Source organism: Dokdonella sp. (assembly GCF_019634815.1).
Taxonomy (GTDB): domain Bacteria; phylum Pseudomonadota; class Gammaproteobacteria; order Xanthomonadales; family Rhodanobacteraceae; genus Dokdonella_A.
Genome location: NZ_JAHCAP010000023.1, coordinates 1 through 54,419, shown reverse-complemented (window position 1 = coordinate 54,419; position 54,419 = coordinate 1). Strand labels below are relative to the sequence as shown.

Annotated in this window: 62 protein-coding genes; 30 read left to right on the top strand and 32 right to left on the bottom strand. The window is 65.5% G+C overall.

Features of this window, described 5'->3' with window-relative positions; genetic code table 11:
* Positions 1-178: 178 nt before the first annotated feature.
* Both KF759_RS11555 and KF759_RS11550 read left to right on the top strand, forming a co-directional pair.
* Complete coding sequence (locus tag KF759_RS11555) at positions 179-1,606, top strand: DUF4139 domain-containing protein (RefSeq protein ID WP_291225643.1); 1,428 nt, start codon at positions 179-181, stop codon at positions 1,604-1,606.
* Positions 1,607-1,626: 20 nt separating this feature from the next.
* Positions 1,627-2,391, top strand: a complete 765-nt coding sequence (locus KF759_RS11550; RefSeq protein WP_291225641.1) for an enoyl-CoA hydratase/isomerase family protein — start codon at positions 1,627-1,629, stop codon at positions 2,389-2,391.
* A gap of 6 nt (positions 2,392-2,397) precedes the next feature.
* Here KF759_RS11550 and KF759_RS11545 read toward each other — a convergent pair whose 3' ends face one another.
* The 10 genes from KF759_RS11545 to KF759_RS11500 form a co-directional block, all read right to left on the bottom strand.
* A complete protein-coding gene (locus KF759_RS11545) occupies positions 2,398-3,252 on the bottom strand; it encodes a sulfurtransferase (protein ID WP_291225639.1) in 855 nt (284 codons plus the stop codon).
* A complete protein-coding gene (locus KF759_RS11540; protein ID WP_291225637.1) occupies positions 3,249-3,872 on the bottom strand; it encodes a CoA pyrophosphatase in 624 nt (207 codons plus the stop codon). The genes KF759_RS11545 and KF759_RS11540 overlap by 4 nt, the downstream gene beginning before the upstream one ends.
* The gene (locus tag KF759_RS11535) at positions 3,869-4,054 is read right to left on the bottom strand and encodes a DUF1289 domain-containing protein (RefSeq protein WP_291225635.1); all 186 of its coding nucleotides are present in this window, start codon (positions 4,052-4,054) and stop codon (positions 3,869-3,871) included. The genes KF759_RS11540 and KF759_RS11535 overlap by 4 nt, the downstream gene beginning before the upstream one ends.
* Positions 4,055-4,167: 113 nt before the next feature.
* The gene (locus tag KF759_RS11530; RefSeq protein ID WP_291225633.1) at positions 4,168-4,818 is read right to left on the bottom strand and encodes an FKBP-type peptidyl-prolyl cis-trans isomerase N-terminal domain-containing protein; all 651 of its coding nucleotides are present in this window, start codon (positions 4,816-4,818) and stop codon (positions 4,168-4,170) included.
* A 174-nt stretch (positions 4,819-4,992) separates the two neighbouring features.
* Complete coding sequence (locus KF759_RS11525; RefSeq protein ID WP_291225631.1) at positions 4,993-5,904, bottom strand: DUF1684 domain-containing protein; 912 nt, start codon at positions 5,902-5,904, stop codon at positions 4,993-4,995.
* 130 nt (positions 5,905-6,034) lie between these two features.
* Positions 6,035-6,244, bottom strand: coding sequence for a hypothetical protein (locus tag KF759_RS11520; RefSeq protein WP_291225629.1), 210 nt, complete (start codon positions 6,242-6,244; stop codon positions 6,035-6,037).
* Positions 6,245-6,267: 23 nt separating this feature from the next.
* Entirely contained in the window at positions 6,268-6,672 is a 405-nt protein-coding gene (locus KF759_RS11515) for a hypothetical protein (protein ID WP_291225627.1), read from the bottom strand.
* A 119-nt stretch (positions 6,673-6,791) separates the two neighbouring features.
* Complete coding sequence (locus KF759_RS11510) at positions 6,792-7,412, bottom strand: alpha-ketoglutarate-dependent dioxygenase AlkB (RefSeq protein ID WP_291225625.1); 621 nt, start codon at positions 7,410-7,412, stop codon at positions 6,792-6,794.
* Positions 7,413-7,487: 75 nt separating this feature from the next.
* Positions 7,488-7,991 (bottom strand): GNAT family N-acetyltransferase, encoded by a 504-nt coding sequence (locus KF759_RS11505; RefSeq protein ID WP_291225623.1) that lies wholly within the window; start codon positions 7,989-7,991, stop codon positions 7,488-7,490.
* Positions 7,992-8,129: 138 nt separating this feature from the next.
* On the bottom strand, positions 8,130-9,647 hold the full coding sequence (locus KF759_RS11500; RefSeq protein ID WP_291225651.1) for a M20 family metallopeptidase: 1,518 nt from the start codon (positions 9,645-9,647) through the stop codon (positions 8,130-8,132).
* Between the two features lie 222 nt (positions 9,648-9,869).
* Here KF759_RS11500 and KF759_RS11495 point away from each other — a divergent pair, with 222 nt between their 5' ends.
* From KF759_RS11495 to KF759_RS11480, 4 genes are all read left to right on the top strand, one after another.
* On the top strand, positions 9,870-10,193 hold the full coding sequence (locus tag KF759_RS11495; RefSeq protein WP_291225621.1) for a helix-hairpin-helix domain-containing protein: 324 nt from the start codon (positions 9,870-9,872) through the stop codon (positions 10,191-10,193).
* Positions 10,194-10,339: 146 nt separating this feature from the next.
* Positions 10,340-10,801, top strand: coding sequence for an SET domain-containing protein (locus KF759_RS11490; RefSeq protein ID WP_291225619.1), 462 nt, complete (start codon positions 10,340-10,342; stop codon positions 10,799-10,801).
* A gap of 9 nt (positions 10,802-10,810) precedes the next feature.
* Entirely contained in the window at positions 10,811-11,335 is a 525-nt protein-coding gene (locus KF759_RS11485; RefSeq protein ID WP_291225617.1) for a GNAT family N-acetyltransferase, read from the top strand.
* Between the two features lie 13 nt (positions 11,336-11,348).
* The gene (locus KF759_RS11480) at positions 11,349-11,936 is read left to right on the top strand and encodes a HutD family protein (RefSeq protein ID WP_291225615.1); all 588 of its coding nucleotides are present in this window, start codon (positions 11,349-11,351) and stop codon (positions 11,934-11,936) included.
* A gap of 5 nt (positions 11,937-11,941) precedes the next feature.
* Here the strand turns inward: KF759_RS11480 and KF759_RS11475 are convergent, their stop codons facing one another.
* The 4 genes from KF759_RS11475 to KF759_RS11460 form a co-directional block, all read right to left on the bottom strand.
* On the bottom strand, positions 11,942-13,012 hold the full coding sequence (locus tag KF759_RS11475; RefSeq protein WP_291225613.1) for an FAD:protein FMN transferase: 1,071 nt from the start codon (positions 13,010-13,012) through the stop codon (positions 11,942-11,944).
* 25 nt (positions 13,013-13,037) lie between these two features.
* Positions 13,038-13,850: a DUF4198 domain-containing protein gene (locus tag KF759_RS11470; protein ID WP_291225611.1), complete on the bottom strand. Its 813-nt coding sequence runs from the start codon at positions 13,848-13,850 to the stop codon at positions 13,038-13,040.
* A 62-nt stretch (positions 13,851-13,912) separates the two neighbouring features.
* The gene (locus tag KF759_RS11465; RefSeq protein WP_291225609.1) at positions 13,913-14,446 is read right to left on the bottom strand and encodes a DUF2271 domain-containing protein; all 534 of its coding nucleotides are present in this window, start codon (positions 14,444-14,446) and stop codon (positions 13,913-13,915) included.
* 11 nt (positions 14,447-14,457) lie between these two features.
* Positions 14,458-15,102, bottom strand: a complete 645-nt coding sequence (locus KF759_RS11460) for a PepSY-associated TM helix domain-containing protein (protein WP_291225607.1) — start codon at positions 15,100-15,102, stop codon at positions 14,458-14,460.
* A 274-nt stretch (positions 15,103-15,376) separates the two neighbouring features.
* Here KF759_RS11460 and KF759_RS11455 point away from each other — a divergent pair, with 274 nt between their 5' ends.
* Both KF759_RS11455 and KF759_RS11450 read left to right on the top strand, forming a co-directional pair.
* Positions 15,377-16,057, top strand: coding sequence for a response regulator (locus KF759_RS11455; protein WP_291225605.1), 681 nt, complete (start codon positions 15,377-15,379; stop codon positions 16,055-16,057).
* Entirely contained in the window at positions 16,041-17,408 is a 1,368-nt protein-coding gene (locus tag KF759_RS11450; protein WP_291225603.1) for a sensor histidine kinase, read from the top strand. The genes KF759_RS11455 and KF759_RS11450 overlap by 17 nt, the downstream gene beginning before the upstream one ends.
* A gap of 20 nt (positions 17,409-17,428) precedes the next feature.
* On the opposite strand, the gene KF759_RS11445 is transcribed toward KF759_RS11450, so the two are convergent.
* The 8 genes from KF759_RS11445 to KF759_RS11410 are packed head-to-tail and all read right to left on the bottom strand — an operon-like array spanning position 17,429 to position 23,866.
* A complete protein-coding gene (locus tag KF759_RS11445) occupies positions 17,429-17,770 on the bottom strand; it encodes a non-heme iron oxygenase ferredoxin subunit (RefSeq protein WP_291225601.1) in 342 nt (113 codons plus the stop codon).
* Positions 17,749-18,291, bottom strand: coding sequence for a GNAT family N-acetyltransferase (locus KF759_RS11440; RefSeq protein ID WP_291225599.1), 543 nt, complete (start codon positions 18,289-18,291; stop codon positions 17,749-17,751). Before KF759_RS11440 ends, KF759_RS11445 begins: the two co-directional genes overlap by 22 nt.
* Positions 18,288-19,532 (bottom strand): cysteine desulfurase, encoded by a 1,245-nt coding sequence (locus KF759_RS11435; protein WP_291225598.1) that lies wholly within the window; start codon positions 19,530-19,532, stop codon positions 18,288-18,290. The genes KF759_RS11440 and KF759_RS11435 overlap by 4 nt, the downstream gene beginning before the upstream one ends.
* Positions 19,529-20,641: a Fe-S cluster assembly protein SufD gene (gene sufD / locus KF759_RS11430; RefSeq protein WP_291225596.1), complete on the bottom strand. Its 1,113-nt coding sequence runs from the start codon at positions 20,639-20,641 to the stop codon at positions 19,529-19,531. Before sufD ends, KF759_RS11435 begins: the two co-directional genes overlap by 4 nt.
* A complete protein-coding gene (gene sufC / locus KF759_RS11425) occupies positions 20,641-21,402 on the bottom strand; it encodes a Fe-S cluster assembly ATPase SufC (protein ID WP_291225594.1) in 762 nt (253 codons plus the stop codon). The genes sufD and sufC overlap by 1 nt, the downstream gene beginning before the upstream one ends.
* Before the next feature lie 51 nt (positions 21,403-21,453).
* Complete coding sequence (locus KF759_RS11420) at positions 21,454-21,912, bottom strand: lysozyme inhibitor LprI family protein (protein WP_291225592.1); 459 nt, start codon at positions 21,910-21,912, stop codon at positions 21,454-21,456.
* A complete protein-coding gene (gene sufB / locus KF759_RS11415; RefSeq protein ID WP_291225591.1) occupies positions 21,909-23,396 on the bottom strand; it encodes a Fe-S cluster assembly protein SufB in 1,488 nt (495 codons plus the stop codon). The genes KF759_RS11420 and sufB overlap by 4 nt, the downstream gene beginning before the upstream one ends.
* Positions 23,397-23,419: 23 nt before the next feature.
* Positions 23,420-23,866, bottom strand: coding sequence for an SUF system Fe-S cluster assembly regulator (locus KF759_RS11410; protein ID WP_291225590.1), 447 nt, complete (start codon positions 23,864-23,866; stop codon positions 23,420-23,422).
* A gap of 282 nt (positions 23,867-24,148) precedes the next feature.
* Between KF759_RS11410 and KF759_RS11405 the strand changes: the two genes are divergently transcribed.
* From KF759_RS11405 to murU, 3 genes are all read left to right on the top strand, one after another.
* On the top strand, positions 24,149-24,670 hold the full coding sequence (locus KF759_RS11405) for a discoidin domain-containing protein (protein WP_291225589.1): 522 nt from the start codon (positions 24,149-24,151) through the stop codon (positions 24,668-24,670).
* A 130-nt stretch (positions 24,671-24,800) separates the two neighbouring features.
* Positions 24,801-25,853, top strand: coding sequence for a phosphotransferase (locus KF759_RS11400; RefSeq protein ID WP_291225588.1), 1,053 nt, complete (start codon positions 24,801-24,803; stop codon positions 25,851-25,853).
* On the top strand, positions 25,853-26,524 hold the full coding sequence (murU, locus tag KF759_RS11395; protein WP_291225649.1) for an N-acetylmuramate alpha-1-phosphate uridylyltransferase MurU: 672 nt from the start codon (positions 25,853-25,855) through the stop codon (positions 26,522-26,524). The genes KF759_RS11400 and murU overlap by 1 nt, the downstream gene beginning before the upstream one ends.
* Positions 26,525-26,570: 46 nt before the next feature.
* On the opposite strand, the gene KF759_RS11390 is transcribed toward murU, so the two are convergent.
* The 7 genes from KF759_RS11390 to KF759_RS11360 form a co-directional block, all read right to left on the bottom strand.
* Positions 26,571-26,951, bottom strand: coding sequence for a hypothetical protein (locus tag KF759_RS11390; RefSeq protein WP_291225587.1), 381 nt, complete (start codon positions 26,949-26,951; stop codon positions 26,571-26,573).
* A gap of 196 nt (positions 26,952-27,147) precedes the next feature.
* A complete protein-coding gene (locus KF759_RS11385) occupies positions 27,148-29,892 on the bottom strand; it encodes a M14 family zinc carboxypeptidase (protein ID WP_291225585.1) in 2,745 nt (914 codons plus the stop codon).
* A gap of 82 nt (positions 29,893-29,974) precedes the next feature.
* Positions 29,975-31,945, bottom strand: a complete 1,971-nt coding sequence (locus tag KF759_RS11380; RefSeq protein ID WP_291225583.1) for a right-handed parallel beta-helix repeat-containing protein — start codon at positions 31,943-31,945, stop codon at positions 29,975-29,977.
* A gap of 105 nt (positions 31,946-32,050) precedes the next feature.
* A complete protein-coding gene (gene hda / locus KF759_RS11375; protein WP_291225576.1) occupies positions 32,051-32,740 on the bottom strand; it encodes a DnaA regulatory inactivator Hda in 690 nt (229 codons plus the stop codon).
* A complete protein-coding gene (locus tag KF759_RS11370) occupies positions 32,737-33,909 on the bottom strand; it encodes an AI-2E family transporter (protein ID WP_291225573.1) in 1,173 nt (390 codons plus the stop codon). Before KF759_RS11370 ends, hda begins: the two co-directional genes overlap by 4 nt.
* Positions 33,906-34,463, bottom strand: coding sequence for a CDP-alcohol phosphatidyltransferase family protein (locus tag KF759_RS11365; RefSeq protein WP_291225572.1), 558 nt, complete (start codon positions 34,461-34,463; stop codon positions 33,906-33,908). Before KF759_RS11365 ends, KF759_RS11370 begins: the two co-directional genes overlap by 4 nt.
* Before the next feature lie 4 nt (positions 34,464-34,467).
* Entirely contained in the window at positions 34,468-35,100 is a 633-nt protein-coding gene (locus tag KF759_RS11360; protein ID WP_291225647.1) for a DUF2066 domain-containing protein, read from the bottom strand.
* A gap of 133 nt (positions 35,101-35,233) precedes the next feature.
* Between KF759_RS11360 and purM the strand changes: the two genes are divergently transcribed.
* The 5 genes from purM (at position 35,234) to KF759_RS11335 (ending at position 39,470) form a co-directional block, all read left to right on the top strand.
* Positions 35,234-36,271: a phosphoribosylformylglycinamidine cyclo-ligase gene (purM, locus tag KF759_RS11355; protein WP_291225571.1), complete on the top strand. Its 1,038-nt coding sequence runs from the start codon at positions 35,234-35,236 to the stop codon at positions 36,269-36,271.
* Between the two features lie 31 nt (positions 36,272-36,302).
* Positions 36,303-36,980: a phosphoribosylglycinamide formyltransferase gene (gene purN, locus KF759_RS11350; RefSeq protein ID WP_291225570.1), complete on the top strand. Its 678-nt coding sequence runs from the start codon at positions 36,303-36,305 to the stop codon at positions 36,978-36,980.
* Between the two features lie 56 nt (positions 36,981-37,036).
* The gene (locus tag KF759_RS11345) at positions 37,037-37,756 is read left to right on the top strand and encodes a DUF3108 domain-containing protein (protein ID WP_291225569.1); all 720 of its coding nucleotides are present in this window, start codon (positions 37,037-37,039) and stop codon (positions 37,754-37,756) included.
* Positions 37,757-37,858: 102 nt separating this feature from the next.
* Positions 37,859-38,398, top strand: coding sequence for a hypothetical protein (locus KF759_RS11340; protein ID WP_291225568.1), 540 nt, complete (start codon positions 37,859-37,861; stop codon positions 38,396-38,398).
* The gene (locus KF759_RS11335; RefSeq protein WP_291225566.1) at positions 38,382-39,470 is read left to right on the top strand and encodes a hypothetical protein; all 1,089 of its coding nucleotides are present in this window, start codon (positions 38,382-38,384) and stop codon (positions 39,468-39,470) included. Before KF759_RS11340 ends, KF759_RS11335 begins: the two co-directional genes overlap by 17 nt.
* Positions 39,471-39,506: 36 nt before the next feature.
* On the opposite strand, the gene murA is transcribed toward KF759_RS11335, so the two are convergent.
* Both murA and KF759_RS11325 read right to left on the bottom strand, forming a co-directional pair.
* Positions 39,507-40,766, bottom strand: a complete 1,260-nt coding sequence (gene murA / locus KF759_RS11330; RefSeq protein WP_291225564.1) for a UDP-N-acetylglucosamine 1-carboxyvinyltransferase — start codon at positions 40,764-40,766, stop codon at positions 39,507-39,509.
* A gap of 61 nt (positions 40,767-40,827) precedes the next feature.
* On the bottom strand, positions 40,828-41,067 hold the full coding sequence (locus KF759_RS11325) for a BolA/IbaG family iron-sulfur metabolism protein (protein ID WP_291225561.1): 240 nt from the start codon (positions 41,065-41,067) through the stop codon (positions 40,828-40,830).
* Between the two features lie 190 nt (positions 41,068-41,257).
* Here KF759_RS11325 and KF759_RS11320 point away from each other — a divergent pair, with 190 nt between their 5' ends.
* The 13 genes from KF759_RS11320 (at position 41,258) to ptsP (ending at position 52,376) form a co-directional block, all read left to right on the top strand.
* The gene (locus KF759_RS11320; protein ID WP_291225560.1) at positions 41,258-42,280 is read left to right on the top strand and encodes a KpsF/GutQ family sugar-phosphate isomerase; all 1,023 of its coding nucleotides are present in this window, start codon (positions 41,258-41,260) and stop codon (positions 42,278-42,280) included.
* Positions 42,281-42,447: 167 nt separating this feature from the next.
* Positions 42,448-42,990: an HAD hydrolase family protein gene (locus KF759_RS11315; protein WP_291225558.1), complete on the top strand. Its 543-nt coding sequence runs from the start codon at positions 42,448-42,450 to the stop codon at positions 42,988-42,990.
* Positions 42,991-42,996: 6 nt separating this feature from the next.
* Complete coding sequence (gene lptC / locus KF759_RS11310) at positions 42,997-43,593, top strand: LPS export ABC transporter periplasmic protein LptC (RefSeq protein WP_291225556.1); 597 nt, start codon at positions 42,997-42,999, stop codon at positions 43,591-43,593.
* Positions 43,594-43,618: 25 nt separating this feature from the next.
* The gene (lptA, locus tag KF759_RS11305; protein ID WP_291225554.1) at positions 43,619-44,179 is read left to right on the top strand and encodes a lipopolysaccharide transport periplasmic protein LptA; all 561 of its coding nucleotides are present in this window, start codon (positions 43,619-43,621) and stop codon (positions 44,177-44,179) included.
* Complete coding sequence (lptB, locus tag KF759_RS11300; RefSeq protein ID WP_291225552.1) at positions 44,179-44,898, top strand: LPS export ABC transporter ATP-binding protein; 720 nt, start codon at positions 44,179-44,181, stop codon at positions 44,896-44,898. Before lptA ends, lptB begins: the two co-directional genes overlap by 1 nt.
* Positions 44,899-45,147: 249 nt before the next feature.
* A complete protein-coding gene (locus KF759_RS11295) occupies positions 45,148-46,581 on the top strand; it encodes an RNA polymerase factor sigma-54 (RefSeq protein WP_291225550.1) in 1,434 nt (477 codons plus the stop codon).
* A 156-nt stretch (positions 46,582-46,737) separates the two neighbouring features.
* On the top strand, positions 46,738-47,058 hold the full coding sequence (raiA, locus tag KF759_RS11290; protein WP_291225548.1) for a ribosome-associated translation inhibitor RaiA: 321 nt from the start codon (positions 46,738-46,740) through the stop codon (positions 47,056-47,058).
* Between the two features lie 326 nt (positions 47,059-47,384).
* Entirely contained in the window at positions 47,385-47,837 is a 453-nt protein-coding gene (locus KF759_RS11285; RefSeq protein WP_291225546.1) for a PTS sugar transporter subunit IIA, read from the top strand.
* A gap of 83 nt (positions 47,838-47,920) precedes the next feature.
* Positions 47,921-48,874, top strand: coding sequence for an HPr(Ser) kinase/phosphatase (gene hprK / locus KF759_RS11280; protein WP_291225544.1), 954 nt, complete (start codon positions 47,921-47,923; stop codon positions 48,872-48,874).
* Positions 48,868-49,740 carry an RNase adapter RapZ gene (gene rapZ / locus KF759_RS11275; protein ID WP_291225542.1) on the top strand — a complete coding sequence of 291 codons (873 nt, stop codon included), beginning with the start codon at positions 48,868-48,870 and terminating at the stop codon, positions 49,738-49,740. Before hprK ends, rapZ begins: the two co-directional genes overlap by 7 nt.
* A 12-nt stretch (positions 49,741-49,752) precedes the next feature.
* Positions 49,753-50,145: a PTS fructose IIA subunit family protein gene (locus tag KF759_RS11270; RefSeq protein WP_291225540.1), complete on the top strand. Its 393-nt coding sequence runs from the start codon at positions 49,753-49,755 to the stop codon at positions 50,143-50,145.
* Positions 50,146-50,180: 35 nt separating this feature from the next.
* Complete coding sequence (locus tag KF759_RS11265; RefSeq protein WP_291225538.1) at positions 50,181-50,450, top strand: HPr family phosphocarrier protein; 270 nt, start codon at positions 50,181-50,183, stop codon at positions 50,448-50,450.
* A gap of 195 nt (positions 50,451-50,645) precedes the next feature.
* A complete protein-coding gene (gene ptsP / locus KF759_RS11260; RefSeq protein ID WP_291225536.1) occupies positions 50,646-52,376 on the top strand; it encodes a phosphoenolpyruvate--protein phosphotransferase in 1,731 nt (576 codons plus the stop codon).
* A 52-nt stretch (positions 52,377-52,428) separates the two neighbouring features.
* On the opposite strand, the gene KF759_RS11255 is transcribed toward ptsP, so the two are convergent.
* The gene (locus KF759_RS11255; RefSeq protein WP_291225534.1) at positions 52,429-53,226 is read right to left on the bottom strand and encodes a methyltransferase domain-containing protein; all 798 of its coding nucleotides are present in this window, start codon (positions 53,224-53,226) and stop codon (positions 52,429-52,431) included.
* Between the two features lie 421 nt (positions 53,227-53,647).
* Here KF759_RS11255 and KF759_RS11250 point away from each other — a divergent pair.
* Positions 53,648-54,419: hypothetical protein (locus KF759_RS11250; protein WP_291225532.1), on the top strand; the 772-nt coding region annotated here is incomplete at its 3' end.

Below are 54,419 nucleotides of genomic sequence, written 5' to 3'. Positions count from 1 at the left end.
CATTCTCCTTGGCTCTTCGCTGAACAAGCCATCATCCCGGCGCACGCCCGGATCCAGCCTTGCAGCAAAGCATTGAAGCGGTGGATTCCAGCCTGCGCCGGAATGATCAAAGACTTGTTCAGCGCTTCCTTGGTCATCGCTATGATAGCCCTTGAACCGACGACTTGAGGAAACCGCCATGAATCCCCTGCCGATCGCGCTCGCCGCCGTGCTGACTTCGACCGCGGCGCAGGCCGCTGATCCGACCGTGACCATCTACCGCAGCGACAGCGACGAATTGTTCGGTGCCGGTTCCCAGGCGATCGCCGATGGCCGCGCCGTGATCCACGAACAGCGCGCAACCACGCTCGGCAGCGGCCGGCAGAACCTGACCATCGGTGGCCTGCCGACTTTGCTCGACAGCGAGGCGGTCAACATCGATTTCGGCAATGCCGCACGCGTGCTCGGACAACGCGTGATCGCGCCCGGCGCAGCAGGCTTGCTCGACGCACATCGCGGTCAGCGCGTGGTGGTGAGCGATGGCGAGCAGAACGAACTGGCCAGCGGCGAGCTGGTCGCAGTCGACGGCGAGCGGATTGCCATCCGCGATGCCGATGGCCGCATCGCCTACCTGCGTGGCTATGCGCGCATCGATTTCCCGGAAGGAACCGGCCTGCCCGGCAGCACCCTGCAAGTCGCACTCGATGTCGCCCGTGAAGGCAGCCAGACTGCAACACTCGACTACCCCACGTCCGGTCTGGGTTGGCGCGCCGGCTACGCCGTCCACCTCGATGAACGCAGCGGCGGCTGCCGCATGCGCCTGGACGCACTGGCGAGCATTGCCAATCGCAGCGGTCGCAGCTACGACGGCGCAACGATCAAACTGGTGGCCGGCGAACCCAATCTCGAACGCGGCGTTCAACCAATGCCGCGCATGGCGATGAAGGCGATGGCGGCGCCGCCTCCCGGGGCCGTGCCCGAACAATCTTCGCTTGGCGACTACCGCAGTTATCTGATCGATGGCGCGATCGACCTGCCCGATGCAAGCGTCACCCAGGTGCCGCTCTACGCCAGCAGCGAGCTCGACTGCACACGGCGCTGGCTGGCGTCATTCGGCAACGCCTGGTTTCCGGCCAAGCCGAATTTCCATGAAGGCAGCGACGGCGCATCCGGGCAACCGGTCATGAGCCATCTGTCGTTCAACGCGCCCGAAAACCTGCCGGCCGGCCGCATGCGCGTGCTCGCACGCGATCGCGATGGGCACAGTGAATTGCTTGGCGAAGCCCGCAGCAGCGACACTGCCAAGGGACGCGCGCTCAACCTCGTGCTGGGCACCGCGTTTTCGCTCCACGCCAGCCGCGAGCGCACCGCGTTCACGGTCGATCGCGCCGCGCGCACGATGGAAGAAGGCTTTCGCGTGACGCTCGAGAATACGGGCGAGAGCACGACCACGCTGACCGTGCGTGAACATCCCAATCGCTGGCGCGCCTGGGAGCTGGTTTCCTCGAGCCGGAAACCCGCACGCAAGACCGCTGACCAGCTCGAGTTCGCCGTCGACGTGCCAGCCAATGGCAAGGCCACGCTCGACTATCGCCTGCGCTATCGCTGGACCGCCGGCGACGAATGAAACCCCAGGGATATCCGCCCATGCTCGACCTGATCCGCCACGACCGCATCCACGAGCTGCGCCTCGCGCGCCCGCCGGTCAACGCGCTCGATCCCGCGCTCGTGCGTGCGCTGCGCAGCGCGATCGAAGCAGCGACCGAAGAGGGTGCCCGCGCGCTCATGCTCTCGGGAGCGCCAGGCATGTTTTCGGCTGGGCTCGACGTGCCCACGCTACTGCAACTGGATCGCGCCGCGATGCGTGCGTTCTGGGTCGATTTCTTCGACCTGTGCGCCGCGCTCGCGCGCTGCCCGATTCCGGTCGCCGCCGCGATCACCGGCCACAGCCCCGCCGGGGGCGCAGTGCTGGCGATCCTGTGCGACTACCGCGTGATGGCGCACAGCATCGATCCGGCCAAACCGTTTCGCATCGGCCTCAACGAAGTCCAGGTCGGACTGGTCGTGCCCGAAGTGATCCAGATCGCCCTGCGCCGACTCGTCGGCGCGTATCGCGCCGAACGCCTGATGGTGGCAGGCGCGATGATCAGCGCCGAGCAAGCGCAACCGCTCGGTTTCGTCGATGAGCTGGTCGAGATCAGCCAGGTCGTCGAGCGCGCGCGCAACTGGCTTGATGAATTGCTCGCACTGCCGCCGCACGCGCTTGCCGCCACGCGCCTGCTCGCGCGCGCCGACCTTGCCGCGGCATTCGCTGATCCCTCTACCTTCGGCATCGACGACTTCGTCGAAGCCTGGTTCGCGCCGCAGACCCAAGCGGTGCTGCAGGCGCTGGTGGCGCGCCTGAAGAAATAGATCGCATCAGACCGCGCCGGTGGCAACCGGTCGCGCGGGATCTTCGAGCCAGCCGCTCCACGAGGGCGCGAACACGCGCGAGCCCGACAGGCCTGCTGCTTCCATCGCCAGCAGGTTGTGGCAAGCGGTCACGCCCGATCCGCAGCTGTGCACGACCTGACCGGGCGCATGTGCGCCAAGCAAGGCGCCGTATTCGGCGCGCAGCATGGCAGCAGTCTTGAAGTGGCCATCGGCGGTGAGATTTTCGGCGAAGGGCCGATTGACCGCGCCGGGAATATGCCCGCCGACGCGGTCGAGCGGCTCGACTTCGCCACGAAAACGCGGCCCGCCGCGCGCATCGAGCAACAGCACGCTGCCCCGCGCAAGCGCAGCCTGAAGTTCATCAAGACCCACCACGCCTGCATGGTCGATGCTGACCGAAACCGTGCCTGCGGAATGGATGCCCTCGCCGCTTTCGACCGGCAAGCCTGCCGCGCGCCACGCCGCCCAGCCGCCATCGAGCACCTGCGCCTCGCGTTCGCCGACAAGGCGCAGCAACCACCACAATCGCGCCGCCGCGAGTGCGCCACCGGCATCGTCATAGGCAATCACGCGGCGACCCGGCTGCCAGCCCCAGCGCGAAAGCATCGCCGACAGGCGGGCATCGTCGGGCAAGGGATGGCGACCCAGGCCCTTGCGCGAGAGGTCGGACAGATCATGGTCCAGATGCGCGTAAACCGCGCCCGGGATGTGCGCGGCAAGAAAATCCCGTTCACCCTTGCCGGGGTCGGACAATTCGAAACGGCAATCAACGACGAGCACATCGCCCGCCTTGTTCAAGCCGGCCAGCTCGGCCACGGACAACAGCGGCGAATCGGTCATGGCACTTGCTCCAGCCGGTCGATGAGATTCTTGAGCATGGCAGCCGTCACGCCCCAGATGCGCCGATCCTGCCAATCGAAGGCGTAGATCGTGCGATCGCGCCCGCGCCAATGGATCATCTCACGGCGCAAGGTCGTCGGCGCGAGAATGAAGTCGAGCGGCACCTCGAAGGCATCATCGACTTCGGCGGCTTCCAATCGCAGATGGTAGTCCGCACGCACGAAGGCCACGACCGGGGTGACACTGAATCCCGACACGGTATCGAGGCGATCGAGATAGCCGAATGGTTCGACCGCCGCTGCAGCGATGCCGATTTCCTCGTGGGTTTCGCGCAACGCCGCCTCGACCACGCCTGCGTCGTTCGCGTCGACTGCCCCGCCGGGAAAACTGACCTGCCCCGCGTGTTGCCGCAACTGCCCCGAGCGCTGGGTGAACAGCAGGGAGAGATCCTTGCCCCGCTGCACGAACGGCACCAGCACGGCTGCTTCGCGGTGGCGCGGCGACGAATCGAATGCATCAGCCAGTTCGTCGGCATTCCAGCCGCGCTCAGCGGGTGGATTGCCGAGCGCACGCACGGCGCGGCGCAGCCGCGCGGCATCGACCATCCTTGAATCGTTCATCGCCGCGCCGCCTCACGCTGCGGCAAGACATCCTCGATGATGTGGCGACGTTCGGCAGCGCTCATGCCGATCCACAGCGCAATTTCCTCGCCGCTGCGCTGGCAGCCCACGCAGTAGCCATCGGCATCGAGCCGGCAGATGCCGATGCAGGGCGACTCGATCTCGCTTGGCAAAGGATTCACCATGTCCATCCACGCCGCCACAAATGCAAACGCCGCGGCGAGCGCGGCGTTTGCGGTTGATCGCCTGCCCCGCTGTCGCGCCTGATCTGGCGCATCAGCGAGTCACCACGCCATCACTTGACGTCGACGATCTTGAGTTCCCACACGTAGACCTGATTGCCCGAAGCCGGATCCGGCGGCAGATAGGCCATCCAGTGATCGCCGACCTTCATCTTCTTGATGACTTCGACCAGCGACTTGGAGCCGAAGATATTGCCCATGTCCGAAACCTTGGCCTTGATCGGCTCGCCGACGAAGGAGCTGCGGATCTCGCGGCCACTGGTCAGTGACACGCGTACGTGGAAGGTCACTTCGCTGGTCGGCGTGATCGCGCGGCCATTGCCCGCATCGATGACGCGGTACTGGGTGCCGTCAGGCATCGCCACGATGCCCGGCTTGGAGCGGTTCGAGGCGAGGAAGGTATCGGCAGCGCGCTTGTTGTCGGCCAATTCCTTGTCCGCCGCGGCCTTCATCTTCTGCTCGTACTTCTGCACGGCTTCCTGCATCGCCGCCATCGGTACGCTCGGCTCCTTGCCGGCAAAACCGTCCTGCACCGCCTTGGTGAAGGTCGCGATGTCCACGTCCTGCTTCTGCGGCGCCAGACGCGAACCCATCTGGAAGCCCATCGCGTAGGACAGCTTGCCCTTGTCCGAGGTGGTGTCCTGCGCGAACGCGGACCCTGCCACAACCAGCGCCGCGAGGGCGAGTGACCAACCAAGCTTCATGCGTGTGTCTCCGATTGAATGATCTGGGCCCGCCGCGACGCGACGAACCGGGCAAAGCGGGTTAGTGTACCCGAGCCGCCGCCACCGCCCAAATCCGGCTTCGGGCCCGGCCGGTCGCGGATGGCGGCTTGCCGATCATCCGGGTCGAGCCTGAACCGGGACCACCCGGCAGGCTCAGTGCGCGCTGCCAGCGTACTTTTTCTCGCCCGCAGTCACCCGCAGGTCGAGCCGGTTCTCGGGCGGCGCGAGCGGACAGGTCGCAAAGCCGGTGAACGCGCACGGCGGGTTGTAGGCCTTGTTGAAGTCGAGCACGACCTTGCCGTCCCTGGGCATCGGTGCATAGAGGAACCGGGCTGCGCCATAGGTCTCCTTGCCACTCGTACGATCGGCGAAGATCAGGAACAGTTCCTTGTCGCCCGGCACCTCGATCACCGGCAGCAGTTCGAAGGTCTTGCCATCGCGCTCGAACACCGCCTTGCCCGGGACGGGATAGCTGTCGATCTGGCCGAGCACGTTCGGCGTCTCCAAGGTGTGTGGCGGATCGAACGGCACCCAGGTAGCTTCGATGCGCCAGGCCGGATCGATCGGGAACGACTCGATGCCACGGAATTGCGTACGCGCCTCGGCCTGGCTGTCCTTCACGCGCAGGCCCTTGCTGCCGTTGCGATCGATCAGATAGAAGCTCACCGAGCCCGCGCTCACCGTGGTCGGCACCTCGTGTGCATCGTCGAGCATCTGCGCGCCGACCCCGGCCTGACCATTGATCAGCGCCCCTGCGGTCGGATCGAGTCGCACCGAAACCTTGCCGTCAGCCAACGTGACCGTACCGAAATGCGCAGGCCCCGCCGTGAGCACGATGTCGTTGTCGGCCGCAGCGCCGACGCGGCTGGCGCCCTCCTTCAGCCAGTGCAGGCCGACCAGACTGAGCCAGCCGGCGGGCGCGGTGAGGCGATCGAGGCGCTGCGCACGCCAGGTTTCGACACTCTTCACGTAGTCCGCGGAATTCGCTGCGGACGCTTGGGCTTTCGCGGACATCGCATGTACCCCGGCAAAGCTCGCAATGAGCAGGAGACTGGCCTGAAACATCACCACCTCTGGGCAGTTCGACCGGTCATTCTATCGTTTGACCTCGCGCCCAGTCAGAAGAATTTCTGCGTGCAGTGCAAGATCGAAAGGAGCATGAGCCTGCCAACGATCAGATCGTCGATTCCCGCCATCACGCGTCGGCAAGCGCGGGATCCGTCTTGTAGGTGCCCGCCGTCAGCCAACCGATGCCGAACCACGAAAGACCCCAAACCTCGACAATCAGCAGCGTATTGCGCCAATCAAGAATTCGGCCAATCGCGTACAGACAAGCAATGCCGGCCACCATCAGGATCGCAACGGTTCGATAGAACATCGCGCGGCCGCGCTTGCCCTTGTGCATCGCCCTGATCGAAAAGAACCACATCATCGCCACGAGACAAGCAAACAACAGCGCTGCCGCGGCGTATGAAAGTCCCCCGGGTGCAGCCCGAAGAGGCTCGACAGTTTCACCGCCCATGCCGGCGCCACACCGCCGCTGCGCGGATCCGTGGTGGGAAACAAGGCCACGCAAGCGGCAAACAGGCATGCCGCCTTGCTGAGGTAAAACTCCCAATCCGCCTTTCCACCCTGCCCGTTGTAGGCAAGCAGAAAGAACCCGACCGCGACCAGTGCACCGACAAAGACATCGCGCGCATCGCTCCAGTACGCTGCGCTGATCGAATTCAATTCGACATGCGCTCCCGCAAGCAACCACACTGCCGGAGCCAGCAGGATGGCGATGATTCCGACCACCACCCGCATCGTCTTGTAGTTGATTTCACGCTTCATGGCCGCCTCCTTGGAACGCCATGCACCCGGATCAGCGCGAACCGCTTGCCGCCGGAGTGCCAGCGATTGTACGTCGAGCAAAACACCACCGCCCCTCGGAAACCGTACTCGCAGCGGCTTCAGGGCGCTCGATTCGGCTGCACGACGATCCGACGGAACGTGAGATTGATGCGCGGCTCGCTCACGCGCATGCGCCGCGGCAGCGCATGCTCGTAGAGCGCCTGCGTACGGCCGGCCATGAGCAGCAGGCTGCCGCTCGCGAGTTCGAGCGTGAGCGACCTGCGCGGAACGCTGCGCGTGCGCAATCGAAAGCTGCGCACGGCACCGAAGCTGAGTGAGGCAATCACCGGCTCGTTGCCAAGCTCGGGCTCATCGTCGCTGTGCCAGCCCATGCTGTCGCGACCATCACGGTAGAGATTGGCGAGCACGCTGTTGAAGTCTATTCCCAGTCGCGCATGCAGTTCCCTGCGCAGGCGCGTCGTGGTTGGCGTCCACGGCTGCGGCTCGAAGCGCGTGCGCGAATAGGTGTAGACGGCGTCGGCATCACCGATCCAGCATGCCAGTCGCGGCGCGGCGATTTCGCGGCCGAAAATCCGCAGGCGCAGCGTCTGCCACGGAATTTCCGTGTGCAGCGCCGTGAACAGCGCATCAGCTTGCGCGGCGGACCAGACGTGCTCATCGAGCAGCAGACTGGCACCTGCCAGCGGCAGTTCGCGCAAGCCTTCCGCACTTGGGCGCATCTCGGACATGATCGGCAAGCAATGGCGGGTGTGCGGAGCTTGGCACACCCAGGTCCGATTCGTGCCGCCGCGCGTTCAGCCGCGCAAGTCGCGCGCGAACTGCGGGTCGACGCGCAAGGTCGACCCCGTCGCAGCAACGATGGCTTCGCCGGGAAGTGCGCGTTCGAACACGGCCTGCGTCTTGCGGCGCGTGAAGCCTTCGCGCAGGTAGAAGCGATGCGCGTCTTCGCGTTCGACCCGGCTGCGCACGCGCAACTGCGTGCAGCCGCGTTCGCGTGCCCACGTGCCGGCGCGCTCGATCAGCGCGCTGCCCAGACCGGCGCCGCGCGCATCCGCCGCTACGACGAGGCAATGGATTTCGGCGGCATCCTGACCCGTGAGCTCGGCGCAGCAGGCGACATGAATCCAGCCGCAGACCATGCCGTGGTCGTCTTCGGCCACCAGCACGGCAGCGCCGGCCGCTTCGATCGCGGCGAGGCGCTTGCCGATCTGCTCGCGCGTCGCGGGGTAGCCGAGCTCGGTACCGAGCGCAGCCAGCGCGGTGGCGTCATAGCTGCGCGCATTGCGGATGAGGGTCATGTTGGCCTCCTGGCAAGACGATGCCGTCGACAACGGCCGGGGTCATGGCGCAAAGATGGCGCTGTTCGGGCAAGGCACGCACCGACGAGGCCGGCAATCTACCTGCCGCCGCGTCGACGCGTGGCAGAGGCGGCGCGCTCAGGCGCAGCAGCCGTCCTCGCCCTTGATCGTGTGCGCCGCGCTCGCGGCCACGCCGCGGGTGAGGCCGGTACGGCTGGCGATGAAATGGTCGGCGATGACCTGTGCCACGCACAGGCTCACGCGCTTGCCGGTGGGGATGTGCAGGAACTCATTGGGACCATGTGCGTTGGAGTGTGGCCCAAGCACGCCGGTGATGAGGAACTGCGCGCCAGGATACTTCTCGCCAAGCATGCCCATGAACGGGATCGAGCCGCCTTCGCCATTGAAGGCGACCGGCGCGCCGAAGTAGGTTTTGGAAGCCGCTTCAACCGATTGTTCGAGCCAGTGCGCGAGCGCGGGCGAGTCCCAGCCCGAGCCGGCCTTTTCCAGTTCGAAACTGACCTTCGCGCCATACGGCGGATCGCGCTCGAGCAAGCGCTTGAGGAACTCGCCACCCTGCTTGGCATCAAGGGTCGGCGGCACGCGCAAGGACAGCTTGACCGCGGTATATGGCCGCAGCACGTTGCCGGCCGATTCGAGCGCGGGAATACCCGCAATGCCGGTCACCGACAACGCCGGCCGCCAGGTACGGTTGAGCACCAGTTCGGTGAGGTCGGCCTCCATCGGCTGCATGCCGTCGACGAACGGGAACTTCGCGTAGATGTCGTTGCCGAGCACCTGCGCGGTGCGCCGAGCCTGTTCGCGGCGCGCGGCGGGAATCTCCACATGCAATTCGCGCGGCAGGATGCGGCCGCTGGTTTCGTCTTCGAGCCGCGACAGCACCTTGCGCAGAATGCGGAAGCTCGAGGCAACGACGCCCGAGGCATCGCCCGAGTGCACGCCTTCCTCCAGCACCTTGACCGTGAGGTTTCCGCCGGTCATGCCGCGCAGGCTGGTGGTGAGCCAGAGCTGTTCATAATTGCCACAGCCCGAATCAAGGCAGACGATCAGCGAGGGTTTGCCGATGCGCGCCGCCAGGTGATCGACGTAGTACGGCAGGTCGTAGCTGCCCGATTCCTCGCAGGCCTCGATCAGCACCACGCAGCGCGCATGCGGTACGCCCTGCTCGTGCAGTGCGCGGATCGCGGCAAGCGCGCCGAACATCGCATAACCATCGTCGGCACCACCGCGGCCGTACAGGCGATCCCCCTCGATCACCGGCTTCCACGGCCCCAGGTGCTCGGACCAGCCGGTCATCTCGGGCTGCTTGTCGAGATGACCATAGAGCAACACGGTGTCTTCATCCTGCGCCGGACGATGGTTGTCGGCGCGGCGGCGCTCGGCAGGAGGAATCTCGATGAAGATCAGCGGCGTGCGACCCGGCAGTCGCACCACTTCGACCTGCATGCCGGGAATCGGCTGGGTGCGTGCCCAGGCTTCGAGCAGGGCAACTGCCTGATCCATGTAGCCGTGGCTGGCCCAGTCGGCGTCGAACATCGGCGACTTGTTGGGAATGCGGATGTAGTCGCTCAACTGCGGGACGATTTCATCGTCCCAAAGCGCGCCGACGAAATCGCCGAGTGCCTTGCTGTCCATCTTGCTGTCTCCGGATGCGGGAATCGCGCCGGCGCCGCCCGGGGCCGATCGCGGGAAATCCATGAACAATCCGCGATTTTAGCCCATCGCGGGATCGCGCGTAGGAAGCCTCCTACACGCGCATGCGGCCGATTCCTGCACGCGGCCGCGCCAAATACCGCTCGAGGCACGTTCGCCATGACGGCACACTGACAGGCCTCACGGCCCCGGATTTCGCTAGCCATGCGCCCGCCAAGCGCCCTGTCGATGCGCTGCATTCTTGCCCTTGCCCTTGTCCTTGCCCTTGCCCTCGTTCCGCCCATTCGTGCCCAGAGCCAGGTCGACATCAATCAGGCTGATGCCAAGACACTGGCGCGCTCGCTCACGGGTGTCGGGCTGGTCAAGGCCGAAGCGATCGTCGCCTGGCGCGTTGCACACGGACCATTCCGCAGCATCGAGGATCTGGCCAAGGTGCAAGGCATCGGCGCGCGCACGATCGAAGCCAACCGCACGATGATCCTGATCGTTCCGGCCACGCCCGCACGCGCCTCACCGGGCCAGCCGTAGCCGGCTTCTATCATCGGCAGGCCGCGTGGCCGGCACCGGGCCGGTCCGCAAATCGATGCCCGCAATCGTTGGCGACATCGTGCAGCTTGTGCATCTTGCCCGCCCTTGCCCTAGAATCGCGCCCCGCCTCCGCGGCGTGTGTCTGCATGATTCTCCCCCGTTACCACATCGGCCCTTCCAGGATCCCGGGCGCAGGCAAGGGCTTGTTTCTCGACGAGCCGCTTGCGCGCGGCCGTGTCATCACCGCGCCCGACGACATCGCCAGAGTGCATCGCTTCGAAGACATCCTCGCGCAAGTCGACGCGGCCAAGCTGCTGCCGGCCACGGTGCGCTGGTTCGAGGACCGCTACACGGTCACACCCGAATGGCCTGACGAGTGCTACATCAACCACGACTTCGAGCCAACCGGCCTGTGGCACCTTGGCTTCGTGTTCGCCGCTGCCGACCTCGATGCAGACTGCGAGATCACGGTCGACTATCGCCACCTGCTCGCGCCCGGCCAAAGTGAAGATTTCCGCGACGCGCGCAGCGGCACGCAGATCGTCGGGTTCAGCTGGGCCGAAAGCCTGCGGGCCTCGAGCCATGCACTGGCCGCCCTGCTCGACTGAATCCAGAAGATGATCCAGATCCCCACCATCGAAACCGAACGCCTGCGCCTGTGCGCACTGGGCGAGCACCATTTTGAATCCTATGCGGCGATGCTCGCCGATCCGGACAACACCCGTTTCATCGGTGACGGCCAACCGCTCGACCGCATGAATGCCTGGCGTTCGATGGCGATGCTGCTCGGCCATTGGGTATTGCGCGGTTTCGGCATGTGGGCGGTCGAGCTCAAGGACAGCGGCGAATTCGTCGGCCGTGTCGGCCTGCACCAACCCGAAGGTTGGCCTGACCTGGAACTGGGCTGGATGCTGATGCCCGCACAACGCCATCACGGCTATGCCACCGAGGCCGCGCGCGCCACGCTTGAATTCGCCTTCGACCAGATCAAGGCAAGCCGCGCGGTGAGCCTGATCCGCAACGAAAACTCCGCTTCCGAGCGCCTCGCGCGACGCCTGGGCGGTCGCCAGGCCACGACGATCGACTTTCTCGGTGCGGCCACCCTCGTCTACGTCTACCATCGCGCCGAAGAACGCAACTGACGGGACCGGGCCGATGCACGTGATTGCCGCCAATCAGGCTCGCCGCGTGCGCTGGAAGAACGACGGCGGCTGGACCACCGAACTCGCGCGCGATCCGCCCCAAGGCGAACCCTTCAACTGGCGCGTGAGCATCGCGCAGATCGAGCAGGACGGTCCATTCTCGTCCTTTCCCGGCATCGATCGCGAACTGCTGCTGCTCGATGGCAACGGCATCGAACTCGACATCGACGACGCGCCGCCGCTGCGCCTGGCCCAGCGTTTCGAGCGCGTGCACTTTGCCGGCGAGGCGCGCGTGAGGTGTCGATTGCTCGCCGGACCGACGCGCGATTTCAATGTCATGGTCGATCGCAGTCGCCTGCACGCGGAAACCCTGGCGCGACCGCTGGTCGGCTCGATGCTGATTTTCGCCGAGCCCGGCACGCAATGGCTGATCCACGTGCTGTCGGGTCATTTGGGCGCCAAACAGGATGGGCGGCAGGTCGAAGTCGAAACCGGCGGCTCGCTGCGACTGGATTTCCGCGGCGGCACCAACGGTCGCGTCGCACTCGATGGCGGCGGCGAGCTGCTGATGGTGAAGTTCAGCGAAATCGCCGTACCCTGAGCAACTCAACGCGGCGGCACCGCCCCTTGGCGCGCGAGCAAGGCAGCAAACGCCGGGCTCATGCGTTCGACCAGATGATCGCCCTCGTGCACGAGCAGCAGCACGGCCATGTCATGCCGCTGGGCGTAGGCAAGTCCGGCTTCGGGGCCAAGCACCATGATCGTCGTTCCCATCGAATCGGCCTGCATGCACCCGTCGGCGATCGTCGTCACCTGCGCGATGCGATGTTCAACGGGCCAACCACTGCGTGGATCGATGTGGTGCGAATACATGCGGCCGGCATGTTCGAAGGTATGGCGATAATCACCCGAAGTCGCCACCGCCTGATCGACGAGCGCAAGGCGACGCCAGTACGGCTGCTCCGATGACACGGCCTCGTCGCTGGCGTGCGGATTCTCGATTGCCACCTGCCAGTGTTCACCGGGCGCACGCTCGCCGTGCGCGCGCAGCTCGCCGCCGACCTCGACGAGGAAGTCGGCACGGCCTTCACTCAACAGGTATCGCGCCACCTGGTCGACGCCATAGCCCTTGGCGATCGCCGACAGGTCCAGATGCACGCCACCGGGCTGCAACACGCGCCGACGCTGCGGGTCAAATTCGACGCGCTGCCAGCCGATGCGCGCACGGGCGGTTTCGATCGCCTGCACGCTCGGCACCTCGTGCACCGTCTTGCCCGGACCGAATCCCCAGAGCTCAACCAGTGGCCCGACGGTCGGATCGAAGGCGCCACCGCTATCGCGCGCCTGCGCCAATGCCGCGCCGAGCACGTTCGCAAACTCCTCAGGCAAATCCTGCCAAGTGCCCGCTGCTGCGCGGTTGTAGCGACTGAGGTCGGAGTCGCGCTCGAAGGTGCTCATCTGCGCGACCACGCGATCGAGTTCGCGCTCGATACCCGCTCGCAAGCGCTCGCCTTCTCCAGCCGATTTTCCGGACAACGTGACCGACCAGGTCGTGCCCATCGTCTTGCCATTCAGACGGGTGCGCGTAGGCGCCTGGGCACAGGCAGACAGGACGATCGCGCACAGGCACGCACCCAGTCCTGCTCCAGCGGCCCCGCGCAGCAAGGCGGCGCTCATCGCGCGGCCTCGCTGCGATCATCACTCACTGCGGCAGCACTTCGAGCGTGGCGGTGTAGCTCAAGCGGCGCGTGCTGGCCTTGGGCTCGGTGGCCTTCTGTCCATCGAGCGAGGCATTGAGCCAGTACATGCCTGGCGCCGGCCAGGTCACGCTGAATTGGCCATCCGCATCAGTGGTCGCGGTGATTTCGTCCTGCTTGTCGCGATAGCGCGTGCCACCGGCGATCACCGTCACCTTGAGGTCCTTGATCGGCTTGCCATCGACGAGGAAGCGGAACTTTGCAGCTTCACCTGCGAACAGATCGTTCGGTGCGGTCACCGGGGCCAACTCGAGACCGTGGCCGCTGGGCTTGAGCGCGCCATCGCTGGGCTTGCCGACAGTGACGTAGGTATTGACACTGCCCTGCGCCTGGCTGATCACCAGATCCTTCGCATCGGCCGGAATCTCGCCGAGCTTGTCGGCACTGCCGCGCCAGCGCTTCTTCTCGCCCTTGGCATCGACGTAGCTCGCAAACAGCCCTTCGCTCGTCACGGCGATGCGATAGGTGCCCGCCTGCAAGAGGTGCAGATCGAAACTGCTGCGCCACTTGCCCTGGTGGCGGTTTTCGGCGGCGACCGGCTTGCCATCCGGACCCGTGACGACGAGATTGGCCAGGTCCATCGCGTGATGGTTGAAATTGAACAGGTCGTTGGAAATCGCCGCATCGACCGTGATCCAGGCATCGGTCGGATCCGACAACACCGTGGTCGACGGCACCAGGAACATCTTGTGCGCGGATGCGGCAACGGGAATCACGGCGGCAAGCGCGAACACGATCCAATGGCTCAACTTTTTCATCTGCATCTCCACAGTGACAAGACAATCGAATTCGGATGGATCAAGCGGATCGGACGCCGCGCTCAGGGGTTCAGATCGAGCTTCACCGCGCCGATCTCGTGCTCACCCTGCGCCGACAGATGCACTGGCGCGCTCGGCGGCCAACTGAATGGCACACCGAGGACTTCACGGCCGCCGACTTCGCGCGCCACCTCGATCATGAGCTTGTAGCTGCCCGCGGCGAGGCCGGCGAGCGGCGCCTTGCCATCGGAAAAATGCAGTTGATGTTGGCCTGCCGGTCGCGTCGCGCCGGTCACGCCATCGATTGGCAACTGCTGCTCGCGACCGCTGCGGCGCCACCATTGACGCAGGTCGGCGAGCCACTTGCTGCCCGGCTCGGACTTGCCGGTCTGCGCATCCTTGCCGTCCTTGTTCTGGTACCAAACCGCAAGATTTGCGGCCACGCTGCGATCCGCGCGCTCGACCCACACCGCGACATAAGGCCGGTGATACTCGGAAACCGTCTGGGTCGGAAGTTGCAGACTCAATTGCAGATCGGCGGCGAACGCCGCAGGACTGACGACAGCAGCAAGCAGGAACAGGCGGTGGGGACGCATGGATATTCTCTTCAATGGATGAATGCGAGTGCGATCAGCACGGGCAGAACCAGACCCAGAGCCACCAGCGGCCAGGTCATCGGGCGATGGCGTCCATGCAGATAGAGCAGACCCAGACCGGTGAGCGCGAACAGCACGCACGCGAGCGCGAACAGGTCGATGATCCAGCTCCACGCGGCACCGGTGTTGCGGCCCTTGTGCAGATCGTTGAAGTAAGCGATCCAGCCGCGGTCGGTGGTCTCATGTTCGATCGCGCCACTCGCGGTATCGATGCTGATCCAGCCATCACCGCCGGGGCGCGGCAAGGATACATAGGCCTCGCCATCGCTCCATTCGATCGGCTGCGACGCGAGGCGCACCCCGATCTCCTTCTGCAACCAGTCCTTCAATCCCTGTGGCAAGCTCGCCGCAGTGGCGTCGTTGCGCGTGGCCAGTTGCTTTTGCAGTGCTGCCGGCAATTGCAGATGGCGCGAAACCACGCGCGGCTGACTCTGGATCTGCGCGGCGTGATTGAGCGTGAAACCGGTAACGCTGAACAACAGCAGCAACGCCAGGCTGATGGCAGCACTGATCCAATGCCAGTTGTGCAGGGTCTTGAGCCAATAAGCGCGCGCACTCGTGCCCTTGCGCCGAGTGCCGCTTGTTGCCTGATCCATCCTCGCCCTTGCGCGAGAGGCAGCGAGCCGCGCGGTGCGCGCCATCGTGCCGGGTGATATCAAATGCGAATGGTTATCACGTAGACTAGCAGCGCGCCACGGCTCGGACAAGCGCGGACCATGCCGATGTCCGGCCTCGTTTGGGCAGGACACAGGCAGCGTCGGCGCGCAGCAGGCCAAGGCGAACCCGCGGTGCCTGGTCGAATGGATGCTGGCAAGTCCCGACGCCGGCCATGACGGCCCAATCCAGTCAGCGATCGATACAATTGGGCCGATGCGCATCCTCATCATCGAAGACGACGCCGCGATCGCCGATGCGATCGGCGCGGCCCTGGTCGGCGCCGGCCATGTTGTCGACCGGCTCGCCAACGGTCGACTCGCCGATGCGGCCCTGCGCGACCATCCCTACGATCTGGTGGTATTGGACCTCGGCCTTCCGGACGTCGATGGCATCGAATTGTTGCGCCGCTTGCGCAGCCGTGCCGACGCGGTCCCGGTGCTGGTCGCCACCGCGCGTGAGGAACTCGAAGAACGCGTGCGCGCGCTCGATCTCGGTGCCGACGACTACCTGGTCAAGCCCTTCGCCTTGCGCGAATTCGAAGCCCGCGCCCGCGCCCTGTTGCGCCGGAGCACCAGCCAGGGTGTGCCCGAACTGACGATCGGCGAACTCGCAATTGACCTGCCGCGTCGCCGTGCACGCAATGGCAATCAGGCCCTGGAGCTCACACCACGCGAATTCGGCTTGCTCGAAGCGCTCTCTGCACGATTGGACCGCGTGGTCAGCCGCGAGCAGCTGGTCGACGCACTGTGCAGCTGGGATACCACGCTCACCGACAACGGCCTCGACATCGCCGTCTATCGCCTGCGTCGCAAGCTCGAAGGCAGCGGTGCGCGGATCCGCACCGTTCGTGGGCTGGGCTATCTTCTGGAGGCCGGCAGTGATTCAGCCGCCTAGCCTGCGCCAGCGCCTGCTCACGATGCTGCTGCTGCCGCTGACCCTGACCTGGATCGGCAGCGGCATCCTGATTTACGTGCTCGCGCTGCACTACGCCAACGTCAACTTCGACCGCTCGCTCGCTGATACCGCGCATTCCCTGCAGCGCATCGCCGCCAGTGAGGCCGGTGCCGATGGCCTCAGTCCGCAGGTCCGCATTTTGCTCGAATCAGAGACCACCGATCCGACCTGGTACAGCGTGCGCAGCATCGAACACGGTGTTCTGGCCGCCAATCTTGATCTGCCACTGCCTGCGCACACGCCGGCGATCGGCGCTGCGGCTCAATTGGACACGGTCAGCGTCGGCGGTCGCAATCTGCGCATGGCATCACTGGCAATGCATGACGCCAGCAGCGGCGCCACCATCATCGTCTCCAGCGCCGAAACGCTCAATGCGCGCCACGCACTGGCACGCGAGATACTCATCGGCACCTTGCCGGTCGTGCTGATCCTGATCGGCGTCGTGCTGGCCCTGGTGTGGGTGGGCGTCAGTCGCGGCCTGCGCATGCTCGATCCACTGGTCGAACAACTGGCGCAGCGGCGTGCGCGTGATCTGGAGCCGCTCGACCAAAGCAACGTGCCAGCCGAGATTCGACCGCTCACGCAGACAATCGACGCCCTGCTGCAACGCGTGCGCAGTCTGCTCGACGTGCAGGAGCGCTTCATCGCCGACGCCGCCCACCAATTGCGTACACCGTTGGCCGGGCTGCGCCTGCAGGCCGAGCGGGCCCTCGCCGATCCGCGCCCCGACAGCGTGCGCGAGGCCCTCACCCACGTCGAGCGCCTGTCCGCGGGCGCTGGTCGCGCCGCCGGCCAATTGCTCGCGCTCGCACGCGCGCAAGCCGACGTCCACGACAACTTCATACGGGTCGATCTGGCGCGGCTGGCACGCGACCTCGCCGCCGAACGCGTCCCCGAGGCGCTGCGCCTGGGCATCGATCTGGGCTACGAAGGTCCGGCCACCAACGCCGACAGCTATGGCGATCCGGTGATGCTGCGCGAGGCGCTGGTCAACCTGGTCGACAACGCCCTCAATTACGCCGGTGACCGCGGTCGCGTCACGATCTCGGTGCGTCAGGAGCTGCGCACGCTCGTGGTCGAAGTCGAGGATTCGGGGCCGGGCGTGCCCGAGGCCTGGTGGCCACGCCTGGGCGAGCGTTTCTTCCGCCCTCCCGAGAGTCGCCGTGAGGGTTCGGGGTTGGGCTTGGCAATCGTGCGCCGGATCGTCGAGCGGCACGGCGGCGCGGTCGGCTTCGCGCATGGTCGCAGCGGCACCGGCTTGCGCGTGGTCTTGCGTCTGCCCGCAGCCTGACCCGCGCCAACCGCCAGCGCTCAGTCAAAACGATCGTCGCGCGTGTACACCACGCCATCATCGATCTTGACCGGAAACTTCGCGATCGGCTCGTAGGCGGGCGGGCACAACACCGCGCCGGTGGTGATGTCGAATCGCGCGCCGTGGCGCGGGCATTCGATTTCATGTCCTTCGATAATGCCGCCGGTAAGTTCACCACCATCGTGCGTGCATACATCTTCGATCGCATACAGCTCGCCATCGAGATTGATCACCGCAATCGGCGTGTCGCCATCGAAGGTGGTCTGGTATTCGCCGGGCAGAAGCTCCGCGGTGGTGCAGACACGAATCCACGCAATGCTCACAGTGCCTTCTCCAGCCATTCGAAACGCAGGTCGTCGCGCCTTGGTGCCCCAAAGCGCGCATCCCCATACGGAAACGGCTTGTAGCGCCCGGTGCGACGGTAACCGCGCCGCTCATACCACGCGATGAGTTCTTCGCGCACGGAAATGACCGTCATCTGCAGAATGGCGCACATCCAGCCATCGCGCGCGAGATGCTCGCATTCGCGCAACAGGGTGTCGCCAAGGCCAGCGCCCTGGCGATCCGGCCGCACCGCAAACATGCCGAAGTAGGCCGCGTCCTGTTGCCGTTGCAGATGCGCACAGGCGACGATCAAGCCATCTTCCACCACGAGTACGACGCGACTGTCGGGCTTGCCAACCACTTCGGCCATGCCGGCCGCATCGATGCGCTGGCCATCAAGCAGATCGGCTTCGGTGGTCCAGCCGCGCCGGCTGGTTTCACCGCGATAGGCCGACTCGACCAAGCTCACCAGCTCCGGGATGTCGGTACTGTCCGCCTCCCGCAGCGTCACCGTCCGCGCGGCCGCCCCGGGTCTCATGCGAGCAGCCGCCGAACCTTCGCCAATGCCGCCACGAACTGCTCGATCTCAGCGTGCGTGTTGTAGAACGCGAGCGAGGCGCGCAGCGTCGCCGGCACGCCGTAGAACTGCATCAGCGGATGCGCGCAGTGATGACCGGAGCGCAGCGCAATGCCTTCGTGATCGAGCAGGGTCGCGAGGTCGTGCGCATGCGCGCCCTCGATGAGAAAGGACACCACCGGCACCTTGTGTGCGGCCTCGCCGAAGATGCGCAGACCCGGCACCGCACGCAAGGCCTCCTGCAGATGGGCAAGCAGGGCCTGCTCATGGAGAAATACCGCATGGTGATCGAGCGAGCCAAGATAATCGAGCGCAGCCCCCAGGCCGACGAAGCCCGCGATGTTGGGCGTACCAGCCTCGAAACGATGGGGTGGATCGGCAAAACTCGTACCCGAGAAACGAACTTCGCGGATCATCTCGCCGCCGCCGAACATCGGCGGCATCGCGCGCAGCAATTCCTTGCGCGCCCACAGTGCACCGGTGCCGGTCGGACCGAACAGCTTGTGGCCGGTGAGCGCATAGAAATCACAACCCAGCGCCCTGACGTCGACCTTGAAATGCGGCGCCGCCTGCGAGCCGTCGACCAGCAAGGGGATGCCGCGCTTGCGCGTCGCGCGTGCGAGTTCGGCAATCGGGTTGATCGTGCCAAGCACATTGGAAACATGCGTCACCGCGGCGAGCTTGACGTCGGGTGTGAGCGCCTCGATGAAGCGCTCGACGATCAGCTCGCCGCGCTCGTCGATCGGCGCGACCTTGAGCTGCGCGCCGCTGCGCTTGCACGCCAGTTGCCAGGGCACGATGTTGGCATGGTGCTCCATCGTGGTGACGAGGATCGAATCGCCAGCCTTGAGATTGGGCAGCGCATGACTCCAGGCCACGAGGTTGATTGCCTGCGTGGTACCGCTGGTGAGCACGATCTCTTCGCGCGAGCCGGCATTGACGAAATGCGCAAGCTTGTCGCGCGTGCCCTCGTAGGCACTGGTCGCCTCGGCGCCGAGCTGATGCACCGCGCGCGCGACGTTGGCATTGAACTGGCGGTAGAAACGATCGACCGCCTCGATCACCTGCGTCGGCTTCTGCGCTGTGTTGGCACTGTCGAAATAGATCAGCGGCTTGCCGTGCACACTGCGCGCAAGCAATGGAAAGTCCGCGCGCAACCGCGTTGCGACGGCCTGCAATGTCTCGGCCGGCGCGGCATTCATTGCGCGGCGTCCGGGCTGGGCAGGCGCGCCTGCGCCAAGGCGTCGATACGCTCGCGCAATCCGTCATCGCCGATCGCACCCAGCGCCTGCGCGCAGAACGCAGCGACCAGCATGCGCCGCGCCTGCTCCAGCGGAATTCCGCGCGAACGCAGGTAGAACAGCGCTCGTTCATCGATCTGCCCGACCGTCGCGCCGTGCCCGGCCTGCACTTCGTCGGCATGGATTTCGAGCACCGGCTGGGTGTCGATTTCGGCCAGCGCCGACAGCAGCACGTTCTTGCTCGACAAGCGTGCATCGCTGCCATCGGCGCCGGGCTCAACGGTGATGCCGCCATGGAAGATGCCGCGCGCACGTTGATCTGCCACGCCGCGCCAGAGCACGTCACAGGCACACTCGCGCGCCTGATGACGGACGTCGAGGCGCACTTCGGCGTGCTCGCGCCCGCGCAGCACGAACGTCCCGCGCGACTCCAGCCGCGCTTGCGCACCCGCGAGTTCGACACCCAGTTCGAGTCGCTGCAGGCGTCCGCCGAACAGCGCATCGCTGCGTCGAACCTGCGACTGCCCGGCCATGCCGAGCTTCACGCGCCGCAGCAACGCCGCTTGCTCGCCCAGCTCGCTCAGCACGACCCAATCGAGCGCGGCTCGCTCAGCGACCTGGATGTGGAGGTCGAACACGCCGAGCAAGTCACCGCCGGGAACGCCGATGTGCTGCTCGATCAGGCTCGCCCGCGCAGACGACACCTGCAGGTCCAGGGTCGTTTGCCATCGCGCTGCGTTCGCGCCGGGCACGCCGATGTGCACCAGATGCAAGGGCCGGGCTGCATCGACGATGTGGATCGTGCCGGCATCGGCCGCGACCACGATGCCCTCGTCGCGCAGATCCGAATGTGCGCCCGACAGCCGACCATTGATGAACACCAGGCGTCGGCCCTGCGTATGCGGCCAGGCGAACTGTGCGCAGACCTCGGGTGCAAGTGCGAGATCAGGATCAGCCGCGACGAACGACATTTGTGCCAATGCACGCAACGCGTTGCGGCTGTAGCGCCATGCCTCCGCACGCTCCGGCGTGTCGGCGCCGCCCAGTTCATCGAGCAGGGCCGCTTCCATCATGCGGCTCCGGCCACGCGCCGTTGCGCAACCCAGGCGTAGCCGTGTTCTTCGAGCTTGTGCGCAAGGCTGGCATCACCACTCTCGACGATGCGGCCATCGGCGAGCACGTGCACGACGTCGGGCACGATGTAGTCGAGCAGGCGCTGGTAGTGGGTGACGACGATGAAGGCGCGTGCGGGGTCGCGCATCGCGTTGACGCCATCGGCGACCATCTTGAGCGCGTCGATGTCGAGGCCCGAATCGGTTTCATCGAGAATCGCGAGCCGGGGTTCAAGCAGGGCGAGCTGGAAAATCTCGTTGCGCTTCTTCTCGCCGCCCGAGAAGCCTTCGTTGACTGCGCGATGCAGCAATTCGTCCTTCAGATGCAGCACCGCGAGTTTCTCGCGCACGCGCTTGAGGAACTGCATCGAATCGAGTTCGGGCTCGCCACGTGCCTTGCGCTGCGCGTTGAAGGCGGTGCGCAAGAAATAGGTGTTGTTGACGCCCGGAATCTCGACCGGATACTGGAACGCGAGGAACACGCCCGCCGCGGCACGCTGCTCGGGCTCGAGCGCAAGCAGATCCTGACCGTCGTAGCTGACGCTGCCGGCGGTGACTTCGTAGCCCTCGCGTCCAGCCAGCACGTTGCCGAGCGTCGATTTGCCCGCGCCGTTGGGGCCCATGATCGCGTGCACCTGACCTGCCTGCACGTCCAGACTCAGGCCCTTGAGGATTTCCTTGCCCGCGACGCGGACATGGAGGTTTTCTATCTTCAGCATGAGAAACTTCCGTCGCCAAACCAGTTCTGCGATCGCCCACCGGAAGGTGGCTCAATCGCCTTTGTTGTAGGAACCCGCACACACTTCGCCCTCGGCAACCGGCTCAAGCCAGGCGCGCAGATCCTTGATGCGTTGGCGCGTCATCGACTCGAGCGCGCCATCGGCGCACATCGAATACGAACTTCCGTACTCAGCCTGCTTGTCCTTGGCCGGAAAGCGCGCCTCGAGTTCGGCATCGCGAAATGCAATCCACGCCCGCTGCGCGGTCTTGAGCTTGGCAACGAACACGGCGTCCTTCGCATGCGCGACGAGCACCTTGCGATAGACCTCGTTGAGTTCCCGATCGGCCGCCGCATTGCCGCCCTTGCTGGCGCAATCGGCCATGTCGGCCTGGGTTTGAGCACGATCCATGCAGTCATCAACGGCCGGCTGCGTGGTCGCATCCGCGGCAAACGCGCCGGAGGTGATGAATCCGGCAGCCAGTGCCAACCCCATCGCCGTGATCTTCATCCGATTGCTCCTTCCAGCGAGACTTCGAGCAGTTTCTTGGCTTCCACCGCGAACTCCATCGGCAGTTCGCGGAACACCTGCTTGCAGAATCCGTCCACGATCATCGATACCGCGTCTTCGGCGCCGATGCCGCGCGAGCGGCAATAGAACAACTGGTCGTCGGAAATCTTCGATGTCGTGGCCTCGTGCTCGACGATCGCGCCGGGATTCTTGACTTCGATGTAGGGGAAAGTGTGCGCACCGCATTGCTTGCCGATCAGCAGGCTGTCGCACTGGGTGTGGTTGCGTGCGCCGCTGGCGCCCTTCTCCACCTTGACCAGACCGCGATAGGTGTTCTGGCCACGACCCGCGCTGATGCCCTTGGAGACGATCTTCGACTTGGTGTTCCTGCCCAGGTGAATCATCTTGGTGCCGGTATCGGCTTGCTGCCGATGATGGGTGAGCGCGACCGAATGGAACTCGCCCACCGAATCATCGCCGCGCAGCACCACGCTCGGGTACTTCCAGGTGATCGCCGAGCCGGTTTCGACCTGGGTCCAGACGATGCGCGAGCGCGGGCCACGGCAATCACCGCGTTTGGTGACGAAGTTGTAGATGCCGCCGACACCGTTCTCGTCGCCCGGATACCAATTCTGCACGGTCGAATACTTGATGCTGGCATCATCGAGCGCGACCAGCTCGACCACCGCCGCGTGCAACTGGTTTTCGTCACGCATCGGCGCGGTGCAGCCTTCCAGGTAGGACACGCTGGCGCCTTCCTCGGCGATGATCAGGGTGCGCTCGAACTGGCCGGTGTGGCCGGCGTTGATGCGGAAGTACGTGCTCAGCTCCATCGGGCAGCGCACGCCCTTGGGGATGAACACGAAACTGCCATCGGAGAACACCGCGGAGTTGAGCGCCGCGAAATAGTTGTCGCCCTGCGGCACCACGCTGCCCAGATACTTTTGCACCAATTCCGGATGCGTGCGGATCGCCTCGCTCATCGAGGAGAAAATCACGCCCACCGCAGCCAATTCCTTCTGGAAGGTGGTGCCGACCGATACCGAATCGAATACCGCATCGACCGCGACGCCAGCGAGCTTGGCGCGTTCGTGCAGGGGCACGCCGAGCTTGTCGTAGGTTTCCAGCAGCTTGGGATCGACCTCGGCGAGCGACTTGGGCTGCTTCTTGGGCCGCGAAAAATAGCTGATCGCTTGAAAATCGATCGGCGCAATGCGCAGCTTGGCCCACTGCGGCGACTTCATCGTCAGCCAATGGCGATAGGCCTTGAGCCGCCACTGCGTCATCCATTCCGGCTCGCCCTTGCGCTCGGAAATCGCGCACACGATGTCTTCGGACAGGCCCGGCGGCAGGCTCTCGCTTTCGATGTCGGTGATGAAACCGGCGTCGTAACGGCGGTTGAGCGCGGCCTCGACTGCGGCATTGCCGCGGCTTTCGGGCTGCGCGCGCGCGGCGAATGCAAGGTCGGCGGGTTGGGTGGCCATCTGCGGGCTTGCCTTGTGTGGATTCATGCAACCGCGACACGCACCGGAATCGAACCGGTACGGCGCGCTGCGGGCTTGGTCATCTCGGCCAAAGTCACGCTCGCCAAGGCATCGGCGATCGCACTGTTGATGCGCTGCCAGTTCACGCGCACGCCGCAATGCGATTCGTGGTCGCAGGAGCCGCTGCGGGTGCTGCATTCGGTCATGCCGATCGGGCCTTCCATTGCAACCACGATGTCGGCGACGGTGATCTGCGCCGGATCGCGCGCGAGCCGATAGCCGCCGTTGATGCCGCGCGTGGACAGCACCAGGCCGGCATGGGCGAGTTGCTTGAGCAACTTGCTCACGGTCGGCAGCTCCAGTCGCGCGCGTTCGGCCAGCACCTGCGCACTCAGGACCTCGCCCGCCCCATCGACGAGGCAGGTCATGACGACGGTGGCGTAGTCGGTGAGTTTGCTGACGCGGAGCATGGAAGCGGCTCGAACTGGCCTAAACAGGACCAAAATTGTACTGTTTGCCCCGAGCCGGGTCAATTTTTTCCGCACCAAAGCCGCGCCCCGCGGAGGCTTTCTCGTCGCACGCAGAGCGAGCCGACGCTGGCGGACTTCGGGATCAGCCTGCCGTGATCGTCCGCATCACCGCCCTGCTCCGCCGCAGCCGCATTGAATCTTACGGCCTCGCTTCCATATTCGGGACAGGAGCAGTGCATTCCGGATGGAACCCCGCCCAGACACCGTCTTCGAGGAATTGCCATGTCCCTTGCCTTGCCATTGCGCACCATCGTTGTCGCGTCCTTGCTGCTCGCCACGCCCTTGCTCCCCGCCCAGTCCTTCTTCAACGCCGCACTGAACAAGCCCGTCACGGCCCATTTCGACACGGTGGCAGGCGCGCCGGAAAACGTCGTCGACGGCGACAACACCTCAGCATGGTGGACTTACCAGGGCCAGTTCAGTGAGCTCGGGTTCACCGTCGATCTGGACGGCGTATTTCGCATCGATCAGCTCGTGATCCGGCCGCTGCAGACTGAACACATCGAAATATTCGCTTCGATGGACGCCGCCGAATGGACCTTGCTGCATCAGGCCACCGTGGGCTACTACACGGCGCCGGTCATTAGCCACGATCTGCCAGAACCGGTGATGGCGCGCTATCTGCGCCTTCGCTCGGACAATAGCCAAGCCGGCTATGTCGGCCTGTTGGAGATGGAAGCCAACGGTCTGGACGCGATTTTCGGCGATGACTTCGAAGCGGTCGACGTGCGCTCCGACACCTGACCGCGATACAGGATTGGGCCCTTGGCGCCACCAGCCGGACTTGCAGTCGTGGCAATGGCGAGCTCGGCAAGCCCGGGCTGGTGCGGGGCCTGGCTTGCTAGACTGAATCGACCGATATCCGGGGCAAAACGTGAATACCGACCCGCAACGCAGTGAGGCCCGCCGTCGATTCCTGGCTCATGCGCTGGGCAACGACCGCTTCACGCTCGCGCCGGCTTCAGCCGATGCGAGTTTTCGCAGCTACTGGCGCGCGACGCTCGCCGACGGGTCGACGCGCGTGCTGATGGATGCGCCGCCGGGACAAGAAGATCTCGCGCCCTGGCTCGACATCGGCGCGCGCCTGCGCCGCGCGGGCCTGCATGTACCGTGCGTCGATGCGGTCGACCCCGCGCAGGGCTTCGTGTTGATGGAAGATCTCGGCCGTCGTGATTTCCTTGGCGCGCTGGATGACAGCAGCGTCGATGCGCTTTACGGCGATGCGCTCGATGCGCTGCTGCGCATGCAGACTCATGTCGACACCGGCGGCCTGCCACGTTTCGATGCGACCTTCGCGCGGCAGGAACTCGAGCTCATGCCGAGGTGGTTCCTGCGCGAGCACCTCGGTCACGCGCCCGATGCCGACGAAGCAGCCGTGGTAACGCGCAGCTTCGAGTGCCTGATCGAGGCCGTACAGGCGCAGCCGCTGGCCTTCATGCACCGCGACTACCACAGTCGCAACCTCATGCTGTGCAGCGAACGACACGGCAGCGATGCCGGGGTGCTGGCCAATCCAGGCATCATCGATTTCCAGGGCGCGATGAGCGGACCGATCAGCTACGACCTCGCTTCCCTCTTGCGCGATTGCTACATCCACTGGACTGCGGAACAGATCGAAGGCTGGCTCGAAGCCCATCGCCAACGTCTGCTGCAAGCGCACCTGCTCGACAGCCACACCGATGCCGCGCGCTTTCGCCGCTGGTTCGATCTCACCGGGCTGCAACGCCATCTCAAGGTGCTCGGGATCTTCTGCCGCCTGCACTACCGCGACGGCAAGTCGCAATACCTGGGCGAATTGCCACGCGTGTGGCGCTACGTGCTCGAAGTCGCGCGCGCGCACCACGAACTGGCCGCGCTCGCCGATCTGCTCGAACGCGCGCTCGGCAATCGCGACATCACGCGACCGCGCACGGAAGCCGCGCCATGATCCGCCGCGCGATGATCTTCGCCGCCGGTCGCGGCGAGCGCATGCGACCGCTCACCGATGCGACGCCCAAGCCGCTGTTGCGCGTGCGCGGCAAGATGCTGATCGAACACCATCTGGAAAAGCTCGCCGCGATCGGCGTGAGCGATGTCGTGATCAACATCTCGCACCTCGCCGAGCAGTTTCCCGCCGCGCTCGGCGATGGCAGCCGCTGGGGTCTGCGCATCCTCTACAGCGACGAAGGCCCCGTGCCGCTGGAAACCGGCGGCGGCATCAAGCACGCGCTCGCCCTGCTCGGCGCTGCGCCCTTCATCGGCGTGAGCGGCGACATCCTCAGCGACTTCGACTATGCGCGCCTGCCGGCCGAGCCGACTGGCCTCGCGCATCTGGTGATGGTGCCCAATCCCGACTTTCATCCGCGCGGCGATTTCTGGCTCGATGGCGGAGAGCTCAACGAAGACGAGCGCGGTGAACGGCTGACCTTTGGCAACATCGGCGTGTATCGGCCCGAGCTGCTCGCCGACCAGCCGGATGCGCGTTTCAAGCTGCTGCCGATGTTCCAGCGCGCGATGCGCGAGCGCCGCCTGTCGGGCGAGCGCCACGATGGCTGGTGGAGCAATATCGGAACCCCCGAACAACTTCGCGCCGCGGACCGGCATGCGAAAGCGGGGTGAGCCGATCGGCTCACCCCGCTTTCATGCGTGCAACGATCAAACTTGCTTATTCGGTATCGGCCCAGGTGCGATCCGCATCGCGGTCATAGTGCAGGGTGAGCTTGGAGATCGAGCACAGGTCGAGCCCCGACCAGATCGCCTCGTCACCGTCGTCGTAGGTTACCTTGAGGTCCCAGCTGCAGCCCTTGGCGCCCCGTTCGAAATGAATATCGACGCGCTCGCCATTGGCGAGTTGGTCGCGCCCAAGCACGTCTTCTTCCCAATCATCGGTCTTGGCCGAACTGACATAGACCTCGTTGATCGCATAGCCGGTCTTGTTGACCATCGAGAAATCGAGGTCTTCGGCCATCACCGTGCCAGCGCCCGCAAAGCAGATGCCGCCCAGAATCAAAGCCGCGAAAAGGCGGCCGGTACGCGCAAGATTCATCAAACCACCCCTGAAGTTGAATGCCATTCGTGCGAAATGCACGCACGAAGCCGCAAGCTTGCACGGCGCGGCGAGCATAGCCGAGCGCGTCGCAGCCCGCATGCCCGTCCGCGGCAAGTTCATGCAAAGCCCGCGCACCAACCTGCCACGCTGACGACGCACTCCGGGTCGCCACGCGCCAAGTCGGCTGGACGGCTCAAAGGCTGTCGTAGTGGGTCAGTGCGTTGAGCAGCAGGGCGTAGTTGCCAACCGTGATGCCGCGCCACACTGGATTGTTGGCAAACAGCAGCACATGGCCGCGGCCGTAGCGGGCATCGACCACTGCCGCGCGGCCCGCCATTTCCTTGCCGCTATCGAGCAGACCCGCAACCAGCAGCACATGTTCATCACCCCAGCGCACGATCACCTTGGGCCGCTGCGCGGGCGGGATCACGTTGGGATTGTTGCGTTCCTGTTCGGCATTGAGCGGCAGCGCTTCCCAGGGCTTGGCAAACGGCAGCACCGGCGGTGCATCGAAGGCACGGCCTTCGGGGATGTCCTCATCGTGCAGACCGCCGCGTCCGGTCGGCCGCTTGTAGTCCTTGGCGTTGGGCAGGCCGTGATCGCCGCCGACGAGATTGCTCACCTGAAACGACAGGCCGTTGGCGCTGTACATCGAAAACGGCTTGTCGTAGCCGACCGTGATCGGACTTTCGCTGTCCACCCGCTGCGCAGCGAGCAAGCTGCCGACCACGCGCAGGGATTTCTTCGGTACCACCGATACGCCGGGCGCCAAACCCACGTCGATCGCCCAGATGGCGGTGTCCTCACTGGTGACGAGCAGGCCGCCGTCACTGACGAAGCGCTTGAGTTTGGCGAGCCCCTGCGTGCCCAGCCCCGGACGCATGTCATCGGTCGCATCGATCGAACCGAGATTGGGCGTGAGCGCGGTCTTCTTCCACGGCAGCGCGTTGCCGTACATCGGCATGCCATCGACGATCTGGCGCGTATCCCTGGCACCGACCGGCGCGAACAGGATCACGTCGTACTTGCCGCGCAGGCTGGCGATCTTCGCCACGTCCTGCGTGCTGATGTAGTCGTATTTCACGCCGAGCTTGTCGAGCGCCATGCGCCACCAGCCTTCGGTCTGCGTCGACAGCCAGGTGTGCAGGATCGCAATGCGTGGAAGCTTGCCGCTCACGCCGAGCGTGGCGGGACTGAGCGCCGGGACCTCGATGGTGTCGACGCGCTGCATCGGCACCGCGAGCACGGCGGCATCGGAGACGCGCGCGAGATCGACGCCGAAGCTGTCGCCGAGCGACCAGCCGGTGTCGTCGTAGGGCCGCTTCTGCGGATCATCGGGCGCCCAGTACTGGCGATCGAGCAAGGTGTCGGCGATGCGCGAATACGGCTGATCCATGCGCACGATGTAGCTGCCCGCGGGAAACTGTCGCGGTGCCTGCTGCAGTTGTTCGGGCTTGCGCGGCGGCGGCGCGTCCGGGCCGCTCGGCTTCTTCCACGGCAGCGGCGTGCGCACGCTGAAGGCTGCGCTGGCGCGATGGATTTCAACATGCTGGGCACGCAGCACGCGCAGCAATTCGGCTTGCGGCCCCTTGCGCGCATCGTCAGCGGAAAACACATACGCGGCCGGCCCTGCCTCCTTGGGCTTGGCAATCGAGCGCTTGCCCTTGAGCCAGAAGTTGCGCAGGAAGGTCTGCCGGTTGGCGACGAAATAATCGAGCGCGGTGAGCAGGCCCGCCTGTTCGTAATTGTTGTTGTTGCGCTGCGACCACAGCACCTTGGGCAAGGGCGGGTTGGGCCGGTACCAGGTGCGCTCGTACTGCGCGGGCGTGAGGATGCGCTCGACCGTGTCGGCGCCCGCATTGCCGAACGTTTCGTACAGGCGACTGATGCCGTTGTGCATCGCCGCCATGAACATCATGTAGCCGGGGCTCCAGGTGTCGAAGCCGCCATGCGTGTAGACACCGGGCAGGCCAAGCTTGGTGAGCTGCTCGACATTGTTCCAGCCCAGCTGCTGCCATTCGTTGACGAGGATCGGATCGATCCAGGCGTTGTACGGTCCGTCGCCAACGGTGTTGTCGTAGAGGAAGGGCACCGATTCGTGCAGGTCATGCAGCACCTGCGCATGCCAGCCGAGGTAGGTGTCGAGCACGTTGCGGCTGAGATTGAGCGACAGGCCAAGCGCATCACGGTTGTTGTCGTGGGCGACGTAGTGGCCCCAGTAGATCAGGCGCGGGTACTGCTTGTCGGGATTGGCCTTGTGCCAGCGATACAGATCGACCATGCGCTCGCGGCCATCGACCTCGACCACCGGCGTGATCACGGTGATCAGCTGCGAGCGGATGCGTTGGATGTAAGGCGCGTCATCGACCGCGAGCCGGTAGGCCAATTCCATCAGCGCGGTCGGTGCGCCGGTCTCGGTCGAATGCATGGTGCCGGTGATGTAATAGACCGGCGTGGTCTGCGCGATCAGCGCCTCGGCCTTGGCATCGTCGAGTCCGAGCGTGCGCGGATCGGCCAATTGCGCGAGCCGCGCGCGATTGGCATCCAGATCGGCAAGCAGCTTCTCGTCGGCAATTGCCACCGCGATCATCTCGCGGCCTTCCTCGCTGCGTCCGGCCGTGAACACGCGCACGCGCGGCGTGGCGGCGGCGAGCATGCGGAAGTAGCGATGCACGTCGGCGGTGTAGGGCAGGAAATCCGGCGCCCCGGCGACATCGCCGAGCACCCTGGCCGGCGTGGGCACGCTGGCCGAAGCCGGCAGGTAGTCGGTTAGAACCGTGTTGAAGCGCGGCTGCGTGGTGTATTGGGCGATCTTCGCCGTGTAGTCAGCATCGATCGCCTGACCCGGATCGCGTGCGAAATGCTCATCGGCCTGCGCGGCGGACACGCCGCAGGCAAGCATCACGCCCAGTGTCAGCAACAGAGTTCTTGCGCGCATTGCGGCTCCCCTTGATCAGCCAAGCCGGCACCATAACCAAGTCGGCAAACCCGTGCCCCTGCCGCCGGTCATGGCTGGCGCATCAGCCTTCGAAGCCGCTGGCAAAGACCAGGTCGTCGAACTCGAATGCGCCGATATCGGGCGCACTGCCGATGTAGCCATCATTGATGCCTGCCAGAACAAGGCCGTGGTCGATCGCGGGGCTCGTCGGCAACAGCCGCAGGTCGCCGCTTGCAGGTGCCACCAGTTGCGGCGGCGCGGAAACCCCGTTGAGTTCAAGGCCGGTGGCATTACGCAGCGCCACAAGATCCGCATACGGCGTGCCCATCCAGCGCACGAAGCGGCTCGCATCACTGGTGTGCAGCAGGTCGTAGTCGGCATCGACCATGACCGGATTGACCTTGACCCAGACATCGCGCGAGGCAACATACAAATTGTTGCGGCTCGTGAGGCTGGTGCTCGCGCCGGGGTTGAGCAAGTACAACGCCTCGGTCGCCGGTGCGCTGGTGGCGATGGTGTTGTGGTACATCAGCAGCGGCCCGACCGCCTGCGCATAGCCGCTGTTGATTTTGAGGAAACTCGAGAGGTAGCCATCGATCTGGCTGGTGCGGGCATTGCCGAGGTTCCAGGCGACGTTGCGCAGGATCCAGGTCGGCCCGGGCGCCGCGGGCGCGACCGAAACGCCCATGTGCGCATCGCTGATGCGGTTGGCGAAGATGCGCACATTGGCGCAGTAGCCATCGGCCTCGATCGCATCGTCGTTGATGTGCTCGAACGTGTTGCGGTAGACATCGGTTTCATTGGTGAATGCAGGCGCAGGGGCCTGCGAACCACAGGGCGCGAGTCCGTCGAAGCTGCCGTCGATGTGGTTGCGGCGGATCACGTTGCCGCGCCCGATCTGATCGGTCAGCGCGATCGAACTCTTCTCGGCAAAGCTCGCCTTGGTCACCGGCCACGGCCAGGAAACGATCGAGGTATCGCTGAACTGGTTGTCCTCGATGCGGTTGCGCGAACCGCCCTTGGCCCAGACCGCCGAGCTGCCGATGTCGATGAAGCGGTTGTTGCGCACGATGCAATCGTCGCCGTAGCGCAGGTAGATGCCCTTGCCGTATTCATCGGCCCCGTAGTTGCGGAACTCGAAGCCTTCGATGCGCACGAAGGCGCGGCCATCGAGCGTGAAGCCGGCGCCCAGATCGGCAACGTGCAGGACGTGCACGGCCGGCGTACTGCCATCGGCGAACTTCACGCTGAGCTGGCGATTGCCCGGCTCGAAGAAGAAGCCGCCCGGTGCACCTGCAGCGAACGCCTGCAGGTCGCCCGCGCTGGCATAACGGAACAGCCGCCCCTGCTCGCTCACGACGTGACCGGTATCGAAATCGAGCGTGGTGCGGTAGACGCCATTGCCCAGCGCCGCCCAGGTCGCGTCGGCAGGCAGTACGCGCGCGCCATCGAGCAACACGCCAGCGCCCTGGCCGCGAAACACGATCGGCTGCGCGGCCGACCCCGATCGCGGCAGGCCCACCGCCTCGTGATACAGCCCGGGAGCAACCCGCACGAGATCGCCCGGCTGGGCGAGATCGGCCGCACGCTGGATGCTGCGCAGTGCTGTCGCCGGCGTCAGGCCGTCATGGGCATCGTTGCCACTCGGCGCGACGTGCAGGCTGCGCAAGCTTGGTTCGACCAGTACATCGGCACGTGTCGTTGCGTTCGCGGTCTGCGTCGCAACGCCACTCACGCCATCGGCGTCGGCGAGCGTGGCGCGAATCTCGTAGGCGCTGCCGGCCTGCAGATCGAACAGGCTGCCGACAAAGTGATTCGCATCCACGCGCAGCAAGGGCTGGCCAGCACGAAAGGTGGCCTCGCCCACGCGCCGCCACTGCAGGGAAACACCCGCATTGCGGTTGGTATCGCCACTGATCGTCGCGGTGACACCCGCGGTTTCGAAATTGGCGTAAAGCTCGAGTCCAAGCCAGCCTGCAGCGTTCTGCGCGCGCGTCGCTGTCGGCGCGAGTGACGCGGCCAGCAACACCATCGCCGACGCGGCGGATCGCATGGCAAGGCGCATGGTCGGCATGGACGACATCCACAAACCGGATGCCACAGCGTACTGCGCAACCCGCGGGAAAAGCTTGCGCGAGCGCACAAGCCGGTCGTCCGCTCAGTCGACCAGACTGCGCAGGAAGGGCACGGTGACGCGGCGCTTGGCCGCGAGTGCGGCGCGGTCGATGCGTTCGAGCAGGTCGAACAAGGTGGCGAGGTCGCGCTTGCGGCGCGTGAACAGCCAGTCGAGTGCGGCTTCGTCGAGTTCGATGCCGCGCTCGCGCGCGCGGTCGCGTACGAGGCTGCGCCGCTCGACTTCATCGAGTGGCTTGAGCACGACCTGGGTGCAGGCTGACAGGCGTGACTCCAGATCCGGCAAACCGATGCCGAGCTGCGTTGGCGGCGCGCTCGCGGCAAACAGCAGGACCGTCTGTTCGGCACGGCAACGGTTGTAGAGATCGAACAACGCGTGCTCGGCGGCAGGATGTCCTGCAATCGCATCGAAATCATCGAGCGCGAGCAGGTCGCTGCCGCCACAGCCGCGAATCGCCTCGACGCCATCATCGCCAAGGCGTGCGAGCGGCAGGTACTGCGCGCTGCGTCCTTCGGCCTGTGCCGCCGCACAGGCGGCAACCAGCAAATGACTGCGCCCACTGCCGGATGGCCCGGCCAGAAACAACCATGTTCGATCGTCGCCAGCGGCGACGCGCGTGACCAGATCGAGCGCAACCGCATTCGGGCCGGCAACGAAACTCGCCAAACGCTGGCGCGCAGGCCAGCGCCAGACCAGCGGCAACTGCGCATTCATGCCGACGGTGGACCTTGGGGCACATCCCGACTGGGCAGGCGCTCGGCCGCGGCGGCGACTTCGGCGGACTGGGTCGAAACGATGATCTTCGCCTGATCCTGCGAGGTGTAGAGCGCGCTGTCGGTGTAGCGCTCATGGATGTAGCGCAGGATCACCAGCACCACCGAGGCCACCGGCAAGGCCAGCAGCACGCCGAGGAAACCGAACAGTTCACCACCGGCCAGCACCGCAAAGATCACCGCCACCGGATGCAGGCCGATCTTGTCGCCGACCAGCTTGGGCACGAGCACGTAGCCTTCGAGCAATTGGCCGATCACGAACACGCCGAGCACGAGCAGTACGTGCGTCATGTCCTGGTATTGCACCAGCGCGGCGATCACGCCCATGAGCACGCCGGCGATCGCGCCCAGATACGGCACGAAACTGATCAGGCCCGCAATCATGCCGATCAAGGGCCCGACGCTGATGCCCGCCAACCACAGCGCGAGCCCGTAGAACACGCCGAGCACGATCATCACGCTGATCTGCCCGCGCAGGAACGCACCGAGCACCTGGTCGGATTCGCGCGCCAGGCGCGCGACGATTGACTCGACCGAACGCGGCAAGAGTTCGTGCACGCGCGCGACCAGCACGTCCCAGTCGCGCAGCAGGTAGAACGACACCACCGGGATCATCACCAGATTGAGCACCATGCCGATCAGCGCCATGCCCGACTTCGACACCTTGGCGACCACGGTCGCGGCCACGCCGCCGGCCTCGCGCCAATGCTGCTGCAGGGCATCGAAGATGCGCTGGGTGTCGAGCACCTCGGGCGAGACGCCGAAGTGCTCCTGCAGCCACGGCGTCGCATGCATCTGCAGCCACGCCAGCCACACCGGCAACTGGGCGAGGAAACTGCCGATCTGGCGCTCGATGAAGGGCACCAGCACGAGCAGGATGCCAGCCAGACACAAAGTGGCAACGAGGAACACGAGGATGACCGCGAAGGTTCGACCCAAGCGCTTTTCGAGTCGATCGACCACGGGATCGAGCAGGTAGGCAAACAGTGCCGAGACCGCGAACGGCATCAGCACCGGCTTGAGCCAGTACAGCACCAGTCCGACCGCACCGATCAGGATCAGCCATTGCCAACGCAGATCCAGACCGCGTCGTGTTTGGATTTCGCTCAAGGGATTCTCCGCTTGCGCAACTCGGCGCGACGTGCCCAGATGATGACGTAGTGCAGGCCGCTGACGACGGTGAGCCCGGCCGTCAGTGCGATCAGGGCCAGGTCCAGCTCGCGCATGCTCGGCATCAAGTCGGCGCGATGCGCCAACTGGTACAGCACGAACACGATCTGCACCACCGTGGTCCATTTCGACAGGCGCGTGGGCGCGGCATCGAAGCGCCCGATCAACGCATGGTAGGCGATCGCGCCGGCGACGATCACCAAATCACGCACCACCACCAGCACGGTCAGCCACGGGGGAATCGCACCGACCATTGCCAGCGTGATGAAGCATGCGGTGAGCAGCAGCTTGTCGGCGAGCGGATCGAGCATGCCGCCGATCCAGCTCTGCCACGCAAAGCGCTTGGCCAGGAGCCCATCGAGCGCATCACTGAAGCCGGCCACGGCCGCAACCAGCAATGCTGCGGGGTAGCGCTGGTCGAGGATCAGCAGACACAGGGGCACCACCAGCGCGATGCGCAGTCCGGTGATCAGATTGGGCAGATGGCGCAGCATCGCATCATGGCTTGAGGACCAGCGTAGCCTCGGCATCGGTACCGGCGGCGGCGCCCTGCTCGACCTCCAGCATGCCTTTGCCGGACACCGCATCGAGAAATGCGGCGAGACCGCCGGCCAGTGTCAATTGCATCAGCACGCCGTCATCGTGTGCGAACAGTGGTCGGCTGTCGCGCACCGCCGGATCGTGGGCGAGGAAACCAGCCACGCGCAGCCAGTCGTCGGCGTTACGCAGTCCGCCAATCCAGACCCTGGCCTGACTGGTACCGGCATTGGCCGTGGGCGCGGCGGCACGCAGACCGAGCTGGGCAAGCATCGCATCGACCGCGCCGCGATCGAACTGCGCGACCAGTTGCAGCGGCGCGGCGCCGCTGCTGTTGCGTTCGTAGCCGTATTGCAGGACATAGCGACTGGCCTGCGCCACCGCACTGGCGACATCGGCGCGCGACAGGATGGTGGCGTCGGCGGTCTGCTCGATCACCACGTTGGCGAGCGCGGTCTTGAGTGCCGCGGCACGTTCATCCTCGCCCTGTCCATTGACCGGCGCGATGCCGGTGTAGGTCTCCGGCGCGGCGTGCACGAGGCGCGCCAACGCCAGCAACGCGAACAGTACGAACAGGCACGGCAAGCGAGACATCGACACGCGGGATGACCTTGGTCAACAGGGGCAAGGCAAGTCTGCCCAAAGCGCGCGATCGCGTCCAATCCGGCGCGGCCGGAACGGCCGGAGCGAATGCTAGACTAGCCGGCCGCGAACGACACCCACCGCCATGGCCACGCCTTCAGAATCCCTGAGTTACCGTGCTGCCGGCGTCGACATCGATGCCGGCAACGAAGTCGTCGAGCGCATCAAGCCGCTGGTCAAGCGCACCTTCCGCCCCGAAGTCATGGCTGGCCTCGGCGGCTTCGGCGCACTGTTCGAACTGGGCGGCCGCTATCGCGAGCCGGTGTTGGTCTCGGGCACCGACGGCGTGGGCACCAAGCTCAAGCTCGCGCAAATGCTCGGTCGCCACGACAGCATCGGCATCGACCTGGTCGGCATGTGCGTCAACGACGTGCTGGTGCAGGGCGCCGAGCCGCTGTTCTTCCTTGATTACTTCGCCACCGGCAAGCTCGATGTCGACACCACCGTTGCCGTGGTCGGCGGCATCGCGCGCGGCTGCGAACTGGCCGGCTGCGCACTGATCGGCGGCGAGACGGCCGAAATGCCCGACATGTATCCGGCCGGCGAATACGATCTCGCCGGTTTCACGGTCGGCGCGGTGGAAAAATCCGCGCTGATCGACGGCAGCCAGATCGAAGCGGGCGACGCGATCATCGGCATCGCCTCCAGCGGCGCCCATTCCAACGGCTATTCGCTGATCCGCAAGATCCTCGCGCGCGCCGGCAACCCCTTCGACCTCGATCTGGGCGGTACCCGCCTCGCCGATGCCCTGCTCGCGCCGACCACGATCTACGTGAAACCGATCCTTGCCCTGCTCAAGCAGCAGCCGGTGCGCGGCATGGCCCACATCACCGGCGGCGGGCTCAAGGAAAACATCATTCGCGTGGTGCCCGGGAATCTCGGCATCGCGCTCGATGGCCAGGCGTGGAAATGGCCGTCGCTGTTTGACTGGCTGCAGCGCGAAGGCAAGGTCGCGCGCGATGAAATGCTGCGCACCTTCAACTGCGGCATCGGCTACGTGCTGATCGTGCGCCGCGATCAGGCCGGCCACACGCTCGACGCGCTGGAAAGGCTCGGCCTGGCTGCATGGACGATCGGTGCCGTCGAAGCCGCACGCGGCGACGAGCGCGTGCACATTTCCTGAGACAGACCGGTATTCCGGCGTGGTCAGCAGCATGCACGACAGGCCCGCAGGTCCGCTGCGTGTGGCAGTGTTCGCCTCGGGCCGCGGATCGAACCTGCAGGCCTTGCTCGATGCCGCACGCTCCGGTCGCCTGCCGATCGAGATCGTGCTGGTCGCCAGCGACAAGGCCCATGCGCCCGCCCTGCGCCGCGCCGAGCACGCCGGCATCACCACGCTCGCGCTCGACCCACACAGCTACGCGCAGCGCGCCGACTTCGATGCCGAACTGTTCGCGCGGGTCGCCGCAGCCGCGCCCGATCTGATCGTGCTCGCCGGCTACCTGCGCATCATCGATCCGGACGCGCTGGCCCCCTGGCAGGGGCGCATCATCAACATCCACCCTTCGTTGCTGCCGAAATTTCCGGGCCTGCACACGCATCAGCGTGCGCTTGCCGCCGGCGAGCGTGAACATGGCGCCAGCGTGCATTTCGTCAGCGCGCAGCTCGACGGTGGTCCGCTGATCGCCCAGACCGCCATCGTGATCGACGCGGCCGACAATGCGCAGACGCTGGCGCAGCGCCTGCTGCCGCAGGAGCATCGACTGCTGATTGCCTGCGTCGACCTCATCGCGCGCGACCGACTCGTGCTCGACGGTGAACACGTCGTGCTCGACGGCCAGCCGCTGCGCGCGCCCTTGCGGCTGGGCGCAACCGGCGCGACGCTGGACTGACGCGGCACTCAGACATGCACGCCCACACTGCCCCTTTCCGCAATCGGAGCCCGTCGATGCGTCATCTGCTTGCGGGCTTGCTGTTCGTGTTCGCGCCGGCGGGCGCACAGGAAGCACCGGCTGCGGCGCAGTTCAAGCCATTTCGCGCGCAGTACGCCACGCTGCGCAATGGCAGCGACATCGGCCGCACCACGCTGGAGCTGCGCGACAACGGTGATGGCAGTTGGACCTTGCAAAGCGAAACGCGCGGCACCTCGGGCCTGGCCCGGCTTGCGGGCGTCCATGTGGTCGAGACGTCGCGTTTCCGCTGGCAGGGCGGGCACCCCGAAGCGCTCGACTACGACTACCGCCAGGAAAGCGCTTTCCGCGACCGCACGCGTCATGCCAGCTTCGACTGGGCCAAGGGCAGCGTCGAGGTTCGCCAGGGCGAGCAGACCTTCCATTACGCGATCGTGCCCGGAATCATCGACCGCCAGAGCGTCACCCTCGCGCTCGCCAGCGACCTCATGCACGGCGCGACGACTTTCCAATACGCGGTCGCGGTCAAGAGCGAAGTCGAAACCATGCGCTACCAGCGCGGCCCGGTCGAGGCGGTCGAGGTGCCAGCCGGCCGCTACCAGGCCCAACTCATGCGCCGCGAAGGGGAACCCGGCGCCGACCGCAAGCGCGTCTCGCGCAGCTGGTTCGCGGCCTCGCTGGACTGGCTGCCAGTACGCATTGAACAGAGCGAGAAGAACGGCGACACCATCACGCTGCAACTGATCGAAATGCGCTGAGGCCGGTTGCGCAGCGAGGCGATGTTCGCTTGGGTCGGTCTTGGGTGTTTCAGACTCGAACCGGCGCACAATGCGCCCGAGTCACCGCTGCGGAGCATCGCCATGTCACGCATCGCATTCGCCCTCGCCTGCCTCCTGGCCGCGCACGGCGTGCAGGCTCAGGACAAGGATTTCCAGTGGCCCGACCTCACCGATTTCCTGACCCGGCTGATCCATGAGCTTGGCCCGCCGATCAAGGTCTACAAGCTCGAGATCGATCGTGACGGCAAGGTCGACCTGTGGATCCAGAACCAGGATCGACGCGACCTCATCGACAGTTGGGAATACGACCACGGCCGGATCGAAGGTCCGATCCCGATCAAGTTCAAGGAATATCCCTCGCTGGCCGCACTCGACCACCACGTGATCGAGCTGACCACGATCGACTTTCCGCGCCTGCCGTCGATGCTGGCCAGCGCCCGCGCCAAACTGGCCCTGCCCGATGCGCGCGTGACCTACATCGAACTCGAACGCGGTGATTCCAGCGGATTCATCGCGCTGACCGATTCGCCGATCTGGACCTTCCATCTCGAAACGGCGCGCCATGACGGCCGCGTCGAATTCGACCTGCACGGGAGGATGCTCGATGCCGACAAGGACTGAAACAAGCCTCACCCTCGCCGCCGCCCTCGCGCTGGCCAATTCCACGGTGCTGGCCGCCGAAGCCGTTGCACCCGCGCATCCCCTCGACCAGCCGGCGGCGCTGATGGCCGCCTTCGCGGCCCGCATCGGCCATCGGGCCGATGTGCTCGAGTTCCGCCTCGGCGAGCATTACGCCCGCATGCTGGTACAGACCGGCGAGGACTTCGACGAATACGAAGCCATTCCCGGCCAGGTGATGGCGCAGGGAACACCCAGGAAGGCGGGCAGCGTGGAGTGCCGCAAGAAACTGCCGTTCGACGCGGTCGATGCCGCCCTTGGTGTACGCCTGCTCGCGCAGGCGCGCACGATAGCTGCCGCCAACGGCTACCAGGAACCGCCCAACCTCGAATTGGGCGCCGGCATGATGTGCGAGGAACTGGGTTGGCGCGTGGTGCTGCACAGCGAGCGCAACAGCGAAGTATTCCTGCACCTCACCTGGAGCACGGACGGCACCAAGGCGAAGGCGCGCGAATTCCGTGACGATAGCTGGCACAAGGTCGATCCCGCCAAGCTGCTCGCCGGCGCCGCCCAGGTCGTACCCGCCGCACCGCCCAAGGGGCTCCCGCACGTCGAAGGCGATGGTCGCAAGCGCGACTTCCTGCGCTCGATCGATGCCGATCTGAAGCGCCTGGCTGCAAGCACCCGCGCGCCACTCGCACTGCGCCGCATCAGCGTCGATGCGACCCAGCTGTCAGTTGACCTGTACCGCGCCGACGACCGCCGCACAGTATCGACGTGGCTCGTCGATGCCGACGGTCGGATGCAACTGTGGCGCGAGGACAAGACCATGGCGCTCGATTGCAACAAACCGTTCGCCACGGGCGATTTCCCGCTCGCGCAACTGCCGGCGATGATTGCCGACGCGCCGGGTCTGGTCGCCGCCATGCCCGGGGCCGTGGTCAAGGATGTCGCCGTCTACCGCAGTGGTTTCTGCGGCAAACCGCACGTCTACATCCGGATCGAGGACGAACGCGGCTATGGCAATGTCGAGTTCGACCAGGCTGGACGCCTGCTCCGCGCTGACATCCAGTGAGCCGCCAATGCGGCGCGTCCCCCTGCCCGACCTGGTTCAGCTGGGCAAGCGGCGGATGTGGGCGCCAAGGCCGCCGAGCTTTTCCTCGATGTTCTCGTAGCCGCGATCGATGTGGTAAATGCGGTCGATCTGGGTGTCGCCCTGCGCGACCAGTCCGGCCAGCACCAGCGAGGCGGAAGCGCGCAGATCGGTCGCCATCATCGGCGCACCCGACATCTTCGCCACGCCCTTGATGATCGCGCTGTTGCCTTCGAGCCGGATGTCGGCGCCCAGCCGCTGCAACTCGAGCGCATGCATGAAGCGATTCTCGAACACCGTCTCGGTGATCACGCCGACGCCTTCGGCCACGCAATTGAGCGCGGTGAACTGTGCCTGCATGTCGGTCGGGAACGCCGGGTACGGCGCGGTGGTGAGATTGACCGCCTTCGGCCGCCGCCCACCCATGTCGAGTTCGATCCAGTCCTCGCCGGTATTGATCTGCGCACCGGCTTCCTCGAGCTTGGCCAGCACCGCGTCGAGCGTGCGCGGCCGCGCATGCTTGGCCAGCACCTTGCCGCCGGTGATCGCTCCGGCGACGAGGAAGGTGCCGGTCTCGATGCGGTCGGGCAGCACGTCGTAGCTCGTGCCCGACAGACGCTCGACGCCTTCGATCACCAGAGTCGCGGTGCCGGCGCCCTCGATCTTCGCGCCCATCGCATTGAGGCAATGGGCGAGATCGACGACTTCGGGTTCCTGCGCCGCGTTCTCGATGATCGTCGTGCCCTTGGCCAGCGCGGCCGCCATCATGAGGTTCTCGGTGCCGGTCACGGTGACCATATCCATGTAGATGCGGGCGCCCTTGAGGCGCTTGGCGTGCGCCTTGATGTAGCCGTTCTCGACACTGACATCGGCGCCCAGCGCCTGCAGACCCTTGAGGTGCAGATCGACCGGCCGCGAACCGATCGCGCAGCCACCCGGCAGCGACACCACCGCCTCGCCGAAGCGCGCCACCAAGGGCCCGAGCACGAGGATCGAGGCGCGCATCGTCTTGACCAGGTCGTAGGGCGCGAAGAATTTGTGCGTCGGGCGCGGATCGACATGGATCTTCATGCGCTCATCGATGACCAGATCCACGCCCATCTGGCCGAGCAGTTCCATCGTGGTGGTGACATCGTGCAGATGCGGCACGTTGCCGATGGTGACCGGGCCATCGGCAAGCAGGGTTGCGGCGAGGATCGGCAGCACCGCGTTCTTGGCACCGGAGATCGTCACCTCGCCGTTGAGCGGAGTGCCGCCATTGATCAGGATTTTTGCCATGGATCGAAACCGGAAAGTGATGAATGGAAAATCGCGCTGCGATCGCTGACCGCGCCGCGGATCAGTTGCCCCTGCCCGCTTCCTCGGGCGTGAGCGCGCGTACCGACAGGGCATGGATCGCGCCGCCCATGAGCTCGCCGAGCGTGGCGTAGACCATGCGGTGGCGCGCCAGCGGCAACTTGCCGACAAACTGCTCGCTGACCACGCGCGCCTGGAAATGCACGCCGTCGTCGCCGAGGACTTCAACCTGCGCGCCGGGCAGGCCCTGCGCGATGAGATGCTGGATGGTGGAGGTGTCCATAGTCTGTTCCGAAGAAGGCAAATCCGCGGCGCAGGCGCGACGAAAGCGCCTTGCGGGCCGTCCTGCAACGGCTTGGCGCGACGGGTGGCCGGGGAAAAAGTACAATCGAGGAGCGCAAATGGTACCCAAATTCCGCTGGCGCAGAGTAATGGACCCTTTCCTGCCCACCGTCCGCCCCTGCCTTTCCGAGATGAACGCCCAGACCTTGCCGGCTCCCCGAGCCATCAGCCACCCGCTGCTTGACGCCGCCGCGCTCACGCGCAGCGCGCAGACCGCAATCGCCACCGAGGCTGCTGCGATTCAGGCCTTGCACGAACGCATCGACAGCAACTTCCTGCGTGCCTGCCAGCGCATGTTCGAATGCGCCGGGCGCGTGGTCGTCTCTGGCATGGGCAAGTCGGGCCATGTCGCCCGCAAGATCGCGGCAACGCTCGCTTCGACCGGGACCCCGGCCTTTTTCGTGCACCCGGGCGAGGCCAGCCACGGCGACCTCGGCATGATCACGCAGAAGGACGTGGTGCTGGCGCTGTCGTATTCGGGCGAGACCGACGAGCTGCTCATGATCGTGCCGCCGATCAAGCGTCAGGGCACCGCCTTGATCGCCATGACCGGGCATCCCGACTCCTCGCTGGCGCGTCTGGCCGATATCCATCTCGACGTCAGCGTGAGCGCAGAAGCCTGCCCGCTCGGTCTCGCACCGACCTCGAGCACGACCGCTGCGTTGGTGATGGGCGATGCGCTCGCGGTCGCCCTGCTCGAGGCGCGCGGCTTCACCAACGAGGATTTCGCGCGCTCGCATCCGGCCGGCAGCCTGGGCCGCCAGTTGCTGCTCAAGATCAGCGACGTGATGCACACCGGCACGCAGATTCCCAGCGTTTCGATCGACTCGTCAATGAGCGAGGCGCTCATGGAAATGACGCGCAAGGGGCTGGGCATGACCGCGATCGTCGATGCCCAGGGCCGTCTCGCTGGCGTGTTCACCGATGGCGACCTGCGCCGCGCCGTCGATGACGGTGACATCGACCTGCGCAGCACACCGGTCACGCAGCTGATGACCGCCCATCCCAAGACGATCGGCGCCGACCGGCTCGCGGTCGAGGCCGCGCAACTGATGGAAGCGCACAAGATCCACGGCCTGCTGGTCGTCGATGCCGGGCAGCGCGTCGTCGGCGCGCTCAACATCCATGACCTGCTGCGCGCGCGGGTGGTCTGACCGGAACCGCAAGAAAAATCACGAATCAATCCCTCCCCCAGCGGAAGAGGGAAAGGGGTGAGGATGCTTTCGATCCCACATCCTGCGCTTCGCGCCACCTTCTCCCGATGGGAGGAGGCGAAACGCAACCGAAGTCCAACACCGATCATTTTCAGCGACCCATCGCCATGCTTCCAGACGACCTCCCCGCCGACATCAAGGATCGCGCCGCGCGCGTGAAGCTCGCCGTGTTCGATGTCGATGGCGTGCTCACCGACGGCAAACTCGTGTATGCCGCCGATGGCCACGAGAGCAAAGCCTTTCATGTCCACGACGGACTCGGCTTCCGCCGCCTGCTCGCCAATGGCATCGAGGTCGCGGTGATCACCGCGCGCATGAGCCGGATCGTCACCGAACGCATGGCCGAGCTCGGCGTTGCCCATGTCTATCAGGACCAGAAAGACAAGCGCGCCTGTCTGGCGCAATTGCTGCAGGCACTGCGGCTGGTTCCCGAACAAGCGGCCTACACCGGCGACGACCTGCCCGACCTCGCGCCGATGCGCGAGGTGGGCCTGGCCATCGCGGTAGCCAACGCCCACCCCTGGGTGCGCGAGCGCGCCCATTGGCGCACGCGCCATGCCGGAGGCGACGGCGCCGCACGCGAGGTCTGCGACCTGCTGCTCGCCGCGCAGGGCAAGGTCGCCTCCGAACTCGCCACTTTCCTGCGCTGAGTCGCCATGCGCCTCGATCGACGCTACTGGCTCAGCGTGACCGTGCTGGCCCTGCTTGCGCTGGGCACCCAATGGCTGGTCTGGCTCAACCGCGACCGCAGCAACGCACAGACTTTCGCCGGACCGCCGCGCTCGGACTACACCCTGACCGATTTCACGCTGGATGCGCTCGATGCCCACGGCAAGCGCAACTTCCAGGTCAGCGGGCCGGCATTGGCGCGACGCGGCGATGGCGACGGCTCGATCTTCGTCACGCACCCGGAGTACGCGTTCATCGACGGCAGCGACAGGCTCTGGCAAGGCAAATCCGAAACAGCCTGGGTCGACAAGAGCGGCGAAATCATGAAACTGCTGGGCGAGGTCGAGCTGCATCAGGCCGGCGCGACCAATGGCGGTGGACCGACCGAGATCACCGCCAGCGAGCTCACCGCCTGGCCGCGCGAGCGCAAGATTGCCGCCGATACTCCGGTCACGATCCGTCGACCCGGCTCTATACTCAGCGGAACCGGAATGCGTGGCGATCTCAATGACAAGACCCTCGAATTGCTTGCCGATGTCCACTTCGTCCTGCAACCAAAATCGGCGCGGGCCAAGCCTGATTGAGTGGGCGCTGCCGGCCCTGGCCGCAATGCTCATCGCCGGTAGCGCTCTGGCGCGCAGTGACGACCGCGACCAGCCGATGGATATCCGCGCCGACCATTCGCGCATGACCCAAGGCTCGGGCAAGGAAGGCGGCGTCACCGTGCTGACCGGCAACGTCAAGGTCACCCGCGGCAGCATGAAGGCGAGCGCGGCGCAGGCCACCCTCTACCAGCATCCCGACAAGGCCAAGGATGCCAAGGGCAATGACGTTTCCAACCAGGTGCAGCGCGTGGTGCTCACCGGCAAGCCGGCGCGGCTGCAGGAAATCAGCGATGACGGCGACAAGGTCGACAGCAGCGCCGAGCGCATCGAATACAACGCCGACACCAGCGTTGCCGTGCTCGACGGCAATGTCAGCGTGATCCGCGAGGGCCGCAGCGAGTTTCGCGGCCAGCACATGGTCTACAACACCCAGACCGGGGCAATGGAAAGCGGCAACACCGATGGCAGCGCACCGGTGCACATCGTGATCCAGCCCAAGGCAAAGCCTGCGGCGAAACCGGCCGCAGCACCCGCAAAATCCGCTGCGGACGGCGGCGCAGGCTGATGCTCAAGGCCGATGGTCTGCGCAAGAGTTTCCGTGGCCGTGCGGTGGTGCGCGATTTCTCGTTCGCGCTCGGCGAAGGCGAAATCGTCGGCCTGCTCGGACCCAATGGCGCAGGCAAGACCACCTCGTTCTACATGGTGGTCGGACTGATCGGCACCGATGCCGGCTCGATCCACATCGACGACCTCGACATAACCACCCTGCCGATGCACGCGCGTGCACGGCTGGGCGTGGGTTATCTGCCGCAGGAGCCCTCGGTATTCCGACGCCTGAGCGTGTCCGACAACATCCTCGCGATTCTCGAACTGCGTGCCGACCTCGATGCGCGTGGCCGCGCGCGCGAGCTGGAGATGTTGCTCGATGACCTGCAGATCGGCCACATCGCCACGCAAAAGGGCGTGAGCCTTTCGGGCGGCGAGCGCCGGCGTGTCGAAATCGCCCGCGCGCTGGCGGCGCGGCCGCGCTACATGCTGCTCGACGAACCGTTCGCGGGAATCGACCCGATCTCGGTGATCGACATCCAGCGCATCGTGCGCCAGCTCAAGTCGCGCGGCATCGGCGTGCTCATCACCGACCACAACGTGCGCGAGACCCTGGGCATCTGCGAGCGCGCCTACATCCTCAGCGAGGGCGGCGTGCTCGCCCGCGGCACGCCGGCCGACATTCTCGCCAATGATGCAGTGCGCGAAGTCTATCTGGGTCACGAATTTCGCATGTAATCAGCACTTTCCGGGTTCCTGACAAGATTTTTCAGCCTGTGCCTGTCCCCGCTTCCGGCTTTGGCGCTAGGATGACCGCAAAACGCCCCTTGGACAGCCTTTGTTGCGCCGGCCATCACCTCCAGCAGAGTGTCGGAAACGCAGTCCGTTTCGATGCGACCAATCCTTCGGGCCGCATCGCCACACGGCCTGCCCGGCGCCGCAGCTGGTTTCCGGAGTTACCCGAGAGCGATCAGGCACCTACCCGGCATGAAGCCCGCCCTCCAATTGCGTCTGGGCCAATCACTGGCACTGACGCCACAGCTGCAGCAGGCCATTCGCCTGCTGCAATTGTCGCGCTTGGAACTCGAACTCGAACTCAATGCGGCGATCGAAGCCAATCCGCTGCTGGAAAAGGATGAAGGCGCGGACGAAGACGGCAGCGATGTCGAGCCCGGCGATTCGCTCGACGCGGGCGACCACGACGATGAGGGCGCGGCCAGCGGCGAGGACACCTTCGACGACCTGCCCGATGCACCGCTCGACCTCGAACACAGCGACTACCGCAAGACCACCGGCAGCAGCGAGGACTTCGAAGCGCAGGATGCAGTGGCCGAGGACCTGCGCGACCATCTGCTCTGGCAGCTCAATCTCACCTCGATGTCGGCACGCGATCGCAGCATCGGCGTCGCCTTGATCGACGCGATCGACGACGATGGCTATCTGGTCGAGAGCGACGAGGCCCTGCTCGAAGCGCTGGCACCCTTGTCCGGAATCAGCGTGGCTGAGATCGAATCGGTGCGTCGACGCGTGCAGCAGTTCGACCCGATCGGCGTCGGCAGCCGCAGCCTGGGCGAATGCCTCGACGTGCAACTGGGTGCCTTTGCCGCCGACACCCCCGGGCTCGCGCTCGCGCGGCGCATCGTGCGCGACCATCTCGAAGCGCTTGCGCGCAAGGACCGCACGCAAATGGGTGCCGCGCTGCAAGTCACGCCCGAGGAATTCGACCTGGCGCTCGCCCTGGTGCGCTCGCTTTCGCCCAAGCCCGGCGCCGCCCATGCAGCGGTCGGCGCGGAATACGTCGCGCCCGATGCCTATGCGCGCAAGCTCAACGGCCGCTGGCAAGTCCTGCTTGCCGGCGACTGCCAGCCGCGACTGGCAATCAACGACTACTACAGCGGCTTGATCGCCAAGGCGCGCCGGGACGACGCCAACTATCTCAAGGGCCAGTTGCAGGAGGCGCGCTGGCTGATCAAGAGCCTCAAGACGCGCGCGGAAACGATCCTCAAGGTTGCGCGGTCCATCGTCAGCGCACAGGAAGCCTTCCTCGAGTTCGGCCCGGAAGGCATGCGTCCGCTCGTGCTCAAGGATGTGGCCGAGGAACTGGGCATGCACGAGTCCACGATCAGCCGCGTCACCACGCGCAAATTCCTGCATACGCCGCGCGGCACCTTCGAATTCAAATACTTCTTTTCCAGCGGCGTGACCACCAGCGACGGCGGTGCCGCCTCGGCAACCGCGGTGCAGGCGATGATCAAGAAGCTCATCGAAGAGGAACCGCTGGCCAATCCGCTGTCCGATCAGGGCCTGACCCTTGAACTCAACCGCCGCGGCATCAACGTTGCCAGACGTACCGTGGCCAAATACCGGGAGGCATTGAACATTCCGTCATCGAACGATCGCAGCCGGCTTGGCAGCCGTTGAGGCGGCCGCTCCGGCTTCGGCAAACGCCATAAGCAAAGGAGGGGAACCCGAGGCGAGAACCCGTGTCGAAACTTGTGGACCGCGATCAGCGCCACATCGCCATCGCGGCTTGTACGACTGGCAGCCGACGTGCTGCCGCCTTTGAGGAAAGCAGCCATGCAGATCAACGTGAAAGGTCATCAGGTCGAAGTCACTCCGGCGCTGCGCGATTATGCGCAAACCAAGTTCGAACGGATCACGCGCGTCTACGACCAATGGCACGATGTCTCGGTCATCCTCGGTGTCGAGAAACTCCTGCACAAGGCTGAAGTCACCTTGCAACTGTCCGGCAAGACCCTGCACGCGGTCGCCACCGCGCCCGACATGTATGCCTCGATCGATGCCCTGGTCGATCGCGTGGAAGCGCAGTTGCGCAAGCACAAGGAAAAACTCACCGATCACAACGCCAACGAGGTTCGTGCCACGCGTTACGGCTGAACGCCCCGAAGCCGCACTGATTCACCCAACCTCGGCAGACATTGCCTGCGCATGCCTGCCCCCATCAGACCGGCGCGATCGCGCCGGTCGCCATTTCGGCACGCAGCAAATCCAATCCTTGCGGCGTGCACCGCCAGCCGATGCCGCGCTGCCCGGCGCCTGTCGCGCCATGCGCGCGGCGCCCCCACTTCCTGCAGTGCGGCGGATCCGGAATTTCAGGCCGTTGCGTCCCGCTTGGCCTTCTCGCGCGAACCAAAGACTGCAGCGGTGCCACGGCCTGCTAGACTGTGGCGCTTGTCCGCTGTCTCGGCGATCCGGGTCCCGCCATGCCGTTTCTTGATCTCCTGCCCATCGATCGCGTCCGCATCGACCTTGCAGCGGGCAGCAAGGATGCCCTGATCGACCAGATCGCAAGCCTGCTGTGCAACGACGACAGCACCGTCGCACGCGATGCCTTGCGCGCGCGCGAACGCCTGGGTGGCACCGGACTCGGCCACGGCGTGGCAATTCCACATGGCCGCAGCGCCGCGGTGGAACACGCCAGCGCCGCCTTCGTGCGGCTGTCGACGCCGGTCGATTTCGGCGCCGACGATGGCGTGCCGGTGGATCTGGTGGCGGCTCTGCTGGTGCCCGCGCACTTCACTGATCAGCACCTCAAACTGCTCGCCGAGCTGGCCGAGCTGTTCTCCAATGGCGATGTCACCGCGGCTCTGCGCGGTGCCAAGGATGCCGCGACCCTGCTCGCCACCTTGCGTGGCGCGCTGCGCGCCGCCGCGTGATCGGATAATCACGCAGCGTACGCTACACTCGGACGAACACCCGCTCCGCAAATCCGGAAAATACCCATCGACCCGTTCCGAGCATGGATCGTCTGACCGCACGCCAACTGTTCGACGCCATCGGTGCCCGCTTCGGCCTGCGTTGGCTGGCCGGCATGCGTGGCGAGAATCGCGCGATCGAGATCGACACCTCGATGGAACGCCGTCCATCGATGGTCGGCTACCTGAACGTCATCTATCCCAACAAGGTGCAGATCATCGGCAGCGAGGAACTGCGTTACCTCGATGCACTGGATTCGCGCCAACGCTGGGAAACCGTGCAGAAGATCTTCTCCTCGCAGCCAACCGCGCTGCTGGTGACCAAGGATCAGGCCATTCCTTCGGATCTGCGCGAAGCGGCCGAGGAAACCCACACGCCGCTGTGGATCAGCCCCAAGCGTGGCCATGAACTGCTCACCTACCTGCAGTACCAGCTCGCGCGCATGCTGGCGCGTCAGACCACCCTGCATGGCGTGCTCATGGAGGTCTATTCGATCGGCGTGCTGATCACCGGCGAGAGCGGCACCGGCAAGAGCGAGCTCGCGCTCGAACTGCTTACCCGCGGCCACCGGCTGGTCGCCGACGATGCCCCCGAATTCACCTTGATCGCACCCGACGTGATCGACGGCACCTGCCCTGAAATGCTGCGCGACCTGCTCGAAGTGCGTGGTCTGGGCGTGCTCAACGTACGCGAGATGTTCGGCCATACCGCAGTCAAACCGTCCAAGTATCTGCGCCTGATCGTGCACCTGCAGCCGCAGAAGCTCGACGCGCCACCGAACGATCCGATGACGCGTCTCACCGGCGATGTCGGCTACCGCGAGGTGCTGGACGTGCAGGTGCCGCAGATCGTGATTCCGGTCGCGCCCGGCCGCAACATCGCGGTGCTCTGCGAAGCCGCGGTACGCAGCCACCTGCTCAAGAGCAAGGGCTTCGACCCGGCGCAAACCTTCATCGACCGACAGGCGCACCAGATGCGCCGCCTGCCGCCATGGTAGACAGTGCCGGCAGCGTCAGCGCGCCCCCGCGCCAGCTCATCATCGTCAGTGGCCTGTCCGGCTCGGGCAAGAGCGTGGCGCTGCGCACGCTCGAGGATCTGGGCTACTACTGCGTCGACAATCTGCCGGCTGCGCTGATCCCCGCCTTGGTCGAAGCCGGTACGCCCGGTCAGCTCGCGGTCGGCGTCGACGTCCGCAACCATGCCGAGCAGCGCGACAAACTGCCCAAGGTGCTGGGAGAGCTGGCCCGTCTGGGCGTAGCCTACCGTCTGGTGTTTCTGGACGCGCGCGACGACGTGTTGATCAAGCGCTACGCCGAGACGCGCCGTCGTCATCCGCTGTCCGAACAGGGCCTGAGCCTGGCCGAGGCGCTGGCCGAGGAGCGCCGCCTGCTGCGGCCACTGGTCGCGCTCGCCGACCGCGTGGTGGACACCAGCACTCTCAACGTGCATCAGTTGCGCCGGCTGGTCATCACCGAGATGGATCTGGCACCTGGCTCGGTGACCCTGCTGTGCGAGTCCTTTGCCTACCGTCATGGCGTGCCGCCCGAGGCCGATTTCATGTTCGACGCGCGCCAGCTGCCCAATCCACACTGGGAGGCTGCCTTGCGCCCCCTGTCGGGCAAGGACGCACCGGTGCGCGAATGGCTCGGCGCGCGCCCCGAGGTGGTGGCTTATGCCGATGACATCCACGGCTTCCTGCAACGCTGGCTGCGCGGATTCGATGCCAGCGGGCGCGGCTACCTGACCATCTGCATCGGCTGCACCGGCGGCCGTCACCGCTCGGTCTATCTGGCCGAATGCCTGGCCGAACGCCTGCGCGGCGAATACGGCCAAGTGCTGACCTACCATCGTGAACTGGCATGACGGGCGCGTGAAATGAGTGTTGGCGTGTTGTTGATGACCCACGAAGCCATGGGCGCCGCCTTGGTCAAGGCCGCGCGCCACGTGCTCGGCCGCCTGCCCTTGCCGGTCGATGTGCGCGAGGTTGCCGCCGACGCCGATCCCGAACAAATGCTGCGCGCTGCGGCCGCCAGCGCGCGCGAGCTCGACCGCGGCGATGGTGTATTGGTGCTGTCCGATCTTTACGGCGCCACGCCCTGCAATATCGCCCATCGCCTGCCTGGCCTCGGCGTGCGCATGCATTGCGTGTCCGGATTGAACCTGCCGATGCTGCTGCGTGTCCTCAACTACCCCGAGCAATCACTCGACGAATTGGCGCAGACCGCCGCCTGCGGCGGTCGTGGCGGCATCGTCGTCGATCATGCCTGACCCCTCCATGCCGCAGCGAAATCCATCGACACACCATGATTGAAAGGGACATCGTCATCAGCAACAAACTCGGCCTGCACGCGCGCGCCTCGGCCAAGCTCGTGCAAGCTCTGCATGGCTATCAGGCCAGCGCCTTCCTCGTCTGCCGCGGCCGCGAAGTCAACGCCAAGAGCATCATGGGCGTGATGATGCTCGCCGCCGGGCTCGGATCACCGCTGACGCTGCGCACCGACGGTCCCGACGAGGAAGCGGCGATGAACACCATGGTGGACCTGTTCGAGCGCAAGTTCGACGAGGGCCAGTAGTGAGCCAGCGGCCCGGCCTGTCCGCGAATCGGTGACCTGAACAGCAGGACGCGAGCGCGGCTATTGCACAATTGCCATCGCTTGCGCCACGCTCTCCGGCAATGGCGCCGTTGCCGGCAGGCAAGGTGATGGCTGGCCGACAAGCAGTCCGCGTGCGATTCGCCGCCGCGGCAATCCAACGAGGAATGAACAGGCGTGCGTTTCGTCCTGACCGGCAGCGGTGCATCACGCGGCATGGCCCTGGGTCGCGCACGTCTGCAGCATCCGAGCCGCTACCTCGTCGACGAGCGCCCACTGCCCGAGGACGAAGTCGACAGCGAGCTCGACCGGCTCAAGCGCGCGATCGAAATCGCCCGCGAGGAACTCGCCCTGTTGCGCGACAAGCTGCACGGCGCGATGGCGCGCGAGGTCGCCGAGTTCATCGATGCGCACAGTCTCATGCTCGCCGACCGCGAGCTCACCAGTGGCATCTTCGACCTGATCCGGCGCGGGCGCATGCGCGCCAGCGCCGCGCTCAACCTGCAGCGAGACCGCCTCGTCGCAGTGTTCGAAGCCATGGACGACCCCTACCTGCGCAGCCGCAAGGAAGACGTCGAGCACGTGATCGCACGCGTGCATGCGGGTCTGCAGCGCGAATCCAGCAGTGCGGAGCGCAAGCTTGCCGAGCGCGTCGGCGAGATCCTCGTTACCGACACCGTGGCGCCGTCCGAGCTGGTGCCGCTGGCTGAACTGGGCGTGCTCGGCGTGGTGCTCAGTTCAGGCAGTCGCGTTTCGCACGGCGCGATCCTCGCCCGCTCGCTGCACCTGCCGATGGTGGTGGCCGCGCACGAGGCCCTGAGCACGATCCATGACGGCGATCTCATCCTCATCGATGGCGAAGCCGGCGAGGTCATCGCCCACCCCAGCTCGGCCGATCTCGCCCGCTTTCGCACCTGGCAGCGCGAATCGCTGCAGCGCAGCCGCCAGCTCGCCCTGCTCGCCGAGCGCGACACGCGCACGCACGATGGCGCCGAGATCGCGCTGTACGCCAATGCCGAATCAGCCGCCGACATCGCCCTGGCCCGTGCCAGCGGCGCCGCCGGCATCGGTTTGTATCGCACCGAATTCCTGTTCCTCCAACGACGCGAACTGCCCGACGAGGAAGAGCAGTTTCTTGCCTATCGCGAGGTCGTGCTCGGCATGGGCGGGCTGCCGGTCACGATCCGCACCCTCGACCTCGGTGCCGACAAGGCCGACAGCAGCGGCCTCGCGCTCGATGATGAGGAAAACCCGGCGCTGGGCGTGCGCGGCGTGCGCCTGTCGCTGCGTCACCCCGAACTCATGCGCACGCAACTGCGCGCGATCCTGCGCGCCTCGGCTTACGGTCCCGTGCGCATCCTCGTGCCGATGATCTGCGCCGCCGAGGAGATGCATCAGATGCGCGCCCTGCTCAAGGAAAGCGCACGCGATTTGCGCAGTGCCGGTCACGAAATCGCCGAGAACGTCGAACTGGGCGCGATGATCGAGGTACCGGCCGCGGCGATCGCCCTGGCCGGGATGATCCACGAGCTCGATTTCGTCTCCATCGGCACCAACGACCTCGTGCAGTACACACTCGCGGTCGATCGCAACAACGATCATCTGGCCAATCTCTACGACCCGCTGCATCCGGCCGTGCTCTGCCTGCTTGCGCAGATCATTGCCATCGGCAAGCGTGCCGGCAAGCGTGTGAGCCTGTGCGGCGAAATGGCCGGCGATCGCAAGCACACCGCGCTTCTGCTCGCGCTCGGCCTGACCGATTTCAGCATGCATCCGGGCGTGTTGCTCGAGGTGCGCGAAATGATCGCCCGTCTCGACCTGGCGAAGTTGCGCAAGCACTCGGCCGCGCTCTTGCGCGCCCCCACCCGCGAACGGATCGACCGCGTGCTCGCGCGGATGGGGGCATGACGGCTGCTTGTGGCGACTGCCCGGACTTCGATGGGCCGCGTGCGCCAACGGCCTACCAGTGCGGCTCCACGCGTATCCCGCCAGACTTGCCCTCCACGCAGATCTCCACGTGCAGGCAAGGCCGTAGCAAAGCGAATGTGTTTTCCAGCAAGCGCGTCACAGGTGTTGGCGCAGTACCGACGTAGCCGGGGTTGTACTCGTGCACGCACTTGGCCTTGATGCAATTGAAGTCGGCCGACAACAGCGTGAAATACTTGATGACCTCACGCAGCGAATACTCCTTCCAGTGATGCCCATGGGTGTGCAGGCCAAGTATCTCGTGGACCTCGATACCCCCACCGAGTCGGGCGAGGAACCGACGCGCCGTCCATAGCCGCCCTCTCGCAGCATAGTAGTTCGGCGTCGTCACCACGATGCGCCCGCCCGGCTTCGTCACGCGGTAGATCTCGCGCCACATCTGTACCGGGTTGAACGTGATGTGTTCGAGGATCTCGGCAAACAGGACCAGGTCGAATGAATCATCGGGAACCGTCGACAGCGATGGGATACGCTCCAGGTCACTGTTGCACAGCAGCGTGATGCCGAGCTTGTGCGCGGCAGCCTCCACCTGCGGCAGCGTGAGCGTGAGCGGCAAATCCAGCGCGTGGACCTTGTGCCCATCGACCGCGTACAGCGCGGCCTGATGCAGCCAGTGCGCACCGACGTCGAGGATCTTCGCCTCCACCGGCAGTGGCCGACTCGATTCCAGCTCGCGCTTGGTCTGGCAATAGCGCCGCCAGTGATGACGAAGATAGGCCAGGTCAGTCCCGCCGGCCTGCGTGAACAGCGACTCCAGTTCATCCAGTTGCATCCGCAATCCTTTCCATCAGGTTGAATGATGCGCCTTGTATACGAAGGCGGGGCAGCAGGATGCCGGAAATGCACTTCACCGGCCATGGCAGCGCAGATGGCGGCAGCGCGGCCATGCCACGCATGGCGCCGCCGACCCCATCGATCCACTGACATCCCACGAGATACACCGGGTACGGGCGCGCAACTGTCCATGGCTGGCACGATGCCGGTGCCGGCGCCATGTCCATCGCGTCCTGCCTGCTGCGCAGCACCCGCCTCGGCTGAGCCGCATGGCACGTTTGCCCGATCCACCGTGCGCCTGTTCACGCTACGGCCAGCGACCCGATCACGTTTGCTGTCGTTTTCCGGCGCACAATTGCGTATTGGTGTTCAAAGATGGGCAAGATGCAGCGCCCTCCAAGCTGCCGGGGAGTTCGATCATGAAAACCAGACTGTTTGCCTGTGCGCTCGCCGCATGCCTCTTGCCCGCCGGCCTGGCTCTCGCCGGTGGTGGCGTTTGGACCAGCGAGGGGCCTTATGGCGGGCGCATCAATCGCCTGCTGGTCGATCCGACCATGCCAAGCATCCTGTACGCCTCGGCCAACGGCGGAATCTTCCGCAGCAATGATGGTGGCGTGAGCTGGACGCGCAAGGAAGCCGGCCTGGCCGGCTCGGCCGCGTTCAATTTCGACACCTTGGCCCTCGATGCCGGCGCCCCGTCGACGCTGTGGACTTTCGACAGCTTCGGACGCCTCAATCGCAGCACGGATCGCGCCGACAACTGGACGCAGACCGGATACACCATGCCCGCCAATGATCGGGTGACGGACGTTGTCGATCCCCCCGGTGCTGGCGGCATGCTCTACCTTGCAACCGCGGCCCATGGCGTGCTGGCCAGCGCCAACAGCGGCGTGAGCTTCATTGCAAGCAGCACCGGCTTGCCGAACGGCGTGCCGATCAACAAGCTCGCGTTCGACCCAGCGAATCCGCTGCGCATGGCGGCCGGCGTTTCCTATCCCTACGGCGCCGGTGACCCGCTGCATCCAGCCTCGATCTACCTGAGCACCGATGGCGGCGCGACCTGGAGCGATGCGCTCACGTTCGGCGGAACGACGCCGTATTACGCCAACGTCAGCGACATCAGCTTTGGCCCGAGCGGCGTGGTGTATGCCGCCGTTGACGGCATGCTTTACCGCAGCGACGACGGCGGCG

What these genes read in the sequence shown, in the direction of transcription:
- KF759_RS11555 (WP_291225643.1), top strand. Translation starts at nt 179, where the DNA reads ATGAATCCCCTGCCGATCGCGCTCGCCGCCGTGCTGACTTCGACCGCG.
- KF759_RS11550 (WP_291225641.1), top strand. Translation starts at nt 1,627, where the DNA reads ATGCTCGACCTGATCCGCCACGACCGCATCCACGAGCTGCGCCTCGCG.
- KF759_RS11545 (WP_291225639.1), bottom strand. Translation starts at nt 3,252, where the DNA reads ATGACCGATTCGCCGCTGTTGTCCGTGGCCGAGCTGGCCGGCTTGAAC.
- KF759_RS11540 (WP_291225637.1), bottom strand. Translation starts at nt 3,872, where the DNA reads ATGAACGATTCAAGGATGGTCGATGCCGCGCGGCTGCGCCGCGCCGTG.
- KF759_RS11530 (WP_291225633.1), bottom strand. Translation starts at nt 4,818, where the DNA reads ATGAAGCTTGGTTGGTCACTCGCCCTCGCGGCGCTGGTTGTGGCAGGG.
- KF759_RS11525 (WP_291225631.1), bottom strand. Translation starts at nt 5,904, where the DNA reads ATGTTTCAGGCCAGTCTCCTGCTCATTGCGAGCTTTGCCGGGGTACAT.
- KF759_RS11520 (WP_291225629.1), bottom strand. Translation starts at nt 6,244, where the DNA reads ATGCACAAGGGCAAGCGCGGCCGCGCGATGTTCTATCGAACCGTTGCG.
- KF759_RS11515 (WP_291225627.1), bottom strand. Translation starts at nt 6,672, where the DNA reads ATGAAGCGTGAAATCAACTACAAGACGATGCGGGTGGTGGTCGGAATC.
- KF759_RS11510 (WP_291225625.1), bottom strand. Translation starts at nt 7,412, where the DNA reads ATGCGCCCAAGTGCGGAAGGCTTGCGCGAACTGCCGCTGGCAGGTGCC.
- KF759_RS11505 (WP_291225623.1), bottom strand. Translation starts at nt 7,991, where the DNA reads ATGACCCTCATCCGCAATGCGCGCAGCTATGACGCCACCGCGCTGGCT.
- KF759_RS11500 (WP_291225651.1), bottom strand. Translation starts at nt 9,647, where the DNA reads ATGGACAGCAAGGCACTCGGCGATTTCGTCGGCGCGCTTTGGGACGAT.
- KF759_RS11495 (WP_291225621.1), top strand. Translation starts at nt 9,870, where the DNA reads ATGCGCCCGCCAAGCGCCCTGTCGATGCGCTGCATTCTTGCCCTTGCC.
- KF759_RS11490 (WP_291225619.1), top strand. Translation starts at nt 10,340, where the DNA reads ATGATTCTCCCCCGTTACCACATCGGCCCTTCCAGGATCCCGGGCGCA.
- KF759_RS11485 (WP_291225617.1), top strand. Translation starts at nt 10,811, where the DNA reads ATGATCCAGATCCCCACCATCGAAACCGAACGCCTGCGCCTGTGCGCA.
- KF759_RS11480 (WP_291225615.1), top strand. Translation starts at nt 11,349, where the DNA reads ATGCACGTGATTGCCGCCAATCAGGCTCGCCGCGTGCGCTGGAAGAAC.
- KF759_RS11475 (WP_291225613.1), bottom strand. Translation starts at nt 13,012, where the DNA reads ATGAGCGCCGCCTTGCTGCGCGGGGCCGCTGGAGCAGGACTGGGTGCG.
- KF759_RS11470 (WP_291225611.1), bottom strand. Translation starts at nt 13,850, where the DNA reads ATGAAAAAGTTGAGCCATTGGATCGTGTTCGCGCTTGCCGCCGTGATT.
- KF759_RS11465 (WP_291225609.1), bottom strand. Translation starts at nt 14,446, where the DNA reads ATGCGTCCCCACCGCCTGTTCCTGCTTGCTGCTGTCGTCAGTCCTGCG.
- KF759_RS11460 (WP_291225607.1), bottom strand. Translation starts at nt 15,102, where the DNA reads ATGGATCAGGCAACAAGCGGCACTCGGCGCAAGGGCACGAGTGCGCGC.
- KF759_RS11455 (WP_291225605.1), top strand. Translation starts at nt 15,377, where the DNA reads ATGCGCATCCTCATCATCGAAGACGACGCCGCGATCGCCGATGCGATC.
- KF759_RS11445 (WP_291225601.1), bottom strand. Translation starts at nt 17,770, where the DNA reads ATGGCTGGAGAAGGCACTGTGAGCATTGCGTGGATTCGTGTCTGCACC.
- KF759_RS11440 (WP_291225599.1), bottom strand. Translation starts at nt 18,291, where the DNA reads ATGAGACCCGGGGCGGCCGCGCGGACGGTGACGCTGCGGGAGGCGGAC.
- KF759_RS11435 (WP_291225598.1), bottom strand. Translation starts at nt 19,532, where the DNA reads ATGAATGCCGCGCCGGCCGAGACATTGCAGGCCGTCGCAACGCGGTTG.
- sufD (WP_291225596.1), bottom strand. Translation starts at nt 20,641, where the DNA reads ATGGAAGCGGCCCTGCTCGATGAACTGGGCGGCGCCGACACGCCGGAG.
- sufC (WP_291225594.1), bottom strand. Translation starts at nt 21,402, where the DNA reads ATGCTGAAGATAGAAAACCTCCATGTCCGCGTCGCGGGCAAGGAAATC.
- KF759_RS11420 (WP_291225592.1), bottom strand. Translation starts at nt 21,912, where the DNA reads ATGAAGATCACGGCGATGGGGTTGGCACTGGCTGCCGGATTCATCACC.
- sufB (WP_291225591.1), bottom strand. Translation starts at nt 23,396, where the DNA reads ATGGCCACCCAACCCGCCGACCTTGCATTCGCCGCGCGCGCGCAGCCC.
- KF759_RS11410 (WP_291225590.1), bottom strand. Translation starts at nt 23,866, where the DNA reads ATGCTCCGCGTCAGCAAACTCACCGACTACGCCACCGTCGTCATGACC.
- KF759_RS11405 (WP_291225589.1), top strand. Translation starts at nt 24,149, where the DNA reads ATGTCCCTTGCCTTGCCATTGCGCACCATCGTTGTCGCGTCCTTGCTG.
- KF759_RS11390 (WP_291225587.1), bottom strand. Translation starts at nt 26,951, where the DNA reads ATGAATCTTGCGCGTACCGGCCGCCTTTTCGCGGCTTTGATTCTGGGC.
- KF759_RS11385 (WP_291225585.1), bottom strand. Translation starts at nt 29,892, where the DNA reads ATGCGCGCAAGAACTCTGTTGCTGACACTGGGCGTGATGCTTGCCTGC.
- KF759_RS11380 (WP_291225583.1), bottom strand. Translation starts at nt 31,945, where the DNA reads ATGCGATCCGCCGCGTCGGCGATGGTGTTGCTGGCCGCGTCACTCGCG.
- hda (WP_291225576.1), bottom strand. Translation starts at nt 32,740, where the DNA reads ATGAATGCGCAGTTGCCGCTGGTCTGGCGCTGGCCTGCGCGCCAGCGT.
- KF759_RS11365 (WP_291225572.1), bottom strand. Translation starts at nt 34,463, where the DNA reads ATGCTGCGCCATCTGCCCAATCTGATCACCGGACTGCGCATCGCGCTG.
- KF759_RS11360 (WP_291225647.1), bottom strand. Translation starts at nt 35,100, where the DNA reads ATGTCTCGCTTGCCGTGCCTGTTCGTACTGTTCGCGTTGCTGGCGTTG.
- purM (WP_291225571.1), top strand. Translation starts at nt 35,234, where the DNA reads ATGGCCACGCCTTCAGAATCCCTGAGTTACCGTGCTGCCGGCGTCGAC.
- purN (WP_291225570.1), top strand. Translation starts at nt 36,303, where the DNA reads ATGCACGACAGGCCCGCAGGTCCGCTGCGTGTGGCAGTGTTCGCCTCG.
- KF759_RS11345 (WP_291225569.1), top strand. Translation starts at nt 37,037, where the DNA reads ATGCGTCATCTGCTTGCGGGCTTGCTGTTCGTGTTCGCGCCGGCGGGC.
- KF759_RS11340 (WP_291225568.1), top strand. Translation starts at nt 37,859, where the DNA reads ATGTCACGCATCGCATTCGCCCTCGCCTGCCTCCTGGCCGCGCACGGC.
- KF759_RS11335 (WP_291225566.1), top strand. Translation starts at nt 38,382, where the DNA reads ATGCCGACAAGGACTGAAACAAGCCTCACCCTCGCCGCCGCCCTCGCG.
- murA (WP_291225564.1), bottom strand. Translation starts at nt 40,766, where the DNA reads ATGGCAAAAATCCTGATCAATGGCGGCACTCCGCTCAACGGCGAGGTG.
- KF759_RS11325 (WP_291225561.1), bottom strand. Translation starts at nt 41,067, where the DNA reads ATGGACACCTCCACCATCCAGCATCTCATCGCGCAGGGCCTGCCCGGC.
- KF759_RS11320 (WP_291225560.1), top strand. Translation starts at nt 41,258, where the DNA reads ATGAACGCCCAGACCTTGCCGGCTCCCCGAGCCATCAGCCACCCGCTG.
- KF759_RS11315 (WP_291225558.1), top strand. Translation starts at nt 42,448, where the DNA reads ATGCTTCCAGACGACCTCCCCGCCGACATCAAGGATCGCGCCGCGCGC.
- lptC (WP_291225556.1), top strand. Translation starts at nt 42,997, where the DNA reads ATGCGCCTCGATCGACGCTACTGGCTCAGCGTGACCGTGCTGGCCCTG.
- lptA (WP_291225554.1), top strand. Translation starts at nt 43,619, where the DNA reads ATGCTCATCGCCGGTAGCGCTCTGGCGCGCAGTGACGACCGCGACCAG.
- lptB (WP_291225552.1), top strand. Translation starts at nt 44,179, where the DNA reads ATGCTCAAGGCCGATGGTCTGCGCAAGAGTTTCCGTGGCCGTGCGGTG.
- KF759_RS11295 (WP_291225550.1), top strand. Translation starts at nt 45,148, where the DNA reads ATGAAGCCCGCCCTCCAATTGCGTCTGGGCCAATCACTGGCACTGACG.
- raiA (WP_291225548.1), top strand. Translation starts at nt 46,738, where the DNA reads ATGCAGATCAACGTGAAAGGTCATCAGGTCGAAGTCACTCCGGCGCTG.
- KF759_RS11285 (WP_291225546.1), top strand. Translation starts at nt 47,385, where the DNA reads ATGCCGTTTCTTGATCTCCTGCCCATCGATCGCGTCCGCATCGACCTT.
- hprK (WP_291225544.1), top strand. Translation starts at nt 47,921, where the DNA reads ATGGATCGTCTGACCGCACGCCAACTGTTCGACGCCATCGGTGCCCGC.
- rapZ (WP_291225542.1), top strand. Translation starts at nt 48,868, where the DNA reads ATGGTAGACAGTGCCGGCAGCGTCAGCGCGCCCCCGCGCCAGCTCATC.
- KF759_RS11270 (WP_291225540.1), top strand. Translation starts at nt 49,753, where the DNA reads ATGAGTGTTGGCGTGTTGTTGATGACCCACGAAGCCATGGGCGCCGCC.
- KF759_RS11265 (WP_291225538.1), top strand. Translation starts at nt 50,181, where the DNA reads ATGATTGAAAGGGACATCGTCATCAGCAACAAACTCGGCCTGCACGCG.
- KF759_RS11255 (WP_291225534.1), bottom strand. Translation starts at nt 53,226, where the DNA reads ATGCAACTGGATGAACTGGAGTCGCTGTTCACGCAGGCCGGCGGGACT.